Genomic DNA, 55,018 nt, shown 5'->3' with positions numbered 1-55,018 from the left:
CCTTTGGCGGTGTAGGGGGTCGCGGCGCTCGCCATTGTCGTGACTTTGGCGGTGTAGGGGGTCGCGGCGCTCGCCATTGTCGTGACTTTGGCGGTGTAGGGGGTCGCGGCGCTCGCCATAGTCACGACTTTGGCGACCGGCAGCAGCCCCGAACCCGCACCCCCGAACCCGCACCCCCGCGACGGCATCGCCCAGTCCGCGCAGCGCCCAGGCACCCGCGCGACAGGCGAGCATGCCGCACGGTGCAGCCGGTGTGGTCGTGATAGTGACCGTCGCCACACGCGAGCGTTAGCAAAATGTTGCTGAAAGTTTGCGGCAAGCTCTTTGCAAATCCCGCCGCCGTCCGTAGGTTTCGTGTCTGTAACGCGATCCCCCCCGGTCGTTCGGAGATCGACCGTCCCCCTTCTTCTTCAGCTCAACGAGGAGTGCAGATGCGACGGCGCAGCATTCTGACCGCCGGCCTGCTGGCTGGCGCGTTGATCGCGGGCACCGCGGCCTGCGGCAGCAGCGACGACAACACGACGAACACCCCCGCCGCCGAGCCCGAGGGCACGGTCACCTGGTGGGACACATCGGATGCCACCAATGAGGCGCCCGTTTTCAAGGAACTCATCGCCAAGTTCGAGGCCGCGAACCCGAAGATCAAGGTCAACTACGTCAACGTGCCGTTCGACCAGGCCCGTGACAAGTTCAAGACGGCCGCCCAGAGCGGCGCGGGTGCCCCGGACGTCATGCGCGCCGAGGTCGCCTGGACCCCCGAGTTCGCCTCGCTGGGCTACCTGAGCCCGCTCGACGGCACCCCCGCCCTCGACAAGGCCGACGACTACCTCGCCGGCCCGGTCGGCTCGACCAGGTTCAACGGCAAGACGTACGCGATCCCGCAGGTGACCGACACGCTCGCGCTGCTCTACAACAAGAAGCTGCTCGCCGACGCCGGCATCGCGAACGCGCCCACCACCATGGCCGAGCTCAAGGACGCGGGCCTGAAGCTCAAGGCCAAGAAGGTGGAGGGCCTCTACCTCAACCCGGGCGGCTACTTCCTCCTGCCGTTCATCTACGGCGAGGGTGGCGACCTGCTCAACGTCGACAGCAAGAAGGTCACCGTCAACGCCCCGGAGGCCGTGAAGGGCCTGGAGACCGTGCAGGACCTGATCTCCTCGGGCGCGGCCGCCAAGCCGGCCCTGACGGACGGTTACAACAACATGCAGACCCTGTTCAAGGAGGGCAAGGTCGGCATGGTGATCAACGGCCCGTGGTCCGTCGCCGACGACCTGTCCGGCGCCGCGTTCAAGGACAAGTCCAACCTGGGCATCGCCCCGATCCCGGCCGGCACCTCCGGCAAGGCCGGTTCGCCGGTCGGCGGGCACAACTACGCCATCTACGCGGGCTCGAAGGTCATCCCGGCCGCTGAGAAGTTCATCGCCTTCATGAACTCCGCCGAGAGCCAGGCCTTCCTCGCCGGCAAGCTGGGCCTGCTGCCCACCCGCACGAGCGCGTACGACCTGCCGGAGGCCAAGGCCAGCGAGATCGTCACCGCGTTCAAGCCGGTCCTGGAGAAGGCCACCACCCGCCCGGCGATCCCGGAGGGCGGCTCGCTGTTCACCCCGCTGGATACCCAGTACATCAACGTGCTGAGCGGCAAGGCCTCGGCCCAGCAGGGTCTCGACGCCGTCGCCGAGGAGTACAAGAAGCTCCTCAAGGGCTGGAGCTGACGCACGGTCCGCACCACGGTGGGCCGGCCGGGGAGACCTGGTCGGCCCACCGGGCGCCGTCCCCTCGCGTTAACAAGGAGGCCGTCATGGCGGGTTTCGCTCGCCGCTACTGGTACGGACTGGCCATGGTCACCCCCGTGGCCCTCGTGCTCGTCACGCTCGTCGGCATCCCGCTGTTCCGGGGTGTCTACCTCTCCCTGACCGACGCCACCGAGGCCAACGTCGGGCGCACCATCGGCGTGAACGTCATCCCGCCCAGCTACGAATTCGTGGGCCTGCGCAACTACCTCGACATCCTCAGCGGCCGCGAGGGCGACTTCTACGGCGTTCTGCTGTGGACGGTCATCTGGACCGCCGCCTGCGTCTTCCTGCACTACTCGCTCGGACTCGGACTGGCCACGCTGCTCAACCGCCCGATGCGCGGCCGCACGGTCTACCGGGTACTGCTGATCCTGCCGTGGGCGGTGCCGACGTTCGTCGCCGCGTTCGCCTGGCGCTTCCTGCTCAACAGCGAGTTCGGCCTCTTCAACACCCTGCTCAACCTGGTGGGCGTCGGGCCGGTCGGGTGGCTCGAGTCGCCCCTCATGGCGCGCGTCAGCGTCATCATGGTCAACACCTGGCTCGGCGTGCCGTTCATGATGGTCGCCCTGCTCGGCGGCCTGCAGGCGATTCCGCGCGAGCTCTACGAGGCCGCCGAGGTCGACGGCGCCTCCGCCTGGCAGAAGTTCCGCAACGTCACCCTGCCCGGGCTGGCCAACGTGTCCGGCACGGTGATCCTGCTCGGCGTCATCTGGACGTTCAACCAGTTCGCCGTCATCTACCTGGTCACCCGTGGTGGCCCGGGCCGCTCGACGGAGATCCTTACGACGTTCGCGTTCCGGGAGGCGTTCGAGGGCATCCGTGACTACGCGGGCGCCGCGACCTACGGCGTACTCATTCTTTCGATGTTGTTGGTCTTCGCCTCGGCCTACCGCCGGGCCCTGCGCCGGTCGGGAGAACTCACATGAGCGCCAAGCGTTCCCCGTGGAAGTCGGTCCTGCTGCACGCGACGCTGGTCACCGCCAGCATCATCGCGATAGCGCCGATCGCGTGGGTCTTCCTGACCTCGCTCAAGCCGCGCGACGCGTGGCAGTCATCGCGGGTCACCCTGTTCGACCGGCCGAGCCTGGACAACTACACCCAGTTGCTGGCCGACACGAACTTCCTGCGATGGATGATGAACTCCGTCGTGGTCAGCCTTTTCACCACGCTCATCGCCGTCGGACTCGCGGCCACCACCGGGTACGCGCTGTCGCGCCTGAAGTTCCCCGGCCACCGGTCGTTCGCGATGTCGCTGCTCGTGGTGCAGATGTTCCCGGCCGCGATCCTGATCGTGCCGTTCTACAACCTGATGGCGAAGCTCGGCCTGCTCAACTCGTACGCCGGACTGGTGCTCGCGTACGTGACCGTGGCCGTGCCGTTCTGCGCGTGGATGCTGCGCGGGTACTTCGCCACCATCCCGGTCGAGATCGACGAGGCGGGCCTGATGGACGGGCTCAGCCCGTTCGGCGCGTTCGTGCGTCTGATCCTGCCGCTGGCCCGCCCGGGCATCGCGGTGGCCGCGTTCTACTCGTTCCTCACCGCGTGGGGCGAGGTCGCGTACGCCACGACGTTCCTCGTCGGCGACGAGAAGCTGACACTCGCCGCCGGTCTGCAACAGTTTGTCGGCCAGTTCAAGGCGGAATGGGGTCTCATGACGGCGGCGGCCGTACTCATCACCATCCCGGCCGCGGTCGTCTTCCTCACCGTGCAGCGCAACCTGGTCGCCGGCCTGACCGCCGGCGGCACGAAGAGCTGAGGGTTACCACATGCCAACCGCTTCCGAGACCGACCTCGCGCGCGACTGGGCCCGCGACGCCGTGATCTACGAGGTCTACGTGCGCAGCTTCGCCGACCACGACGGCGACGGCGTGGGTGACCTGCCGGGCCTGACCGCCCGCCTGGACTACCTGGCCGCCCTCGGCGTCGACGCCGTGTGGCTCACGCCGTTCTACCCGTCGCCGTGGGCCGACGGCGGGTACGACGTGGCCGACTACCGGGCCGTCGACCCGCAGCTGGGCACGCTGGACGACTTCGACGCGCTCGTCGCGGCGGCGCACGAGCGGGGCCTGCGGGTCATCATCGACATCGTGCCCAACCACACGTCGGCACAGCACCCGTGGTTCCAGGCCGCGCTCGCGGGCGACCGGGAGATGCGCGACCGGTACGTCTTCCGGTCCGGCCGCGGGGAGGAGCCCCCGAACAACTGGCAGTCCATCTTCCGCGGCCCGGCGTGGACGCGGCTGCCCGACGGCGAGTGGTACCTGCACCTGTTCGCCTCCCAGCAGCCGGACCTGAACTGGGAGCACCCGGCCGTACGGGCCGAGTTCGAGTCGATCCTGCGGTTCTGGCTCGACCGCGGCGTCGACGGCATCCGCATCGACGTGGCGCACGGCATGATCAAGGCGGCGGGCCTGCCCGACGCGGTGGACGCCGGCACGGAGCTGCTGGAGGGCGACGCCCAGCCGTACTTCGACCAGGACGGCGTGCATGAGATCTACCGGGCGTGGCGCTCCATCCTGGACACCTACGCGCCGCGGCGCATCGCGGTGGCCGAGGCGTGGGTGCCCAACCAGGCGCGCACGGCCCGTTACGTGCGCCCGGACGAGCTGCACCAGGCGTTCAACTTCGAGTTCCTGTCGACCCCCTGGTCGGCGGCGGACTACCGCCGGGTCATCGACGGCTCGCTGGCCACCATGGCCGCGGTCGGCGCGCCCACCACGTGGGTGCTGTCCAACCACGACGTGGTACGCCACGCCTCGCGGCTCGCCGCGGGCATCGGCGGCGCGGCCGGCGGGGCGACGGGGGCCGGTGACCCGGCGGCGACCGCCGACCCGGCGGTGGGCCTGCGCCGCGCCCGGGCGGCGATCCTCGTGATGCTCGCCCTGCCCGGCTCGGTGTACCTGTACCAGGGGGAGGAGCTGGGCCTGCCCGAGGTGTTCGACCTGCCGGCCGGGGCGCGCCAGGACCCGATCTTCGCGCGTACCAACGGGGCGGAGCTGGGCCGGGACGGCTGCCGCGTGCCGCTGCCCTGGTCGGGCGACGCCGCGCCGTACGGCTTCGGCCCGGCCGGGTCGCGGCCCTGGCTGCCCCAACCGGCGACATGGGCGCGGCTGTCCGTCGAGGCGCAGGCGCGCGACGCCGGCTCGACCCTGTCGCTCTACCGCGCGGCCCTCGCCGAGCGGCGCCGGCTGGCCGGGCTGGGCGACGGCGTGCTGCGCTGGCTGCCGTCCCCGGCACCCGACACGCTGGTCTTCGCCCGCGACGCGGCGGAGTCGACCGTCGTGTGCGTGGCCAACCTCGGCGCGACCGCGGTACCGCTGCCCGCCGAACTGCCCGCGCCGCTGCTGACCAGCGGACCCTGCCCGAACTCCGGCGAGCTGCCGGCCGACACGACCGCGTGGTTCGTGCTGACCGGGGGCGCGGGACCGGACGGCTGGACAATCACGTGACCCGGTACGGGCCGGTAGAGTTCACCGGCGTGAAGGCTCGGTTGGCCGACATCGCCGCCCAGGCCGGTGTCAGCGAGGCAACGGTCAGCCGGGTGCTCAACGGCAAGCCCGGGGTCGCCGACGGCACGCGCGACGCCGTACTCACCGCTCTTGACCTGTTGGGCGGTGAGCGGCCCGCGCGCCTCAAGCAGCGACGCCTCGGGCTCATCGGCCTGATCATCCCGGAGCTGGACAACCCCATCTTCCCGACGTTCGCGCAGGTCATCGAGCGCGATCTGACCCAGGCCGGCTACACGACCGTGCTCTGCACGCAGTCGCCCGGCGGGACGACGGAGGACGACTACGTCGAGCTGCTGCTCGAACGCGCCGTCTCCGGCATCGTGTTCGTCTCCGGCCTGCACGCGGACACCAGCGCGGACCCGACGCGGTACGCCAAGCTGGTGGCGCAGCGGCTGCCCATCGTGATGGTGAACGGGGCGGCCCCTTCGGTGGACGCGCCGTTCATCTCCTCCGACGACGCGGTGGCCGCCGAACTGGCGGTCGCCCACCTGGAGTCGCTGGGTCACAAGCGCATCGGCCTCGCGGTCGGCCCGGAGCGGTTCGTCCCGGCACAGCGCAAGGCGGCCGGGTTCGAGAAGGCCACCTCGTCACGGGGCATGGCGGCCTCGGTGGTCCATTCGCTCTACTCGGTCGAGGGCGGCTACGCGGCGGCCGGGCAGCTGCTCGACGCGGGCGTCACCGCGATCACGTGCGGCTCGGACCTCATGGCGCTCGGCGTGATCCGCGCGGTGCGCCAGCGCGGGCTCGACGTGCCGGGCGACGTGTCCGTGATCGGCTACGACGACTCGCCGCTGATCGGATTCACCGACCCGCCGCTGACGACCGTCCGCCAGCCGGTCGCCGCGATGTGCCGGGCGGCGGTCCAGGCACTCCTCGACGAGATCGCCGGAGTGCCCGTCCCGCGTACGGAGTTCTTCTACCGGCCCGAACTGGTCGTGCGTTCCTCCACCGGCCCGGCCCCCGCCTAGCCGTTTTGTGGACATTTTGTGGAACCGATGCGACACGGTCCCGGCGGTGACTACACGTCCGGGCGGTCCCACCACAACGTCACGATTTCTATCGGCCGGCCGTCGATGGTGTTGAGGTCGCGCGGGTCGGCCGGGTCGACGCCGAGGTCGATCAGCGCCTGGGCGAGTTCGCCGACGCGTTCGGGCGGCACGCACACGCGTCGCGCGGTGGCCGCCACGAGCGCGCCGAAGTCGGGGTGCGGCGGGCCGGGCGGCCGGGGCCGGCGCTCCTCGTGCACGTCCAGCCCTGCCTCGGCGAGGACGGCCGCGGCGTCCGCGGCGGTCGGCCCGGTGGGGCGCGCCAGGTCGTGCAGCTCCATCCACAACGGCGCGAGTACGCCCATGGGGTGCGCGTTCGTCAGTTCCATGACGACCCGACGGCGCGCGTGGCGGGTCAGTTCGGCGGCGAACCCGGCGAGGTCGGGCGCGTTGTAGGCGACGTGGTGGCAGACGACGACGTCGGCGGTCGGGGTCTCGGGGGCGACGTCCGGCCACCGGCCGACGATCGTGGTGGTGGGGATGCCGGTCGGGTCGGCCCGTTCGCGGAGCGCGGCCAGCATGGCCTCGTTCGTGTCGACCGCGATCAGCTCGGTCATCTGCGGGGCGAGGGGCAGGCTGGCGGCTCCCGCACCGGCTCCCACGTCGAGCACCGTGCCGGTCGGGGTGAGCGCCTCCCGGGCGCGGGCCGTCGACGGGCTGTCCTCGGCACCGATCGCGAGCGCCTGATCGGCCCGGCGGGCGAAGGTGCCCACCTGGTGCTCCCAGGGCGACTGGGCGACGGCCGCGAGAATGTGCTCGGGCACCGCCCACCCGGAGAGCTGTTCCCGCCACCACGTCTCCGCATTCCCCACCGCCGCATCCTGCCCTACACCCCCCGCCCCCTGCCCCATACCCCCGTCCGCCCGCGCCCCGCTGGTGCAAGCCGACGTTTGGGCGGTTCCGCGTGTTACGGCGGTGTGGAATTCCACGCGGAACCGCCCAAACGTCGGGCGGAAGTCGTGCGGGCGGGGCGAGGGGCCGGGTGGGGACGGGGTTGGTGTGAGGGTCAGGGTGTTGTCAGGAATGCGGTGTCATACTCCCGGCGTGATGCTGTCGCGGCGGTGGGCCGGGTTTCTCGTGCTGGTCGGCGTCTGGACCTGGGTCATCTGGCCGCGGTTCGGCAAGGCGATCTGGGACGACCCGCGGTCGTGGCACGGGGACACGGGGTCGCCGACCAGCTTTCTGTGGATCCACGCGCTGCTCATCGGAGCGTCGCTGACGATCGGCACGGTCGTCGGCGTCCTGGGCATCAAGGGGTTCCGCGCGGCCGCGCGGGACAGGGATTGAGAGGGAGTCACGCATGGAGGCCTTGCGGCTGATCCTGTTGTACGCACACCTGATCGGGTTCGCCCTGTTGCTGGGTGCCTCGGTGATGCAGTATCTGACCGGGAAGACCCGGATCAACCAGGCGATGTTGTGGGGCGTGAGCATCCAGTTGGTGACCGGCATCGGCCTCGCGGCGCCGCTGCGGGGCGGCGGTGACAACGAGCCCGACCCGATCAAGTTGGTCGTGAAGCTGCTGATCACGGTGGCCCTGTTCGCCATGGTCTTTTTCTCGCGTAAGCGGGAAGAGGTGAGTAAGGGTCACTTTATGGCGATCATCGGTCTGACCTTGGTGAACGCGGCTGTTGCCGTGTTCTGGAGATGACGGTTCGACGCACCTTAGAACTTCCCAAAACGCCATAAGATCGGCGTAACATCCGTCCTACTGCGTGGCTTCCGTCACGCGGGACACGGAACCATCACGAGCGGGTCACCGTGTGGCACAGGCTGCCTAGATGTCCACCATTTGGGCACTCAGCGCGGTTACGCTCCCGCTTATAAAGCCGGCGCGTAAGACGCGCTTGGCCTGTGGGGAAGGAGATGCGTCTTGCGCCCAGTGCGTGGGATGAGGCTTGTCGCCCTTGTCGCTGTCGGGGGCCTGACCCTCGCAGCGTCGGCATGTGGCGAGAAGCCCACCGAGAACGGCAGCACCGCCGCCAGCCCGACCGGCAAGGCGTACACGGCCTGCATGGTGACCGACCAGGGCGGCCTGGACGACAAGTCCTTCAACGCGAGCGCGTGGAAGGGCCTGGAGAACGCCAAGGCCAAGAACCCGGCAATCCAGATCAAGAATGTCCAGTCCAAGACCGAGGCCGACTACGAGCCCAACCTCAACGGGTTCGTGCAGCAGAAGTGCGACTTCGTCCTCGCGGTCGGCGGCCTCATGTCGACCGCCCTGGAGAAGGTCGCCAAGGCCAACCCGAACCAGCAGTTCGGCATCGTCGACGCCGGCTCCACGCTGCCCAACGTCCACACGATGCAGTACCGCACGGAGCAGGCGGCGTTCCTCGCCGGCTACCTGGCCGGTGGCATGACGAAGTCGGGCAAGGTGGCCACCTACGGCGGTATGAAGATCCCGCCGGTGACCATTTTCATGGACGGGTACGCCGACGGCGTCGCCGAGTACAACAAGGTGAAGAGCAAGACCGTTCAGGTGCTCGGCTGGAACAAGGCCAAGCAGACGGGCACGTTCACGGAGGACTTCGACGCGCCGGACAAGGGCAAGGCGAAGAGCGACGCGTTCGTCGCGCAGGGCGCCGACATCATCCTCCCGGTCGCCGGCAAGACCGGTACGGGCACGGCCTCGGCGGCCAAGGCCTCGGGCGGCAAGTACTCCGTGATCTGGGTCGACCAGGACGGCTGCGTGAGCAACGCGGAGAACTGCCCGGTGTTCCTCACCACGATCGTCAAGAACGTCACCGACGCGGTGACCGACGCGGTCGTCAAGGGCGCGGGCGGCGAGGACCTCAAGGCGCCGTACGTCGGCACCCTGGCCAACAACGGCGTCTCCCTGGCGCCCTTCCACGATTTCGAGGACAAGGTCCCGGCCGAGCTGAAGGCGGAGATCGACAAGCTCAAGGCGGACATCATCGCCGGCACGATCAACGTCAACTCCCCGGCCGCGCCGAAGTAGTTACAGCCCGGCCCCCATGGTGAGATCATGCGCACCATGGGGGCCGGCGTCGGTCGACCCGGTGCCCGTGCGGTAAGGAGGCCCCGCTGAAACTCGAACTGCGCGGCATCACGAAGAGGTTCGGTGACGTGGTCGCGAACGACCACATCGACCTCACGGTCGAGCCCGGCGAGATCCATGCCCTGCTCGGCGAGAACGGCGCGGGCAAGTCCACGCTGATGAACGTCCTGTACGGGCTGCTCCAGCCCGACGAGGGCGAGATTCTCATCAACGGCGAGCCGCGCCACATCAAGGGCCCCCGCGACGCCATCCAGGCCGGCATCGGCATGGTGCACCAGCACTTCATGCTCGTACCGGTGTTCACGGTCGCGGAGAACGTCATGCTGGGCGCCGAGCGTGCCCGCGGCGGCCCGCTCGGCATACTCGATCGCGCCCGCGCGCGGCGCGACGTGCGCGAGGTCTCCAACAGGTACGGGCTGCGCGTCGACCCGGAGGCCATCGTCGAGGACCTCCCCGTGGGCGTACAGCAACGGGTCGAGATCATCAAGGCCCTCACCCGCGACGTCGACCTGCTCATCCTCGACGAGCCGACGGCCGTGCTGACCCCCAACGAGACGGCCGAGCTGCTCGAGGTCATGCGCTCGCTCAAGGCGGCCGGCAAGTCCATTGTCTTCATCACCCACAAGCTCAAAGAGGTCAAGGCGATCGCCGACCGCATCACGGTCGTACGCCGGGGCCGTACGGTCGGCACCGCGGCCCCCGACGCGAGCGAGGCGGAGCTGGCCTCGCTCATGGTCGGCCGCCAGGTCATGCTGCGCGTCGAGAAGGTCCCGGCGGAGCCGGGCGAGGTGGTGCTCTCCGTCGCGGGCCTCGCGGTCGCCGACGAGCGCGGCCACCGCGCGGTCGACGGCGTCGACCTGGAGGTACGCGCCGGCGAGGTGCTCGGCCTGGCCGGCGTGCAGGGCAACGGGCAGACCGAGCTGGTCGAGGCCGTCATGGGCCTGCGCCACGCGCTGGCCGGCACGGCCACCCTGAACGGCGAACAGCTGCTCGGCCGGCGCACCAAGGACGTGCTCGCCTCCGGCGTCGGCTACATCCCCGAGGACCGCAGCGTGGACGGCCTGATCAAGGAGTTCACGATCGCCGAGAACCTGATCCTCGACCAGTACGACCGGGAGCCGTTCGGCTCGAAGCTCGCGCTGCGGCTGGACCGCATCGACGCCGCGGCCCGGCAACGGGTTGAGGAGTTCGACGTGCGTACGCCCTCCCACCAGGCGCCGGTGAGCACCCTGTCCGGCGGCAACCAGCAGAAGGTCATCGTGGCCCGCGAGATGTCGCGGCCGCTGACCCTGCTCGTGGCCGCCCAGCCCACGCGTGGCGTGGACGTCGGTTCGATCGAGTTCATCCACAAGCGGGTCATCGCCGCGCGCGACGCCGGCGCGGCCGTCCTCCTGATCTCCAGCGAACTCGACGAGGTCATCTCGCTGGCCGACCGGGTGGCGGTCATGTACCGGGGCCGCATCCTCGCCACCGTGCCGGCGACCGAGTCGCGCGAGCGGATCGGGCTGTTGATGGCCGGCATCACGGACGAGCCGGAGACCACCGAAGGGGGCGGGGAGTGATCCTCGACCAGGAACCCGAAGGCAGCGCCAGCTCCCCCGACAAGGAGCCCGCCGGGGCCGAACACTTCCCGAAGGAGACGGCGGCCACCGCGCTGCGGACGACCGACGCCGCCGAGGTGCCCGGCCCGCCGGCCGGCAACCGGTTCATCGCGGCGCTGTGGAGCGCCAACACCGTCACCGTCACGGTGCTGTCGCTGGTGCTCGCCATGGTCATCGGCGGCGTACTCATCTGCCTGTCCGACCCGGACGTGACCGCGACGTACGGGTACTTCTTCGCCGCCCCCGGCGACGCGCTGTCGGCGAGCTGGTCGGCGATCAGCGAGGCGTACGCGAACCTGTTCAAGGGCGCGATCGTCGACCCGGCGGCCGTCAGCGGCTGGCTCAACGGCGAGAACACGATCTGGCTCGCGCTGTATCCGCTGTCGGAGACGCTGACCTACACCGCGCCGCTGGTGTTCACCGGCCTCGCCGTCGCGCTCGCCTTCCGGGGCGGCCTGTTCAACATCGGCGCGCAGGGCCAGGCCATCATGGGCGCGGCCGTCGCCGGCCTGGTCGGCTTCGGGCTGCACCTGCCGCCCGGCCTGCACGTGATCCTGGTGCTGATCGCGGGCGCCCTGGGCGGCGCCGTGTACGGCTTCGTGCCGGGCATCCTCAAGGCGCGCACCGGGGCGCACGAGGTCATCACCACGATCATGCTCAACTACATCGCCCTGTACTTCCTGTCCTGGCTGATCGTGCAGGACGGCGTACAGGACCCCAACCGCAGCGACGCGATCAGCAAGCCCGTCGACTCCACCGGCCTGCTGCCCAAGCTGGCCGGCGGCGACCTGCGTGTGCATCTGGGCATCCTGCTCAGCGTCGGGGCCGTGGTCGCGGTGGCGTGGTTGCTCAACCGCGCCACGTTCGGCCTCGAGCTGCGGGCCGTGGGCCTCAACCCCGACGCCGCCCGTACCGCCGGGATGAGCGTCGCCGCCACGTACACCGGCACGATGGTCATCGCCGGAGCGCTGGCCGGCCTGGGCGGCACGACCGTGCTGCTCGGCACCGCGGGCGCGCTGACCGGCTCGGTGGCGGGCAACATCGGCTTCGACGGCATCACGGTCGCGCTGCTCGGCCGGGGCAAGCCGTGGGGCGTCCTGCTCGCGGCGCTGCTGTTCGGTGCGCTACGCGCCGGTGGCAACCGGATGCAGTCGTTCTCCGGCATCCCCGTCGACCTCGTCGACGTGCTGACCGCCCTGATCGTGCTGTTCATCGCGGCTCCGGCGCTCGTACGCTCCGTGTTCCGCCTGCGGGCCGGCCGTACCGGCCGCCTCGAGACCACCGTCGCGAAGGGCTGGTGACATGACGACCGTCGTGGCGGATGAGGCGCCTCATGTGGTCGTGCGCCCGAGCTTCTGGACCCGGGAGCGGCGGGCCGGCGCGGCGTTCGTCGCGCTCGGTATCGTCGCGGCGGTCCTGTTCGGGCTGCTCGCCCATGCCCAGACCGACGCCAGGTTCGTGCTCAGCGAGAACGCTGAGGGGGCGACCCTCACGATCCCGGGTCGGGCCGGCGCGATCGTGTTCGGACTGGTCACTGTCGCGGCCGGGGTGGCGCTGCTCGCGCTGAACGCCAGGCGGTTCTTCGCGCTGCTGGTCGCCGTGGCCGCGCTGGCGCTGGTGCTGTCGCTGCTGTGTTCGCAGGTCTCCGCCGCGGATGAAGGGCTGCAGTTCATGCCGGTGATCAATGTGATCCGGCAGACGATCGGGGTGTCCGTGCCGCTCGTGTTCGGGGCACTGGCCGGCGTGCTGTGCGAGCGGTCCGGTGTGATCAACGTGGCGATCGAGGGCCAGTTGCTGCTCGGGGCGTTCGCGGCGGCCATGTTCGCGACGGTCGCGGCCAGCGTGTGGGTCGGCGTGGTGGCCGGCGGCGCGGCGGGCCTGCTCGTCGGGCTGCTGCTCGGCTTCTTCGCCATCCGCTACCGGGTCGACCAGGTCATCCTCGGCGTCATCCTCATCGTGCTGTGCACGGGCCTGACGGGCTTCCTGTTCGAGCGGGTGATGACCGACGACGCGGAGCACTTCAACGCCCCGGCGCAACTGCCGATCATCGAGATCCCGCTGCTGGGCGACATTCCCGTGCTCGGGCCGATCCTGTTCCGCTGGAACGCGCTGGTCTATCTGGTGTTCATCCTCGGCGTACTGATCCACTTCGGGCTGTTCGGGACGCGCTGGGGCCTGCGTACCCGGTCCGTGGGTGAGCACCCCACCGCAGCCGACACGGTGGGCGTGCGGGTGCTCGGCCTGCGGTACTGGAACGTCGCCGTGGCGGGCGTGATCGCCGGCATCGGCGGGTCGTACCTGGTGCTCGACGCGGGCTTCCAGTTCAGCAAGGGCATGAGCGCCGGCAAGGGCTTCATCGCGCTCGCCGCGATGATCTTCGGGCGGTGGAACCCGCTCGGCGCGATGCTGGCCGCCCTGCTCTTCGGTTTCGTGGAGGCTCTGCAGACGTTCCTGTCCACGATCGGCAGCCCGATCCCGTCGCAGTTCCTCAGCATGGCGCCGTACCTGATCACCATCGTCGCCGTGGCGGGCCTGGTCGGAAAGGTGCGCGCCCCGGCCGCGGACGGTAAACCGTACGTCAAGGGATGACCTTAACCTCGGCGTGATGCAATGGTCCTGTGCAGCAGGTGGAGATCGACTGGCCCGCGCTGCGGGCCGCGGCCGTCGACATGATGGGCCGCGCGTACGCGCCGTACTCGAAGTTTCCCGTGGGCGCCGCCGCGCTCGTCGACGACGGGCGGGTGGTCACCGGCTGCAACGTGGAGAACGCCGCGTACGGGGTAGCGCTCTGCGCCGAGTGCGGGGTGATCTCCGCGCTGCACGCCACGGGCGGCGGCCGGCTGGTCGCGCTGGCCTGCGTGGACGCGGCCGGCGCCGCGCTCATGCCCTGCGGGCGCTGCCGGCAGTTGCTGTGGGAGCACGGCGGCCCGACCTGCCTCGTCGACGCGCCGGACCGGCCGCGCAGCATGTCCGAGCTGCTCCCGTTCGCCTTCGACGTGGCCGACCTGGCCGAGATCACGGGTGTGGGCGACCGGCCCGGCGAGACCGTCACGGACGCCGCGGTCGACGTGCCGGCGGCGCTGCGCGAGTGGATCGGCCGGGGCACGGTCTTCGTGCACACCGACTGCGACGGCGGGCAGCCGGTGTGGAGCGCCTACTGGGAGCGGTCCGCGGGCGCGGACGAGACCGAGGCCGGCATCCTCGAGGAGGGCGCCTACTGGCCCACCTCAACCGCCGCCGTGGCGTGGGGCCGCGTCCGCACCCCCCGGGTCGTCGTCGTGGAGTCGGACGGCTCTCTCGCGTGGGCCGGCGAGGGCCCGCCGCCCCCCGAGATCGGCGAGGAGTTCCCGGCGTGACGGAGCCGTTCGCCGCCGTTGACGTGATCCGCGCCAAGCGGGACGGCGGCGTGCTCACGGACGCGCAGATCGACTGGGTCGTCGACGCCTACACCCGGGGCGTGGTCGCCGACGAGCAGATGTCGGCGCTGGCCATGGCGATCCTGCTCCGCGGCATGACCGGCCCCGAGATCGCCCGCTGGACCGCCGCGATGATCGCGTCGGGGGAGCGGCTGGACCTCAGCTCCGTACCGCGCCCGACGGTCGACAAGCACTCCACGGGCGGCGTCGGCGACAAGATCACGTTGCCGCTCACCCCGCTGGTCGCCGCGTGCGGCGCGGCCGTGCCGCAGCTGTCCGGCCGCGGCCTCGGCCACACCGGCGGCACCCTGGACAAGCTGGAGGCCATTCCCGGCTTCCGGGCCAACCTCGGCAACGACGAGTTCATCGCCCAGCTCACCGCCGTCGGCGCGGCCATCTGTGCGGCCGGCGAGGGCCTGGCCCCGGCCGACCGCAAGCTCTACGCCCTGCGCGACGTGACCGGCACGGTCGAGGCGATCCCGCTCATCGCCAGCTCCATCATGAGCAAGAAGATCGCCGAGGGAACCTCCGCGCTGGTCCTCGACGTGAAGACCGGGTCGGGCGCCTTCATGAAGGAGCGCGCCGACGCCACCGAACTGGCCCGCACGATGGTCCAGCTCGGCCACGACCACGGCGTCCGCACGGTCGCCCTGCTCACCGACATGTCCACCCCGCTGGGCCTGGCCGTCGGCAACGCGCTCGAGGTCACCGAGTCCGTCGAGGTGCTCGCCGGCGGCGGGCCGGCCGACGTCGTCGAGCTGACCCTGGCGCTCGCCCGCGAGATGCTCGCCGCCGCCGGCATCGACGGCGTGGACCCCGCGGACGCGCTGCGCGACGGCCGGGCCATGGACGCCTGGCGGGCCCTCGTGACCGCCCAGGGCGGCGACCCGGACGCGCCGCTGGCCACGGCCCGCGAGGTGGAGACCGTGCGCGCCGACCGGGACGGCTTCGTCGCCGCCGTCGACGCCATGGCGATCGGCGTGGCCGCCTGGCGGCTCGGCGCCGGCCGCGCCCGCAAGGAGGACCCGGTCAGCGCCGCCGCCGGCGTGCTGCTGCACCGCAAGCCCGGCGACCGGGTGCGCGCCGGCGACGTGCTCTACGAGCTGCGGGCCGACGACGCGGGGCGGATCCCCGCGGCGCGTGATACCGCCGCGGGGGCGGTGGAGATCGCCGCCTCCCCGCCCGTACTCCCTGGTCTTGTTCTCGATCGGATAGCCGCAGGAGGTCCGTGATGGCCGAGCTCATCGGGCAGCCCACCCGCATCCCGGTGCCGGGCGGGAAGATCATTGACGAGTATGTCGGGAGAGCGAGCACCGGCGACGCGGGCGTGTCCGTGGCGCGCATGGTGGCGCCCGGTGGCTGGACCGAGCCCGCCCAGGCGCCCGGCTTCGACGAGATCACGCTCGTGCTGCGGGGCAGCGTGCGGGTCGAGACGGCCGACGGCGTGTACGACGTCGGCGCCGGTCAGGCCATCCTCACCCGGGCCGGCGAGAGGATCCGGTACACGACCCCGGACCCGGAGGGCGCCGAGTACGTCGCCGTGTGCGTGCCCGCCTTCAGCCCCGAGACGGCCCATCGTGACCCGCAGTGACGCTCTCGCTTTCGTTTCGCGCCCCGTGGGGCTACAGTCGCGGCCTACAGACGCGGCGCACGACGTAAGGCGAACCAACGGTGGCCATTCCCGTTCCTGATCCGCAGCGGGTACGCGCGGCGAGCCTCGACGAGCTGCGCCGGCTGAACCTCCCGCTGCCGCCGGAGCAGTTCCCGCTCGTCTGGGACGCCTCCGACACGGTGGAGTTGCGCTCCGTCGCCGAGCTGGAGGCGCGCACCGCCATCCTCAATGTCGTGCTCGCCCGCTGCTTCGGCATGCCCTCGGCCGCCGCGACCGCGTGGCTGCTCGACGCGCGCCTGCTCGAACACCTCACCAAGCCCGAATGGCACTTCCTCTCCTCGGGCGAGGGCGACCACCGCTCGTTCGCCCTGCACCTGGAGGCCCTGTACGCGCTGGCCTGGCTCGTCGGCCTGGTGCCCCGGCTCGACCCCGCCCAACCGGCGCCCGACACGCTCGTGCCGCAGCTGCCCCACCTGCCGTCCAAGGAGACGTACGCGGCCTGGCGCTCCCGGACCCTGCCGGCGGCCCGCCCGGCCGACGAGGCGGCCCGGGCCCTGGACCTGTTCTACTGCCTGGACTGGGCGTACCTGGAGGCGGAACGGCAGCGCGTGCGGCTGCCCGGGCTGATCGACTCGAACGCCATCGGCCAGCGCCGGTGGGCGCTGGAGTGGGCCGTCGTCTTCCGCGGCGACTACCACGGCGACCCGCCCGGCTGGGAAGAGGTGGATCTCTCCACCTGACCCGCTGGCCGGGTTGTGGATTCTTTAGGTCGTCATACCGCTCGAAGAATCCATAACCCTCTCGGGCGGGTCGGTGGGGGCCAGGCGGGCGTGGAGGCGGCGGAGCGGACCCGGCGCCCACCAGTTGTGCCGGCCCAGGAGCGTCATCGTCGCCGGGACCAGCAGGCAGCGCACGATCGTCGCGTCGATCAGGACCGCCACCGTGAGGCCCAGGCCGATCTGCTCGATGTTGCCCAGCTTCGCGGCCGTGAAGCAGCCGAAGACGATCACCATGAGCAACGCGGCCGACGTGATGACCCGGCCGGTGTGCTGCAGGCCGCGGCGGACGGCGGTGTCGGTGTCCGCCCCGCCCGCGACGTACTCCCGGACGCGGCCCAGCAGGAACACCTCGTAGTCCATGCTGAGCCCGAACGCGAACGCGATGACGACCACGACGACGAACGGGTTGAGCCCGCCGACCGTCAGCGTGTCGAGCGGGCCGCTGCCCCAGCCGTACACGAACACCGCGGTCATCACGCCGAGCGTGGCGCCCAGCGAGATGACGTTCGCCAGGATCGCCTTGATCGGGATGACCAGGGACCCGGTGAACGCGAACAGCAGGACGAGCATGGCGAGCAGGGTGACCGCGGCGGCGGCGGGCAGGCCCCGGCGGATCAGGTCGATCACGTCCGTGAGGACGGCCGCGTCACCGGTGACCCAGGCGTCCGTGCCGCCCGTGAGGCCCGCAGGGCGGTCGGCGCGCAGCCGCCGTACGAGTTCCCGGTCGGCCGGCGTCTGGCCGTCTCCGGCGACCTGGAAGGCCACGGACGACAGGTTGGCGCCGGCCGCCTTGGCGGGCAGGACGGTCACCACGGCGGGGTCGTCCGCGAACCGGGCCGCGTAGGCGTCCAACGCCTCGGGCGTCGTCCTGGCCACCACGGTCACGGTCGGGCCGTTGCTCTGGCCGAAGCGGGCGTTCAGCGCGGTGCTGACGTGCTTGGCGGCGACCGAGTCGGGCACTCCCGCCGCACTGGGCAGTTGGGCGTTCGTGAACAGCAGCGGCGCGCCGACGGCCAGCAGGACCAGTCCGGTGCCGAGCGCGACGAACCAGGGCCGCCGCTGTACCCCGCGCGCCAGCCCCGCGAAGAAGCCCCGGTCCACGGCGCCGGCCGCGGCCGCCCGCTGGCGGCGGGACGGGCGGATGCGGCGGCGGCCGATGCCGATGAGGGCGGCCGTGAGGGTGATGGCGACCAGCATCGCCACGAGGGCGATCGAGACGCCGGCCGCGCCCAGGGCGGCCAGGCGCGGCAGGCCGAACAGGAGCAGGCCCGAGATGGCGGCCGCGACCGTGAGGGCGCTGAACAGGATCGTCCGGCCGGCGGTCGCCCAGGTCCGGGCGACGGCCTCCACGGGCGGGTGACCGGCCGCCAGCTCCTCGCGGTAGCGGGCCACGAGCAGCAGACCGTAGTCCACGGACAGGCCGAGGCCCAGCAGCGTCACGACCGTCATGCCGTCCTGGTCGACCGTCGTGACCATCGAGAACCCCAGCAGCACGGTCATCGACGCGGCCACGGAGACGACCGCGGCGAGCACCGGCAGGCCGGCCGCCACCACGCCGCCGAACACGATCACGAGGACCACGAGGCTGAGCGGCAGCGAGACCAGCTCGGCGGTGTTGAGGTCGGTCCTGAGCACGTCGTTCTGCTGCTTGCTCAAGGCGGGTGCCCCGCCGACCCGCACGCTCGACCCGGCCGGGAGCGCGGCTGCGAGCGTCCGTCCCTCCGCCTCGATGGCGTGCACGGTCTGGTTGCGGCCGTTGCGGTCGAGCCTGCCCAGGGTGACGACGATGAGCAGTCCGTGCCGGTCGGCGGCGAACAGCCGCAGGGCCGCCCCGCGGGGCAGGCCGGGTGCGAACGGCTGGGTGACCGTGTCCACGCCCGGCAGCCCGGCCAGGCGGGTGGCGCCGCGGGTCACGGAGGTCGCCACCGCGGCCGTGGCCGGATCGACGGGGCCGGTGGGCGCCCCCGCGCCCGCGCCGCCGCCGGCCAGCAGGCTGGCCGGCGGGATCAGCTCGGTCGGCCCGAGGTCCACGAGTACGTGCACCGTGCCGGCCGACCGGTTGCCATCCGCGAGCACCGCGTAAGCCCGGACGGATTCGGCGGAGTCGGGCACGGTGTTGCCGTCGAGGCGGTTGAACAGCGGGCCCAGTGAGGCCATGCCCGCGAGGACGGCGAGCACCCAGGCAGCGAGCACCCACCAGCGCCGCCGGAAGCACCAGGCTCCCAGCCGGCCCAACCAACCCCCGCCCACGCCCGGGCACTCTACGGGTCTTCGCGCCTGCGGTAGAGCCCGACACGGACGGCCGCCGTGACCGTTTTGGGCGCCGCCCAGGTCCCGGCGATGGCGGCGAGGTCGGCCGGGGAGCGGTGCCGGGCGCTCGGGCCCATCGCCACGACGGTCAGGGCGTCGGCGGGCGACAGGGTGAGCTCATGCGCGTACTCCCATGATCCCTCGGAGCGGAACCACCGGTCGAGGGTGCGCGACAGGCGGACGTCCTTGTCGGGGTCGACGGTCAGCAGGCCGAACGCGGACACCAGCTCCGCGAGGTGGTCGGCGCGGGGCGTGACGACGAGCAGCGCGCCGCCGGGGCACAGCACCCGGTGGAACTCGGCGCCGTTTCGCGGGGCGAAGACGTCCAGCACGAGCGCGGCGCGCCCGTCGCCGAGCGGCAGGCCGCGCCACGCGTCGCAGACCACCGAGGCCGCGCGCGGGTGCGCCCGGGCGGCCCGGCGCGCGGCGGCCTTCGACACGTCCAGGGCGAGGCCGCGCGCGGCCGGCAGCGCGTCGAGCACGGCGGCCAGGTGGTGGCCCGTGCCGCCGCCGAGGTCGACGACGAGGCCGTCGCCCGCGTCCGCGCAGTGCGCCGCCAGCGCGCGGCTGACGAAGTCGAACGCGCCCGAGTCGAGCAGCTGCGCCCGCGCGGCGACCTGGGCCGCGTCGTCGCCGCCGGGGGCGCGGCCGGCGAGCAGGTTCAGGTAGCCCTGCCGGGCCACGTCGAAGGAGTGCCCACGGGGGCACCGCACGGCCCGGCCGGCCGCCGCGAGCGGCCCGGCGCAGACCGGACAGCGCAGGTCGGGCAGGAGCTGGGCGAGCATGGGTCCTTCCGGCATAGGGTCTGTTCATGGTCGCACTCAGCGAAGACGAGATCCGCACCGCGCCCAAGGCGCTGCTCCACGACCACCTCGACGGCGGCCTGCGGCCCGCCACTGTCCTCGAGCTGGCCGACGAGATCGGGCACCCGCTGCCGGCGGCCGACGCGGGCTCGCTGGCGCGGTGGTTCGCCTCGGCGGCGGACTCGGGTTCGCTGGAGCGTTACCTGGAGACGTTCGCGCACACCGTGGGCGTCATGCAGACGCCCGCCGCGCTGCACCGGGTGGCCCGGGAGTGCGCGCTCGACCTGGCGGCCGACGGCGTCGTCTACGCGGAGGTGCGCTTCGCCCCCGAGCAGCACCTGGAGGCGGGGCTGACCCTCGACGAGGTCGTGGAGGCCGTGGTCGCGGGCTTCGTCGACGGCGCCGCGGAGGCCGCGGCCCAGGGGTACCAGATCCGGGTGGGCACGCTGCTCACGGCGATGCGCCACGCCGCCCGGTCGATGGAGATCGCCGAGCTGGCCGTGCGGCACCGCGACGCGGGCGTGGTGGGCTTCGACATCGCGGGCGCGGAGGCTGGCTACCCGCCCACCCGGCACCTCGACGCCTTTGAATACCTGCAGCGGGAGAACTTCCACTTCACCATCCACGCGGGCGAGGCCTTCGGGCTGCCGTCGATCTGGCAGGCGCTGCAGTGGTGCGGCGCCGACCGGCTGGGGCACGGGGTGCGCATCGTGGACGACCTGGATCTGTCCGATCCGGACAACCCGAAGCTGGGCCGGCTGTCGGCGTACGTGCGGGACAAGCGGATCCCGCTCGAGCTGTGCCCGTCGTCCAATGTGCAGACCGGGGCGGTCGCCTCGATCGCCGAGCATCCGATCGGAGTGCTGCGCGACCTGCGCTTCCGGGTCACGGTGAACACGGACAACCGGCTGATGAGCCGGACGAGCATGTCGCGGGAGATGGCGCTGCTGTCGGAGGCGTTCGGCTGGGGCTGGGCCGACCTGCAGTGGTTCACGATCAACGCGATGAAGAGCTCGTTCATCCCGTTCGACGAGCGGCTCGTGCTCATCAACGAGGTGATCAAGCCGGCGTACGCGAAGGTGCTCGGGTCATAGCGGCGACCTCCCGCAGGATGCGTCGCCCGGACGCGGGCCGGGCACCGAGGTCGCGCTGGCGGTCGCTGATGCCCGGCTCGGCGCGCATCAGGGCGTACCCGCGGCGCACGAGCAGCGCGGGCGGCTTGCGCTTCTCGGACAGGTCGCGGGCCAGGCGCCGCAGGTAGGTCACGGTCCGCGGGCGGCGCAGGGAGTACGCCCCGGCGAGCAGTCCCAGGCGGGCGCAGTCGGCGACCAGCTCGGCCGCGAAGATGCCCTCGGCCACGAACAGCGGGGCGCCGCCCAGTTCGAAGCGTCGGTGGCCGACGCACCGGTCGGCCCCGATGGCGTAGATGGGCACGTCGCAGGCTCTGCCCGCGCAGATTGTCGCGATCGCGGCCAGGGCGGCGTCGTGGTGCCACGAGGCGGGATCGTCCCAATCGACCGCGCACCCGACCGTGGGCAACGTGGGGTCGTCGCCGTCCTTGTAGAAGTCGTCGAGCGCGAGCACCGGCAGGCCGGTTTTGCGTGCGATATACGACTTACCGGAACCAGACGGACCGGCAAGAAGGACAACCCGGGCGATACGTGGCTCCATCGTGGATGCTCCCACCGCGCTGATGATTGACAGAGCGTGACCATCCCATCACGTCACGGGTCGGTCTTGTCCTGGACTTTCTCTTTGACACGCGGCGTGGTGGAATCTCGAAGTCCGGCCGCATCCTGCCGGACGGTGCGTGGTGCCTTGCGAACGGCCCGCGCGACAACGGTTGGGGAAGGGTGGCGAGATGAGCACACGACCGGAGGCCCCTGTGGCGGCCCCGTCTCGCTTCCGTGGCCCCATCGGCTGGCTACGGGACCGGCCGATCTGGACCAAGCTCGGTCTCATCATGATCGTGCCGATTATCGCCACGATCGTCGTGGGCGTGCAGGGCCTACTCGACCACGTCGCGAACGCCAACGCGGCCGACCAGGCCCGCAGCCTCGCCGTGCTCTCCGGCGACGCCGGCCGCCTGGTCGACGAGCTGCAGGACGAGCGGGCGGCCGCCATCATCCTGATCACGGCGCCGGACAGCCAGGTCAACGCCCTGAAGAACGCCTACACCGAGATCCAGGGGAAGACGGACGCCGTCAAGGAGGAGTACCGCTACCAGCGCAGCACGCTCGCGGACACGCCGAACAACGTCGACGTGCTGCTGGCGGACATCGAGGCCAAGCTGGCCGACCTCGCCACGACCCGCCAGGACGTGCTCGAGCGCAGCGGTGCGCGGGCCGACTCCGTGGGCAGCGACTACGACGGTCTCATCGCCAACCTGCTGCGGGTGCGCAACGTGTCGGCTCAGCTGTCGGGCACGCCCGCGCTGACCGACCGGATGCGGGCCGCCTCGGCCGTCGCGGCCGCGAAGGAGTACCTGTCCCAGGAGCGGGTCCTCATCCTGGAGGCGGTCCAGTCCGGCGAGTTCACCGAGCAGATGAAGAAGGAGTACATCGTCCTGCGGGACGCCTTCGCCCGCGCGATGGAGGACTTCCGCTTCAGCTCCAACTCGGCGCAGCAGCAGCTCTACAACGTGACGGTCGCCGGTCCGCAGTTGCGGGAGGGGCGCCGCTACGAGGAGATCATCGACAAGATCACCGGCAACACGATCCCCATGACCGCCGTGCCGGCGGCCAAGTGGGACGAGGCCATGGTCGCCCGCAGCGCCCTCATGAACGACGTCGAGGTGGAGCTCAACGAGCAGGCCACCACGTACGCGACCGACCTGGGCGACGCCGCCCAGCGGGCCGTGCTCATCGAGACCGGCGTCCTGCTCGCCACCCTGCTGCTCGGCGTCCTCTTCGCCTGGCTCGTGGCCCGCTCGATGGCCCGCTCGCTGCGTGACCTGCGCCAGGGCGCCCTCGCGGTCGCGCAGTACGGCCTGCCGCAGGCCGTCGCCCGGCTGCGCGACCCCGCCCTGTCGGGCCAGATGGCGCCGCAACAGATCGCCGCCCAGATCGCTGATCCACTACCCGTCCGCAGCCGGGACGAGTTCGGGCAGGTGACCGAGGCGTTCAACGCCGTCCACCTGGAGGCCGTCCGCACGGCCGCCGAGCAGGCCGCCCTGCGCGCCTCCGTCGCGACGATGTTCGTCAACCTCGCCCGCCGCTCGCAGATCCTGGTCGACCGGCTCATCGGTCACCTCGACCGGCTGGAGCGCGGCGAGCAGGACCCTGACCGGCTGTCCGAGCTGTTCCAGCTCGACCACCTGGCCACCCGGATGCGCCGTAACGACGAGAACCTGCTGGTGCTCGCCGGCGCCGACTCCACCCGCATCCAGCGCGAGCCGGCCGCCCTCGTCGACGTGCTGCGCGCCGCCCAGTCCGAGGTCGAGCACTACACCCGCATCGAGTTCGGCGTCGTCGACCAGGACGTCGAGATCGCCGCGCACTCGGTCAACGACCTGGTGCACCTCGTCGCGGAGCTGTTCGACAACGCGACGGCCTACTCGCCGCCGGACACCGCCGTCATCGTCGAGGCCCGCCGCATGGGCGAGCGCGCGGTGCTGACGGTCGAGGACCGCGGCATCGGCATGAGCTCCGAGCAGTACTCGGAGCTCAACGAGCGGCTCGCCTCGCCGCCCACGGTGGACGTCACCGTCTCCCGGATGATGGGCCTCGTCGTGGTCGCCCGCCTGGCCAACCGCCACGGCGTCCGGGTGGAGCTGCGCCGGGCCCCGGAGCGCGGCACGATCGCCGAGGTGCAGCTGCCGCCGGCGGTGCTCGTGCCCCGCGCGCTCGCCGGCCGTACGGCCACCCCCGCCGGCTTCCCGGCCTCCCGCCCGGCCCCGGCCGAGGTGCCGGCCCGGCCGGTCTTCCCCGCGCCGCTGGCGCTGGAGAGCGGCCCCGCGGGCGTCGGCGCTCCGGTCGGCGCCGGCTGGCCGGGACTCGACGCCGGCCATGGCGGCCCGCCGGACCTGTTCGGCCCCCCCAACGAGCCGTACCCGCCGACGAACTTCCCGATGGGCCAGCCCGGCTACCCGGGCGCGGACCCGCGCTACCCGGCCCCGGCCAGCGAAGCCCCACCGGCGCCCGCCACCCCGTTCGCGCTGTCGCCCGACACGCTCATGCCGCCGATGAACCTGCCGCCGTTGGGCGCCCCGCCCGTCGACGGCCCCGGCTTCGGCGGCAACGGGTTCGGGTCCAGCAACGGCTACGGCGCCGAGCCGCCCGTCCCGGGCAACGGTCGCACCACCGGCGGTCGTCCGCCGGCGTGGCACGACCTCACCGGCGCGACCGGCGGCCCGGCCGCCCCGCCCGCCGCTGCTCCGCCGCCGCCGCCCCCGGCCGAACCGGGCCGGTGGGGTGCCGAGCCGCTGCCGCAGCGGCGCCCCGGCGCCGAGGGCGAGGACACCCCGCTCATCCCGCGCCAGACGCCGGCCTCCCCGGAGGCCTTCGCGGGCCCCGGCAACCCGCCGTACGGCTCGCCGGAAGGCTCCGTGCCCGCCACCCCGTACGGCCTGCAGGCGCCGCCGTTGGGCCGGCCGGCCGAGGCCGACCACGCAGCGGTGCCCCGGCCCGCCGCGCCGCCCGCCTGGCCCCCGGCGTCGGCCCCGCCCGCGCCGCCCGTCGAGCGGGAGACCGCGTCCGACTACACGACCGAGCTGCCGCAGGTGGCCCGCGTGGACGCGCCCCCGCCGTCCGGGCACGCCGACTACTCGCAGTTGCTCGACGCGGCGCCGACGCCCCCGTCGCGGTACGCCGACGACCTGACGATGGAACTGCCGATTTTCCGGGAGCTGGAGTCGGCCTGGTTCCGCGTGACGAGCACGGCGCCGGACGACCTCGACCTGGCGGACGTCGCCTCGGCCACACCGGCGCCGGCCAGCGTCAGCCCGCCGGCGGCGCCCCCGCCGGCCGGCCCGGACGCGCCCTCCAACATCGATGTCGGCGGCGCGGAGCGTTACGTCATCGCCGGCGGTCTGCCGGGCTCATCGGCGACGGCGGCCGGGCGGCCAACAGGTCCTGGCGGAACCGGCGGTGCGAACGGGCCGGTTGGCGAGGTATCGTGGCGCACCATCGCCGACGATGGTTGGGCGGCGGCAGCAGAGGCGTCCAAGCCAAAGGATGGCGGCACGACTGACATGGGTCTCCCGAAGCGGGTGCCTATGGCTCAACTGGTTCCGGGCGGCGTGGACACCGCTTCGGCCGGGGCGCAGCGGCGTACGCCGGAGTCCGTTCGCGGTCTCCTCTCGGCGTACCACCGCGGCGTCCAGCGCGGCCGGTCCGCCCAGGGCAACGGCGACGCCGGCGCTCCGGGCGCCGGGGCTTCTACCGCACCACACCGTGGCAAGGAGCAGGAGGCATGACAACTACCCAGGATCTCGGTTGGCTCTTGGCCAACTTCGCCGACCGCGTGCCGGGCGTCGCCCACGCCATCGCGGTCTCCGCTGACGGACTGTTGCTCGCAGCCTCCCGTGACCTGCCACGCGACCGCGCGGACCAGCTCGCCGCCATCGCGTCGGGTCTGGTAAGCCTGACCCAGGGCGCCTCGCGGTGCTTTGAGGGAGGGGCGGTGCTGCAGACGGTGGTCGAGATGGACAATGGGTTCCTGTTCCTGATGTCCATCTCGGACGGTTCGTCGTTCTCCGTCCTCGCGGCCCGCACATGCGACGTCGGCCAGGTCGGCTACGAGATGGCGCTCCTCGTCGACCGCGTTGGCGAGGCGCTCACCCCGCAGCCGCGGTCCGCCGCATCGGTGATGGGCTAAGCCATCGGCCGGCGAGGAGCAGACGTCGACCGGCGCACGCCGGTACCGGGCACGGGCCAGCGTATGCCGGCCCGGCGAGTAGGAGGAGGTGACGGCATATGGTGATTCCGGGCGACGAACCGACGGGCAGTCTTGTCCGGCCGTACGCGGTCACCGGCGGCCGAACCCGTCCTCGGGTCGACATTGCGATCGAGGCGCTCGTCGAGACGACGGCCCGCGGTCGCGGAGGCTCAGGCGAGAGCATCGGCCACGGGCGCGAGCAGCAGTACATTGTGACGCTCTGCGACGGCCGCCTGCAGTCCCTCGCGGAGATCTCGGCTCGCATGCAACTGCCGCTCGGGGTGGCCCGGGTGCTCGTGGCCGATATGGCGGCCGACGGACTTGTCGCGATCTATGAGCCCGCCTCGCTCGAAGGTAACGACACCGTGGGCACAGAACTGCTGGAAAGGGTGCTGAGTGGACTTCGCAGGCTCTGACATGCACCGGCCCACTGCCGGCCGGGTGACGTCAGCGAAGATAGTCATTGCCGGTGGTTTCGGCGTCGGCAAGACGACGCTGGTCGGCTCGGTCTCGGAGATTACGCCGCTGACGACCGAGGCGATCATGACGTCGGCCGGTGTGGATGTCGACGACACCCGCAATGTGCCAGGTAAGACGACGACTACGGTCGCGATGGACTTCGGTCGTATCTCCATCGACCATGACCTGATCCTGTACCTGTTCGGCACGCCCGGGCAGACGCGGTTCTGGTTCATGTGGGACGAACTGGTGCGGGGCGCCATCGGCGCGGTCGTGCTGGTCGACACCCGCCGGCTGGCCGACTGCTTCGCCGCGATCGATTTCTTCGAGCACCGTCGCCTGCCGTACCTGGTGGCGATCAACTGCTTCGACGGGATGCAGTATCACGACGTCAACGACGTGCGTGAGGCGCTGGCGATCTCGCCGGACGTCCCGGTGTTCAGTTGCGACGCCCGCAGCCGGGAGTCGACGAAGAACACCCTCATCGCGCTGGTGGAGCACGTCCTGACGATGCGCCGTCACCGCGCGGTCGCGCCCGCCTGAGACAGAGCGGCGAAGCCGGCCCCACCTAGGTGCGGGCCGGCTTCCTTGCGTCTGGGGGCGGTTACTGGATGTGTGCGACCAGTGGCACGATGTGGGCGGCGAACTGAGCCAGTTCGAAACCGAGCCGCTCGCGCTCCGCCTCGGGCGTCGCCAGGAGGGTCAGGCACACGCGCGGCCCCACGGGGGCGGCCAGCAGCAGCCCGCGGTACATCTCCACCACGACATGCCGGGGCGCCCCCGTGCTCATCATGGTGCCCGCCCCGTCCGCGATGCTGAGCAGGCCCGCGCCGATCGTGGCGAGCTGTTCGGCCCGCTCGTCGGGCAGGCCTGCCGACACGGCCACGGTGACGCCGTCCACTGTCGACAGCACGGCGTGCACGGCACCCGGGGTGCGCGCCAGCATGCCGGCGAGCAGTGAGTTGAGGCTGCTGGTGTACGAGGCGGTGTTGGTCGTCACGGGCGCCGGGTCCGCTGGTCGGCGTGGTCGCGGCCCTCGCGGGAGCGCTGCTCCCGGTTGAAGTCCCACGCCCCGCGGTCACGTTGCCCGACCGCGAAGCCGCCGATCTCCTGACCTCGGCGCCAGCCCCGGAAGTAGCCCGTGGTGTGCTCGGCGATGCTCGCCGCGTCCCGCACGATCCGCAGTGGCCGCGCCTGGTTGGCCGGTGAGCCCGGCACCAGGTTGGCCTGCGGCACGCGCCGTGGCAGGCCGGCGAGCGTCTCGGCCCCGACGGCCGGCCGCGCGGCCTGCTCGGCCGCCCGCCAGCCCTCGTCGGCCAAGCTCACCCAGCTCAGCTGCTCCGGATCGCGGGGCTCGTCCTCGTCGAGGTGGGTGAACCACGCCGACCGGGCCTGCGAGAAGATCAGCAGGTCCCCGTCGGACTCGACGCCGACCGGCGCGCTGTTGATCGGCGCGAGGCGCTCCTGGCTGCCGCGTCGCGCCCGGCCATTGGCCGTCCGGCTGCCGTTGTTGTCGATGACCCGCAACTGCGGGGGGCCGAACCGCATCTCGCCCGTCGAGTCGGTCTGCAGCGGGTCGGTGAGCGGGTCCGGGGCCGGCAGCTCGCCGTAGTCCGGCGAGTCGACCAGGCGCAGCACGGGGGGCTCGTTCGGCAGGTCGTCGGACAGCCAGGGCGGCGTCACCCGGTCGCCGCCCGTGCCGCGATCCAGCGGGTCCACATCGAACGTCAGCGGCCGCGTGCCGTGGTCGTCCGCCATCGGGGCGTACGCCGCGCCGGAGCGCTCGTACGGGGCGGAGCGGCGCACAGCCATGTCGTCGTCGCCGCGCGGGGCCAGGGGCCAGTCGGCCCGGGAGCCGGGGGCCGGCACCCCGGGCATCGGGCCCGGCTCGGGCGGGCTCGCCATCGGGCCCGGCTCGGGCGCGTCGGCGAAGGCCGCCTCGCGCCACGGGGCGGGCTCGACCGGCGGCGTGAACGCGTGCCGGCGCGACTCGTCGACCGGCGGCTGGTAGCCGCCTCCGGCGAGGGCGTCGTAACGCCCGCCAGGCGCGTCGTGGCGGGCCGCGGGAGCCTCGTAGGACGAGGGGTCGTCGGAGCGGGGCCCGGCACCGTTACGGGCCGCCTCACGGCCCGGGTCGCGGGTCGGCAACGGCTCGGGGACGCCGCCGAACCGGGCCGGCTCGCCGTACGGTACGGCGCCGACGTGTGCGGGCGGGGCCTGGGCGGGCAGGCGCGGGTCGGGGTACCCGCTGGGCGCCTGCGGGCCGGGTGGGAAGGCGGGAGCGCCGGGATAGGCCGCGGGGCCGGCCGGATAGCCGGCGCCGCCGGGGTAGCCGTTGGTGCCGGGGTAGCCCGGCTCGGGGTAGCCGGGCGAGGCGGTGAAGCCGGGCGAGGCGGTGAAGCCGGGCGCGGCGGGCTGGCCGGGCGCGGGAGGGTAGCCGGGCATGGCGGGCTGGCCGGGCACGGCGGGGTGGCCGGATATCGGCGGCGCGACGGCCGGGAAGGCGGCGGCTGCCGGGGCGGCCGGGAAGGCGGCGGCCGCGGGGGCGGCCGGGAAGGCGGCCGGCGGGGGAGCGGCGGGAACCGGCCCGGCGGGCCCGGTGACCGGTGCCTGCGGGCCCGGGACGGGCGCGCCTGACCAGGGTGCGCCCGACTGCGGCGCGCCAGACTGGGGTGCGCCGGACATCGGGGCGCCCGAGAAGGGGGCGACGGGTGCCGCCGTTATCGGCATCGCGGACACCGGCTTGGCGACGGCCGGACGGCGGCGCGGGGCCGGGACGCGGGAAGCGCCCGAGTCCTCCGTCGCGGGCACGGCCGACAGCGCCCCGGGCCGGGCCACCGGCACGGGGGTGCCGGTCGCGCCGAGCCGCTCGACGAGCGTGCCCACGAGCGCGGTGGCCGACCGGTCGAACGCGCGGACCGCCGTGACGCACTGCCGGACGCTCTCCGCGACGACCGGGGCCCACTGCCGGCTGGCACCGCCCCGGCGCGGGGTCGACTCGGCGACGGCGACGCGCAGGGCCGTCACGGCCGCCGCGACAGTGCTCGGGTCGGTGGCTTCCGCCTCGGCGATGTCGCCGATGACGGTGGCATCCCGGTTGCGGCTCTGCGACGAGTTGCTCAGCAGCCCGGGCTCGGGCAGCCGGCCCAGCACCGCGAGGGGGATCTGCTCGGCCGGGTCCGGGAACGCGCGCAACGCCGCCGGGTACAGCTCGCGGAGCACCTCGCGCAGCGCGATCGCCGCGTTGTGGCGACCACCGATGACGGCGGTGTGCGCGGCCAGGATGGGCTTGAGCACGTCGAGGTCATGGTTGGCGCGGTGCGCGCCGATGGAAACCGCGCCGGCCTGCAGGGCGCGGGCCAGCCCGACCGCGCGCCGCTCGGCGGCCGGGGACTCCATCTCCTCCGGGGAGGAGTCGTCGGCGAACCGCTCCGCGAAGTCGTCGACGGCCGACTCGTCGTCGGCCACGCAGAGCCAACGGTTCGCGGCGGAGAGCAGTTGGGAGACGAGGTGGGTGGCGCGATCGGCGGCCACCGCTACCGGGGCGCCGCCGTGGGACCGTTCCGCGAGCAGAGCGGCGAGCTGTGCGTAGCCGACGGGGTCGTCGCTGATGTCACGGACCTCAAGCAGCCGGCCCGCGTCATCGACGACGGCGGCGGTCAGCCACGACGCCACCTCCGCCGCGGCAAGTCCGCAGTACACCCGCACCAGCGCCACGGCATCGTCCTCCTCCCCCAGCGAATGTGCTAAAGACCGATGTTGCCTGGTGGCGGTCAGTCGCGCCAGTCCACAGCGCCAGAGATCTTGCCGATGATCGTCCGCCAGCCGAGGGCGGCCTGTTGCTCACCGTGTTTGCGCAGTCGACGGCGTGCGAAGAAGGCTTTGGCGCCGCCCTCGTTCGCCGCGCGCATCGACTCATCGAGGTCGTCGAGCGGCGAACCGCTCGCGAGCGCGTTGACGATCGGCTCGATGCGCAGCGCGTACCCGAGGTCCCGAGCGATCTCGCCGGCCTTGATGATGAGGGTGTGGTCCCACACGTCGTGGCCGCCACGGAGGTTCTCCACGACCAGGTCCAGCTCGTACCGGTCCTCCTCGGACGGCTCGACGTCGTCGACCGTGATGCGCTCGACGAGGTCGGACCAGCTGTCGAGCTGGGAGAGGTCGTGCTCGGCGCCCGACTTGACGAAGTCGACCAGGCCCTCGGGGCTCTTGAAGAGGTAGACCTTGCCGCGGCGCCCCAGGAAGACGGGCACCTCCTCGGCGCCGGCCTCCTCCTCGTCCTCTTCCTCTTCCTCCTCGGCCTCGTCCGAGTCCTCGTCGGACTCGTCGTCGGCCGCGGCGGGCTCGTCCTCGTCGTCGTCATCCTTGCGGCCGCCCGCGGCGAGCGCCTGCTTGGTCAGCTCGTCCTCGTCGAACGGCTCCAGTTCGGCCTCGTCGTCGGCACCCGGCCGCCGCCGGGACGCGAAGACCTCCGCGGACGCGGCGTCGAAGTCGTCCCCGGAGCCGGACGCCGGGTCCGCTTCGGAGAGGGTCACCTCCGAACTCAACCGGTATGCCCGCAGGGTGTAACCCACACCGCTCGGCAGGGCGATCTCGACCGGGTCGATCTCGACATCGCGCCACAGCGTCGCGGTCGAGGTCGGCTCGTCGGTCTCGTCGGCGTGGTCAGACCGGGCCACGGCGACCTCCGTCAGTCAGTGGATGCTCATTCGGCAGTCGGACACGAACGCGTGTCGTGTCGACGACTCTGCGCACACCCTAGTCGCCCACCGCCAGACCGCGCAGGCCGCCCCGCCCGGGATCGCCCGCCGGCTAGACCCCCTTGGGGTGCCAGACCGTCTTCGGCTCCAGGAAGCCCAGCATGCGGTCCAGGGCGGGTTCCGCGGCCCAGTCCTCGGCGGCCGGCCGGCGGACCCGCTTCAGGTTCGCGGCGGCGGCAACTTCCAGGTCGCGGGCGAGCGCGTGGTCGTCGACGCCGGTGAGATCAATGGCGTTGACGTCCATGTGCCCGGCCAGCCAGGGGCCCATTTCGGCCGTCTGCCCGGTGAGCAGGTTGACCACGCCACCCGGCAGGTCCGAGGTGGCCAGCACCTCGGTCAGCGTGACCGCCGGCAGGGGCCGCGTGGGGCTGGCGAGCACGACGCAGGTGTTGCCGCCGACGATGACCGGCGCGACGACGCTGACGAGCCCGAGCAGGGACGAGTCGGCCGGCGCGACGACCCCGACCACGCCGGTCGGCTCGGGCACGGTCAGGTTGAAGAACGGCCCGGCCACCGGGTTGGCGTTGCCGTACACCTGGGCGAGCTTGTCGGACCAGCCCGCGTACCAGACCCAGCGGTCGACGGCCGCGTCGACGATCGCCTCGGCCGCGCCCTTGCCGACGCCCTCGCTCTCGCGCACCTCGGCCGCGAATTGGGCCCGCCGCCCCTCGAGCATCTCCGCGATCCGGTAAAGAATCTGACCCCGGTTGTACGCGGTGGCGCCCGACCACGCCGCGACCGCGCCCCGGGCGGAGCGCACCGCGTCGCGGACGTCCTTGCGGGAGGCGAGCGCGGCGTTGGCGAGGAACTCCCCGCCCGCGGAGACGATCTCGTACGAGCGCCCCGACTCGCTGCGCGGGAACGCCCCGCCGATGAAGAGTTTGTAGGTCTTGCGGACGGCCAGCCGGTCAGTGGGCAAGATAGGCCTCCAGTCCCTGCCGGCCGCCCTCGCGGCCGTACCCGGATTCCTTGTACCCGCCGAACGGCGCGGTCGGGTCGAACTTGTTGAACGTGTTGGCCCACACGACCCCGGCGCGCAGCTGGTCGGCGATGCGCAGGATGCGCGAGCCCTTCTCGGACCACACGCCGGCCGACAGCCCGTACGGCGTGTTGTTGGCCTTCTCCACGGCCTCGGCGGGCGTGCGGAAGGTGAGCACCGACAGCACCGGCCCGAAGATCTCCTCGCGGGCGATGCGGTGCGCCTGGGTGACCCCGGTGAAGATGGTCGGCGCGAACCAGAAGCCGCGCTCGGGCAGCTCGCACGGCGGCGACCAGCGCTGCGCGCCCTCCTCGTCGCCGGCGGCCGACAGCTCGCGGATGCGGTCCAGCTGGGCGGCGGAGTTGATGGCGCCGATGTCGGTGTTCTTGTCCAGGGGGTCGCCGACGCGCAGCCGCGCCATCCGGCGCTTGAGGGAGTCGAGCAGCTCCTCGGCCACGGACTCCTGCACGAGCAGCCGCGATCCGGCGCAGCAGACGTGCCCCTGGTTGAAGAAGATGCCGTTGACGATGCCCTCGACGGCCTGGTCGATGGGGGCGTCGTCGAAGACGATGTTGGCGGCCTTGCCGCCGAGTTCCAGCGTGACCCGCTTGCGGGTGCCGGCCACGGACTTCGCGATCTGCCGGCCCACCTCGGTGGATCCGGTGAACGCCACCTTGTCCACGTCGGGGTGCTCGACGAGCAGCCGGCCCGTGTCGCCGCCGCCGGTCACGATGTTGACCACGCCCGGCGGCAGGTCGGCCTGCTGGCAGATCTCGGCGAACGCGAGCGCGGTCAGCGGCGTGGTCTCGGCCGGCTTGAGCACGACCGTGTTGCCGCAGGCCAGGGCGGGGGCGATCTTCCACGCGAGCATGAGCAGCGGGAAGTTCCACGGGATCACCTGGCCGGCGACCCCGATCGGGCGCGGCTGCGGCCCGAAGCCGGCGTGCCGGAGCTTGTCGGCCCAGCCCGCGTAGTAGAAGAAGTGCGCGGCCACGAGCGGCACGTCGACATCGCGCGACTCGCGGATCGGCTTGCCGTTGTCGAGCGTCTCCAGGACCGCCAGCTCGCGCGCGCGCTCCTGCACGATGCGCGCGATGCGGTAGAGGTACTTGGCGCGCTCGGCGCCGCGCATCGGTTCCCACACCTCGTCGTACGCGCGCCGCGCGGCGGCCACGGCGGCGTCCACGTCCGTCTCGCCCGCCTCGGTGACCTCGGCGAGGACCTCCTCGGTGGCGGGGTTGACGGTCTTGCGGCCGCCCGTACCCTCGGTGAACTGCCCGTCGATGAACAGTCCGTAGGACGACCTGATGTCGACGATCGCGCGGGACTCGGGTGCGGGGGCGTACTCGAACATTTAGTCCACCGTGAAGTAGTCGGGGCCCTCGTAACGGCCGGTGGCCAGCTTGGTGCGCTGCATCAGCAGGTCGTTGAGCAATGTGGACGCCCCGAAGCGGAACCAGTCCGGGTGCAGCCAGTCGTCGCCGGCGGTCTCGTTGACGAGTACCAGGTATTTGATCGCGTCCTTGGTGGTGCGGATGCCACCCGCCGGCTTCACGCCGACCTGCCGGCCGGTCTGCGCCCGGAAGTCCCGCACGGCCTCCAGCATCACGAGCGTCACGGCCGGGGTGGCCGCGGGCGCGACCTTGCCCGTCGAGGTCTTGATGAAGTCGCCGCCCGCCAGCATGGCCAGCCACGAGGCGCGGCGCACGTTGTCGTACGTGGCCAGCTCGCCCGTCTCCAGGATGACCTTGAGATGGGCGTCCCCGCACGCCTCCTTGACCGCCACGATCTCCTCGAAGACCTCCAGGTACCGCCCGGACAGGAACGCGCCCCGGTTGATCACCATGTCGATCTCGTCGGCGCCCGCCTCGACCGCGGCCCTGGTGTCCGCCAGCCGGACGTCCAGCGGGGCCTGGCCGGACGGGAAGGAGGTCGCGACGCTGGCCAGGTGCACGCCCGAGCCCCGCAGCGCCTCGGCGGCGGTGGGCACGAGGGCCGGGTAGACGCAGACGGCGGCGACGGCCGGGCAGCTCGGGTCGGCCGGGTCCGGCCGGCGCGCCTTGGCGCACAGCGCCCGGATCTTGCCAGGGGTGTCGGCGCCCTCCAGCGTCGTCAGGTCGACCATCCGGATGGCCAGGTCGATCGCCCATGCCTTCGCGGTGGTCTTGATCGACCGCGTACCGAGCATCGCGGCGCGCGCCTCCACGCCGACCTGGTCGACGCCGGGCAGCCCGTGCAGGAAGGTCCGCAGGGCCGCATCGGTTCGGGCCACGTCGGCCAGCGCGGGGACGGTCGCGGTCATACGGCGAGTCTACGCCCGGTGACCGATGCTCGATCTTGGTCTGGCGACCCGGTGCGCGACCTGCGCCGCGCGGGACCGGTAGGTTGCTTCACGTGGACGTACTCGTCGTGGATCATCCGCTGGCCCGCACGCGACTCACCGCGATGCGTGACGCGCGCACCGACTCGGCCGCCTTCCGGGCGGCGCTGCACGAGCTGACCACCATGCTCGTGTACGAGGCGACCCGCGGCGCCGACGTGGAGCAGTACCCGATCGAGACCCCGGTCGAGCCGACCACGGGGTTCCGGGTGGCCAACCCGCCGCTGCTCGTGCCGGTGCTCCGGGCCGGCCTGGGCATGTCGGACGCGGCGCTGGCGCTGTTGCCGGAGTCGTCGATGGGCTTCGTCGGGCTGGCCCGCGACGAGGAGACGTTCGAGCCCCGGGCGTACCTGGAGTCGCTGCCGGCGGACCTGACCGGATTGCCGGTGATCGTGCTGGACCCGATGCTGGCCACGGGCGGGTCACTGGAGCACTGTGTGCGCCTGCTCGTCGACCGCGGTTGTACGGACGTGACGGTGATCTGTGTGCTGGCCGCGCCGGAGGGCCTGGCGCGGCTGCGCGGGTCGGGCCTGCCGATGCGGGTGGTCACGGCGTCGATCGATGCCCGGCTCAACGACAAGGCGTTCATCGTGCCGGGTCTCGGTGACGCCGGCGACCGCCAGTTCGGTGGCATGCCCCGCTTCTGACCTGCCTCTTCGTGATGGGCAGACGACTAGCTACGGGTGGGTATACACAGCATGTATACCGGCACTGTATAGTGCCGTGCATGTCACTCGGACACACCTTCCTCGGCCTGCTGGAGACCAGCCCACGCCACGGCTACGACCTCAAGCGCGCGTACGACGACCTCTTCGGGCGCAGCCGGCCGCTGCCGTTCGGCCAGGTCTACGCCACGCTGTCGCGCCTGCTGAAGAACGGCCTCGTCGAGGTCGACGCCGTCGAGCCCGGCGCCGGCCCGGAACGCAAGCGGTACGCGATCACGGACGCCGGCGTCACCGACGTGCAGGCCTGGCTCACCCAGCCCGAGGCGCCCGAGCCGTACCTGCAGAGCACCCTCTACACGAAGGTGGTCCTCGCCCTGCTGTCCGGCCGGCCCGCCGCCGACGTCCTGGACATCCAGCGCACCGAGCACCTGCGACTCATGCGCGAGCTGACCCGGCGCAAGGCCAGCGGCGACCTCGCCGACCAGCTCATCTGCGACCACGGCCTGTTCCACCTGGAGGCCGACCTGCGCTGGCTGGAACTGACCGCCGCGCGCCTCGACCAGCTGGCGAAGGAGATCAAGCGATGACCGCCGTGATCGAGGGCGTCGACCTGCACAAGTCCTTCGGGCCCACCGCCGCGCTCGCCGGCGCCAGCCTCGCGGTCGCCCCCGCCGAGGTCGTCGCCATCATGGGCCCGTCCGGGTCCGGCAAGTCGACCCTGCTGCACTGCCTGGCCGGCATCGTGCCACCGGACTCCGGCCGGGTGGTCTACGACGGCCGGGAGCTCACCGGGATGTCCGAGCGGGAGCGCAGCGCCCTGCGCCGCGCCGAGTTCGGTTTCGTGTTCCAGTTCGGACAGCTGGTTCCCGAGCTGACCTGCCTGGAGAACGTGACCCTGCCACTGCGGCTCGACCGCGTGGGGGCCCGCGAGGCCCGCCGCCGGGCGGCGGAGTGGCTCGACCGGCTGGAGGTCGCCGACGTGGCCACCAAGCGTCCCGGCGAGGTGTCCGGCGGGCAGGGCCAGCGCGTCGCCGTGGCCCGCGCCCTCGTCACGGGAGCGCGGGTCGTCTTCGCCGACGAGCCCACCGGCGCCCTCGACTCGCTCAACGGCGAGCGGGTCATGCGGCTGCTCACGAGCGCCGCCCGGGAGACCGGTGCGGCCGTCATCCTGGTCACCCACGAGGCCCGCGTCGCCGCGTACGCCGACCGCGAGGTCATCGTCCGCGACGGGCACACCCGCGACCTGAGCACGGTGGCGGCATGACCGAACTGCTCATCGGGGCGCGGATGGCGGTCACGGGCGGCCGGGAGGGGTGGATCCGCACCGTCCTCACCGCGCTCGGCGTCGGGATCGGGGTGGCGATGCTGCTGCTCGCGGCGTCCGTACCGGCCGCCCTACAGGCCCGCGAAGCCCGAGGCGACGCCCGCAACGACCAATTCGGGTCGACCATCGAGCAGCCGGCCGCGAACACGCTGCTCCTCGCCGTCGTGGACACGGAGTTCCGGGGTACCTCCGTGCGTGGCCGGCTCGTCGAGGCGGAGGGTCCGGACGCGCCGGTCCTGCCCGGGCTGACGAAGCTGCCCGCGATCGGCGAGGTCGCCGTGTCCCCGGCCCTGCGGGACCTGCTCGCCACGCCCGACGGGCAGCGGCTGTTCGCACCCCGGCTCGGCGGCGCCACGGTCACCGCCACGATCGGCGACGAGGGCCTGCTGGGCCCCGGCGAGCTGGTGTTCATCCGGGGGGTTGACCTTGATCCCGCCGAGGCGAGCCGGCTCGACCAGATCGGCGACTTCAGCCCGGACGAGCCGCAGAGCCCGATCCTGACCTTCCTCGTGGTCGTCGTCTTCGTCGTCCTCCTGCTGCCCATCGGCGTTTTCCTGGGCGCCGCGGTGCGCTTCGGGGGCGAGGGCCGCGACCGGCGCCTGGCCGCAGTGCGGCTGCTCGGCGCGGACCCGCGGATGACGCGGCTGATCGCTGGGGGCGAGGCGACGGTCGGCGCGCTGCTCGGCCTCGCCGTCGGCGCGGGGCTGTTCGCGCTGGGTCGCCAGCTCGTGCCGCGGTTGACGTTGTGGGACATCAGCGTCTTCGCCGCCGATGTGCGGCCCGCCCCGGCGCTCGTCGTGGCCATCGTGGTGACCGTCCCGGCCGTCGCGGTCATGGTCAGCCTGCTGGCGCTGCGCGGCGTGCTCATCGAGCCGCTGGGCGTCACGCGCAAGGTCGGCGCCCCGCGCCGGCGGCTGTGGTGGCGGCTGCTGCTGCCCGGCGCCGGGCTGGCCCTGCTGTGGCCGCTCGTCGGCGACATCCGCGACGGCATGACGGACCTCATGATGTACCAGATCGCGGTGGGCGCGACCCTCATGCTGCTCGGCGCGGTCACGTTGCTGCCCTGGCTGGTCGACCTCATCGTGCGCCGGCTCGGCGGTGGCGTGGTGGCCTGGCAGTTGGCGGTGCGCCGGCTGCAGCTGGACAGCGCCACGTCCGCGCGCCTGGTCAACGGCATCGCGGTGGCGGTGGCCGGCGCGATCGGCCTGCAGATGCTCTTCGCAGCCGTGGAGCGGGAGTCCACCGTGGTCACCGGGGAGGACACGTCGCGCGCGCACGCCGTGGTGCTCCTCAGGGCGCCGGCCGGGGGCGCCGGCACGATCGAGCGTCAGCTGCGCGCGGTGCCCGGCATAGCCACGACCTCGACCACCACCATGCTGGTCAACGAAGTCGGCTTCCGCATCGGTGACTGCGCGGCCCTGGCGGAGCTGGCCGTCCTGGACCGCTGCGCGGATGGCGACACGTTCCTCGTCCAGGGCGGCGAGGGCGACGAAACGGAGCTGGTGACGCCGGGAACCCGGCTTCGGGTCGAGGAGAACCTCGCCTGGACGGTGCCGAAGTCCGCCCGTACGGTGCCCACCCGCGTCAACCCGACCGGTGGCCGGTTCAGCGGCATCCTCGCCACCCCCGGCGCCTTCCCCGACCTGGCGCGTCTGACCACTGGTTACGTGACGGCGTACCTCACGTTCGACCCGACCGAACGGGACGCCCCCGACCTGCTGCGCACCGCGGTGGAAGGGACCTACCCGGCCGTCCAGGTGTCGCTGCTCAGCGACACGCGGTACGGCGAGCGCTTCGCGAGCATCCGACAGGCGCTCCTCGCGGGCGTGGTGGTGACCCTGTTGCTCATCGCGGGCAGCATGCTGGTCGGCATCGTGGAACACCTGCGGGAGCGGCGCCGGCTGCTGGCGATGCTCGTCGCGGTCGGCACGCCGCGGGCGACGCTGGGCTGGTCGGTGCTCTGGCAGGCCGTGGTGCCGGTCGCCATCGGGCTGGTGCTGGCGACCGTGTTCGGGCTGAGCCTCGGCGCCGTGCTGCTGCGCATGACCGGCGTCGACTTCTCCGTCGACTGGTCGGTGGTGGGGCTGGTCACCGCGTTGGCGGCGGGCGTCGTCCTGCTCGTCACGACGGCCAGCCTGCCCGTCCTGTGGCGGCTGACGCGGCCGGGGGGCCTGCGGACCGAGTGAGGCCTACAGGCCCAGCGCCGTCTCGACCTCGGTGCGCAGGGCCGCGAGCTGGGCGGCGGTGCGTTCGCGTGCCGCGGCGACATCGCCGTCCACCACCGGCTCCACCACCTCCAGGTACGCCTTGAGCTTCGGCTCCGTGCCCGACGGACGCACGACGACGCGGGCGGATTCGGCGCGCACGATGACGACGTCGGCTTCGGGCAGCAGGTCCTCCAGCGCGGTCACCGGCTCGTCGAGCAGCGTGTCCGGTGGCCGCGCGCGGAAGTGGGCCATCGCCTCGCCAATCTCGCGCAGGTCGTCGACCCGGACGGAGAGCTGGTCGGTGGCGTAGACGCCGTACTCCGTGGCGAGTTCGTCGAGGCGGTCGGTGAGCGTACGCAGTTCGGTCTTGAGGCCAGCGGCCAGCTCGCACACCAGCAGGGCGGCCGTGACGCCGTCCTTGTCGCGCACGTGGTCGGGCGCCACGCAGTACCCGAGCGCCTCCTCGTAGCCGTAGACGAGGTCCTCGCCGGCCCGGGTGACCCACTTGAAGCCGGTAAGGGTCTCCGCGTACGGCAGCCCCCGGCGGGCGCACAGCTCGCGCAGCAGGGACGAGGAGACGATCGTCGTGGCGTACCGGCCGTGGCGGCCACGCCGCATCAGGTGGTCGGCGAGCAGCACGCCGACCTCGTCGCCGCGCAGCATGCGCCAGCTGTCGCCGTCGGGTACGGCCACCGCGCAGCGGTCGGCGTCGGGATCGTTGGCGATCGCGAGGTCGGCGCCGGCCCGCCGGGCCAGGTTGAGGACCAGGTCCATCGCCCCGGGCTCCTCCGGGTTCGGGAAGGTCACCGTGGGGAAGTCGGGGTCGGGGGTGGCCTGCTGCGGCACGACCAGTGGCGTGGCGAAGCTGGCCCGGGCGAACGCGGCCCCGACCAGGGCGGCGCCGACCCCGTGCAGGGCCGTGTACGCGACCGTGAGCCGCTCCCGCTCGGCCCGCTCCACGGTCAGCTCGTCGAGCACGTCCACCGCCCCGGCCAGGTAGGCGTCGACGATGTCCTCACCGAGCACGGTGCCGCCCGGGCCGAGCGGCACGGCCGACAGCGGGCCGACGGCCCGGATGGCGGCCTCGATCTCCAGGTCGGCGGGCGGCACGATCTGCGCGCCGTCGCCGCCCGGCCCGCCGAGCCCGCGTCCCAGATAGACCTTGTACCCGTTGTCCTGCGGCGGGTTGTGGCTGGCCGTCACCATGACGCCCGCGCAGGCGTCGAGGTGGCGCACGGCGAACGCGAGCACCGGCGTGGGCAGGGCGTGCGGCAGCAGCAGGGCCTGCCGCCCGGCGCCGCTGGCCACGCGCGCCGTCTCGGTCGCGAACTCGCGGGAACCGTGCCGTGCGTCGTACCCGATGATGATCGGACCTTGCGCGTCGCGGGCCGCGAGCCAGGCGATGAGGCCGGCGGCGGCGGCCCGCACGACGGCGAGGTTCATGCCGTTGGGGCCGGCGCGCAACGGCCCGCGCAGGCCGGCCGTGCCGAAGGTGAGCGTGCCGGCGAACCGGTCGGCGAGGTCGTCGGCCGTGGCCGGCAGGCGGTCGAGCAGCGCGCTCAGCTCGGCCCGGGTGGCGGGATCCGGGTCCTCGCCCAGCCACTGTTCGGCCTGCGTACGCAGCGTGTCAACCTCGGTCACGCCGTTGATACTACGGGCGGTGCTCAGGAGCTGAGCGTGAACGACCGCACCATCTCGTCATATATGATCTTGCTCTCCTCAAACGACCCGTCCGGCACGGTCAGGTAGAACGAGATGGCGCGGCTGTCCTGGACGATCGCGCGCCAGATGCCGTGTCGCATCTGCTCGCCCTCGCCGCACGTGTACTCCAGCTCGGCGCTGGCCACGCCGTCGAGGGCCCCCGCGGTGGTGAGCGCGACGCGGCGGTAGGGCTCGGGGCACGAGCCGTTCTTCAGCTTGCCCTCGGCCGCCCGCAGGAAGGCGGCCGCGGAGTCCGAGGCGGGTTCGTTGTTGATGCGGATCTTCCGGGCGCCGTTGGTCGAGTCCGGCGAGACGAAGTCCACATAGGTGTCGGTGTTGGCCTTCTTCCAGTTGTCCGGGACGTTGACCTGCAGGCCCCGGTCGGAATCGCGATAAAGCTTCACATCGGGGTAGAGCGACTGGCTCGCGGCCGGGGTCGCGCCCGTGCCGGTCGGCGTGCCGGCGCCCTCGTCGTCCCCGCCGAAGAGGCCGGTGAGCGCGCCGACGCCGGCGAGGACCAGCAGCAGCGCGAGCCCGGCCACGACGGCCGTACGGGCGAAGCCGGGGCTGCCGGGCTTGGCCAGGACCTTGGCGCGGTCCGCCAGGCCGAGCAGCGTCCCGCCGCCCACACCGGTCGACCGGGCGTGGCGGTGGCTGGGCGCGCGCCCGCCGGGGGTGCCGTAGGTGGCCGGCGCGGGCGTGGTCTCCAGCACCTCGGTTCCCTGCTGGAGGGTCGCCAGATGGTCGGTGAGCGACTGGCCCGGCGCGAGCATGGCCCGGCCGCCGACCTGGCCGGTGGGCGCCGGCTGGGCCGCCACCGCCGGCTGGGCCGCCACCGACACGGGCGGCGGCGACACGGGCGGGCGCACCACCGCGTACGGGTCCGTGTCGGGGTGGGTCGCGACCGACCGGCCGAGCGGGCCGTTGAGCAGGTCGCGCAGCATGTCGCGGGCCTGGTCGACCGTCCACCGCCGGGCGGGGTCCTTCTCCAGCAGCCCGGTGAGGACGGGCGCCAGCGGTCCGGACAGCCGCATCGGCCGGGGCGCCTCCTCGACGACCGCGCGCATGGTCTCGAACGGATCGGTCTTGTCGAACGGCGGGCTGCCCTCGACGGCGGTGTAGAGCGTCACGCCGAGGGAGAACAGGTCACTGGGCGGACCGAAGTGGCCGCCGACGGCCCGCTCGGGGGAGATGAAGTGCGGGGAACCGAGCACCATGCCCGGCGTGGTGAGGTTGCTCTCCTGGGGGAGCCGGGCCACGCCGAAGTCCGTGAGCACGCACCGGCCGTCCGTGCAGATGAGCACGTTGGCGGGCTTGACGTCGCGGTGCAGGACGCCGACCGCGTGCGCGACCTCCAGGGCGCCCAGCATGGCAATGCCGATCTTCGCGACGGCGCGCCCGGCCAGCGGGCCGTCCTCGATGATCATGTCGGCGAGGCTGCGTGACTCCAGCAGCTCCATGACGATCCACGGCCGGCCGCCGTCCGTGACCACGTCGTAGACCTGCACGATCGACGGGTGTGACAGGGCCGCGCACGCCCGGGCCTCCCGCATCGTCCGCTCGCAGAGCGCGGCCCGCTCGTCCGGCGGCATCTGCGGCGGGAGCAGGACCTCCTTGACGGCCACCTCGCGGCGCAGCAGCCCGTCCGTGGCGCGCCAGACCGTGCCCATGCCGCCGTGACCCAGCGGGATGCGCAGGGTGTAGCGGCCGCCGACGACCACGCCAGGAACCGCCCGGTCAGTGGGGCGACCGGGCGTCGGCTGTTCGTGGAATGTGGGGATATGGGTCGTCAACGCGGTGGGGCCGTCCTGCGAGGGGCCATGGGGTCAGGTCACTCTCGGGTCGGGTGCCGGGTCATGGAATTGCCAACGGAACTATCTTGCGTGACGTCGCGCTCCGAGGAAAGTCGGACCTCCGACGGGTGCCATCCGCAACCGTCCGGCGCGGGCAATATGATCTTCAGTTATGAACGACCATTCTGCGGATTCCCGTCACCGGACCAGCGAGTCCGGGCTGCCCCTGCACCCGGTGTACCGCGAAAGTGATCTGCCGCACGACCTCACCGCGCGGCTGGGCGAACCCGGATCGTTCCCGTACACCCGGGGTGTCTATCCCACGATGTACACCACCCGTCCGTGGACGATGCGCCAGTACGCGGGGTTCGGCACCGCCGCGGAGTCCAACGCCCGCTACCACCAGCTGCTCGGTGCGGGTACGCACGGGCTGTCGGTGGCGTTCGACCTGCCCACCCAGATGGGGTACGACTCGGACGCGCCCATCGCGCACGGCGAGGTCGGCAAGGTGGGCGTGGCCATCGACTCGATCGAGGACATGCGTCAGCTCTTCCACGGCATCCCGCTCGACAAGGTCAGCACGAGCATGACCATCAACGCCCCGGCGGCCGTCCTGCTGCTGCTCTACCAGTTGGTGGCCGAGGAGCAGGGGGTCGCGGCGGATCAGCTCAACGGCACGATCCAGAACGACATCCTCAAGGAGTACATCGCCCGGGGCACGTACATCTTCCCGCCGAAGCCGTCGCTGCGGCTGGTCGCGGACACCTTCGCCTACTGCCGGGCCGAGATCCCCCGGTGGAACACCATCTCCATCTCGGGCTACCACATGGCGGAGGCCGGCGCGACGCCCGCGCAGGAGGTGGCGTTCACGCTGGCCAACGGCGCGGCGTACGTACGGGCCGCCATCGACGCGGGCCTGGCCGTGGACGACTTCGCCCCGCGCCTGTCGTTCTTCTTCGTCGCGCGCACCACGCTGTTGGAGGAGGTCGCGAAGTTCCGCGCCGCCCGGCGCCTGTGGGCGCGCCTCATGCGTGACGAGTTCGGTGCCAAGGACCCGAAGTCGATGATGTTGCGCTTCCACACCCAGACCGCCGGCGTGCAGCTCACGGCGCAGCAGCCCGAGGTCAACATGATCCGGGTGGCGGTGCAGGCACTGGGCGCGGTGCTCGGCGGGACCCAGTCGCTGCACACGAACTCGTACGACGAGGCGATCGCGCTGCCCACGGAGAAGTCGGCCCGGCTGGCCCTGCGTACCCAGCAGGTCATCGCGCACGAGACCGACCTGACCGGCACGGTCGACCCCTTCGCCGGGTCGTACGCCGTGGAGGCCCTGACCGACGGCGTCGAGGAGGCCGCGACCGCGCTGATGGCCCGTGTCGACGAGTTCGGCGGGGCCGTGGCGGCCATCGAGGCCGGCTTCCAGAAGCGCGAGATCGAGACCTCGGCGTACCGGATCTCGCAGGAGATCGATTCCGGCTCGCGGATCGTCGTCGGCGTGAACCGGTACGCGCTCGACGAGGAGGAGCCCTACGAGCCGCTGCGGGTCGACCCGGCGATCGAGGCCGCCCAGGCGGCGCGCCTGGCGGAGCTGCGGCGTTCGCGGGACTCGGCGGCCGTCGAGCGCTCGCTCGCCGCGTTGCGTTCCGCCGCGGCGGGTACGGACAACGTGCTCCCGCCGATGCGCGAGGCGCTGCGGCAGCGGGCGACGGTCGGCGAGGTCTGCGACGCCCTGCGCGCCGAGTGGGGCGTCTACCGGCCCGCCGACGCCTTCTGATCCCCGAACGCGGTCGGCGGGGCCCGCGCTCACCTGATCGAGCGTTAACGGACACGCTGTGTGACTAATGTCGTGGACCGCGCGCCGTTTCCGGTTTCACCGTGCGTGCTCTTGCCAAGGAATGAGACGCTGTCCGTCGGTGTGGCGAACGTGAAAACGGGTAAGCGTGTCCGGAACATCCCCTGCTACGCGGTGGCAGGATAGGAGGGAATGGCCCAAACGTGACGCTGAGCAATGCACCTGGAACCGAAATGACATTGCGCAGCGTTACCGGCGCCGGACTACCCTGTGTGAGTCCCACCGGTTTGAAGGCAAGACACCATATTGACCGACTGAAATCGAGATGTCGTTGTGACGAGTGTGCTGACGCTGCCCGCGACAGCCGGCGGCGAACCTGAGCCAGCGGATCTTCCGGACGACCACGGCACATTCGGTTGTCCCGCCGCCTACGACCCGCGGCCGGCGCTTGACCGCTTCCTCGCCGTCCGGGGCGGGCACCTCATCGCCGTACGCCGTCACATCCACGCCAACCCGGAGCTGTCCGGGCAGGAGTTCGAGACCGCCGCCCTCATCCAGCGCGAGCTGACCGAGGCCGGCCTCAAGCCCCGCCTGCTGCCCCAGGGCAACGGCGTCATCTGCGACATCGGTACGGGCGACGGCCCGGTCGTGGCGCTGCGCGCCGACATCGACGCGCTGCCGCTGCCCGACACCAAGGACGTGCCGTACCGCTCGACGAAACCCAACGTCTGCCACGCCTGCGGCCACGACGCCCACGCCACGATCCTGCTCGGCGCGGGCCTCATGTTCGCCCAGCTGGCACGCGCCGGCCGGCTGCCCGGCCGGGTCCGGCTGCTGTTCCAGCCCGCCGAGGAACAGATCATGGTCCGTGAGGACGGTCTGCTCACCGGCGCGCCCGAGATCATCGCCGCGGGCGGCCTCAAGGACGTGACCCGGATCTTCGCCCTGCACTGCAACCCGCAGCTGCCCGTCGGCACGGTCGGGGTGCGCTCCGGCGCGTTCACCGCCGCGGCCGACACGGTCGAGGTGCGCATCACCGGGCCGGGTGGCCACACGGCCCGCCCGCACCTCACGGTCGACCTCGTGCACAGCCTCGGCCGGGTCCTCGTGGACGTGCCCGCGCTGCTGGACCGCCGCGTGGACGCGCGCGGCGGGGTCAGCCTCGTGTTCGGTGCGGTCCGGGCGGGCGAGGCGGCCAACACCATCCCGAGCGAGGGCTGGGCGCGCGGCACCGTGCGGACGCTGAGCCGTGAGACGTGGCGCGAGCTGCCGGCGCTGGTCACCGAGCTGGTGCAGAGCGTCGTGGCGGGCACGGGCGGCACCGCGCACGTCACCTACACCCGGGGCGTGCCGCCGGTCGTCAACGACAGCGCGGCCACGAAGCTCATCGCCGATGCCGCGACGGCCGTGCTCGGCCCGCAGGCGGTGCGCGAGGCCGAGGTCAGCATGGGCGGCGAGGACTTCGCGTACTACCTGGAGACCGTCCCCGGCGCGATGATCCGGCTCGGCGTGGGCCGCCCCGGCGCAGCGGAGACGTTCGACATCCACCAGTCCAGCTTCGACATCGATGAGACCGCGATCGGCCACGGCGTACGGGTGATGGTCTACACCGCGCTCGCGGCCCTGAGCCAACCGCTCTAGCCGACGACGCCCGTCCGGTGGCCGCGAAGGTCGCCGGACGGGCCGGTCGCCTCCTCGGATCACCCGCCGAACAGATTCCGGGATCTCGTATTCGTCTCATTTAGTCTGACTTCATGGCAACCGAGCTGCGGGTGCACGGCGTCTCCGGCGCCCCCGCGGAGGAGGTGCTCGACCGGCCCTGGGTGGGTCGTGTCGCGGGCGACAACGACGCCGGCTTCTACCGGCCCCGACCGGAGACCCACGCCACCACCGGTCCCGGCGGCGCGGAGCTGGAGGCCTACCGCTGGGGCAACCTCACCTCGGGCGCGGCCGCCCGCGCGCTCTGGCTGATCCTGCTGCCGTTCACCCTCGCGAACATGACCGTCTGGCTGCGGCCGCCGGCCGGCCGCGACGGGCGGGCCGTCGTGCGCGGGCTGTGCCGGCTCTTCGCGGTCTCGCTCACCGCCACGTTCGTCCTCACGGTCGTGGGCGTCGCGCTGGACCTGATCGCCTGGCAGTGCGCCACCCCGGGCTCCGACTGCCTGCGCAGGCGCTCCTGGCTGCGTCCCTTCTTCACCGGGTTCTTCGAGCCGACCAACCGGCGCCTCGCGCTGGCCGCGCTCGTGCCGCTCGGCGTGATCGCGTTGCTGTGGGAGCTGGCCCGGCGGTCGTGGGCGCGGTACGAATCGTTCCGCCCCACCGGCGAGCGCGCCGACGGCGACGGGCTCGCCTCGCCCACGTTCTGGCAGGGCCGGATCCAGGTCGGGCGCCTGCGCGCGTTGCACATCGCCGCGGCCCTCGCCACGGTCGACGCGGTCCTGCTGTACGTGCTCGTCCGCCGTGACCGGGCCGGCGGGTTCGCGGGGGTGGACCTCGGGCCGCTGTCCGCGTCGGCGGCGCGCGCGATCGGCGTGCTCCTGTGCGTACTCACGGGGGTTGTCCTCGGGGTGTGTGCCGCGGCGCTGCTGGCGCGCGGCATGGTCTCGCGCGACGAGCCCGCCCGGTGGGCCGGCCCGGCGGTGCGGGCGGTGCGGTGGACGGCCGTAGGGGTGACCGTAGCGACCCTCGGGTACGCGCTGCTGCCCCGCGCGCGGTGGCCCACGATGGGCGCGCTGCCCGGCTACGGGCCGCTGGTGACCGGGCTGTTCGCGGTCCAGGTCGGCCTGCTGAGCGCGCTGCTGCTCGTGGTGGCCGTACAGGTGGGCGCCGCGCGGCGGTACGGGCTGCTGCGCGAGCCGCTGCTCGGCGGGTTCGGCGCCCCCGTCGTCGGCTCCATCGGTCTCGGGCTGGGGATCGCGTTCTCGGCCGGGGTCACCTACCGGGTGGCCGACTACCTGGACGGCGCGGCCGTGCCCAGCCCCGCGGACTGGGCCGACCAGCCGGCGCGGCTGCGCCTGGAGCCGCCGCTGTCGTTCCAGTGGGCCGCGATCGGGTTCCTCGTCGCGACGATCGTGGTGCTGCTCGTCTACGCGTGGGTGCGGCTGGTCACGGTGCGCCGGCTGCGGGCCGGCGCCCGGGCCGCCACGGACGAGGACTTCCCCGGCGGCCGGGCGCGGAACCCCGCCCGGGCGGCCGCCGTGGACGACGCCGTGGCCGGCGCGCGGGCCACCGACCACATCGGACGGGCGATCGGCGTGGCGTGGGGCATCCTCGCGGTCGGCGTGCTGGTGGCCACGTGCCTGGCGTTGGCCGGCGTCGGCCCGGTTCAGCTCGCGCCGTCCGGGTCGCCCGGGGCGCGGATGCTGCACACCCTGACCAACGCCGGCACCTACCTCATCAGCCTCACGGTGATCGCGTTGGTGATCCTGGGGGTGCAGGCGTACCGCAAACAGCGGGTACGCCGGATCGTCGGCGTGGTGTGGGACCTGGCCACCTTCTGGCCGCGCGCCGCGCACCCGCTCGGCGTGCCCTGCTACGCGGAGCGGGCCGTGCCCGAGCTGGCGAACCGCGCGGCGTGGCTGGCGACCGAGCGGGGCGGGGTGGTGCTGTCGGGGCACAGCCAGGGCTCCGTGCTCGCGGCCACGGCGGTGCTGCAGGTGCCCCGGTCGGCCCGGTCCGGGGCGGCGCTGCTCACCTACGGCTCACCGCTGCGCCGCCTGTACGGGCGGGCCTTTCCGGCGTACTTCCACGACGGCGTGTTCGAGGAGATCAGCGGGGCGCTGGACCACGGGCAGCCGCGCTGGGTCAACCTGTGGCGGCGCACGGACGCGATCGGCGGGCCGGTCGCGCCGGGCGGGCGGGACGTGCGCGTCGTGGATCCGATCGCGTTCGATCCGCCGCCCGGCGACCGCGTGCCCCCGGTCATCGCGGGGCACTTCGACTACCAGTTGTCACCGGCCTTCGCCGTCGAGCTCACCGCCCTGCTGGACCGGCTTCGCCGCTGACGCGGGGACGGCGCGACGGCGCCGCAGCCAGAGGTAGAGCCCGACCGGGATGGCGACCGCGATGAGGAACGGCAGCAGCGCGCCGAGGATCGTCAACGCGACCTGCACGGCGGTCACGAAGGCGTGCCAGCCGGCCTTGAGGCCCGCGAGGAAGCCGGTCTCGTCCTTCTCCGGCCCGGGGGCCGGCTCGACCTTCCTGGCCGTCTGCAGCATCAGCGTGATCGTCGAGTACGACACCTTGTTGGCCATGTCGCGCTTGCGGGCCTGCAGGGTGGCCAGCTCGGTCTCACGCTTGGTCAGCTCGGACTCGACCGAGACGATCTCGCCGATCGTGTTGGCCTTCGCCATGAGCGCGCGGGTGCGGTTGAGGCTGGCCTGCTGCGAAGCGATGCGGGTGTCCAGGTCGATGACGGCCTCGGTCACGTCGGACGCCTGGCTGGACCGGTCGAGCTCCTTGCCGAGCTTGGCCAGCGTGTCGAGCGTGGTGGCGAACGACGCGGCGGGCACCCGCAGGACCAGTTGCGCGTGCGCGTCCGGGGAGCTGTAGACGCTGCGCTTGTCCGCGCCGACGTAGCCCTGGGCGCCGGTGACCAGGGCGACCGCCTTGTCGGCGGCGCCGGCCACGTCGGGGACCTCGACCGTGAGGGTGCCCGTGTAGATGATGGCCCGGTCCGTCTCGCCGGCCTGCGGCGCGTTGGCCGTACCGCCCGGCGCCGAGCCGGCCGTGCCGCCCTCCCGTGGCGCGGCCGCCTCGTCGCGGGCGGCGGAGTCCAGGTCGTTGCCGGCCTTGCTGTCGGCGCCGCCACCCTGCCAGGCGCCGGCGGCCGGGGCCTCGCTGGCGGAGTCCTTGGCGGAGCAGGCAGCGGCGCCGAGAGCGAGGGCGAGGCAGAGCGTTATCAGACCGAGGGCGCGGTGTTTGGTCATCGGATGTCCTCCCGTGCGAGTGGTGGGTCGGAGCGGCGATTGGATGCGCGACGGCTCCGCCCGGTTCCGTCAGCGTGGGATCGCGACATCACGGTTCGGCGACGGCCTAGATTAGGGACTGGTCACAGTTGCGAGGAGGCAGCGTGCGCTTCGTCAAATATTCACACTCGTGTGTCCGGATCGAGACCGGCGACGCCGTGCTCGTCATCGACCCCGGCGCGTTCAGCGAGGCGTCGGCGCTGGACGGGGTCGACGCCGTGCTCCTCACCCACGAGCACTTCGACCACCTCGACATCGACAAGCTCACGGACGCCCTGGCCCGGCGCCCGGAGGTGCGCATCTTCACGCACGCCGACGTGGTCGGCAAGCTCGGCGACCTGTCCTCGGTGACCACCACGGTGGCCTCCGGTGAGCGGTTCACGGCGGCGGGCCTGCCGGTGCGGGCGTTCGGCGGGCTGCACGCCGAGATCCACCCCGACATCCCGCGCGTGACCAACCTCGGCTTCCTGGTCGCGGACGCCCTCTATCACCCGGGCGACTCGTTCGACCTGCCCGGCGAGGTGACCGGCGTCGACACCGTGTTCGTCCCGGTGTCCGGACCGTGGCTGAAGCTCTCGGAATCGGTCGACTTCGTGCGCGCGATCCGGCCGCGCCGGGCGGTCGCGCTGCACGACTGCCTGCTCAGCGACGCGGGGTTCCTCGTCACGGACGCCAACATGAGCAAGCTGTCCGGGTGCGAGTACACGCGCCTCGCGACCGGCGCGGGCCTGGCCGTGTCCGCTGTGGACTAGCGCGTGTCCTGCCGACCGGTCGTGGACGCCGCTGTCAGACGGCCGCCAGTGCGGTCGCGAGAGCGTCGTCGGACGCCACCTCGACGTCGGGGATGATGCCGACGCCCTCCCAGTTGGTGCCGGTGAGGGGGTGGATCGCTCGGGCAACCGGCACGGTGAGTTCCAGGTGCGGGCCCAGGCGCACGCCGACGCGCGGGTGGGCGCCGCCGCGCGTGCGTTCACCCACCACGGTCGCCCGTCCCACGGCCTGCAGGTCGTAGGCGACGGCCTCGCCGCCGGAGAAGGTGTGCGGGCCGACCAGCGCGTAGACCGGCTTGTCCCGGCCGAACCGGCGGCCGGGCACCCACGGCAGCGTCCACGACTGCACGGTCCGGTCGAGTTCGCGCTCGTAAACCGACCCCAGCTGCGTGGGTTCGTGGTCGAACAGGTAGCTGAGCAGCAGCGTGACCCCCGTGGGGTCGCCCCCGACGCAGCCGCGCAGGTCGAGGATCAGCGCTCGCGCCTCGGCCACCAGGGTCATGGCCGCCGCGATGTAGTCGCCGGACACGGCGGCGGGCAGCAGCATCGGACGCAACTCCAGGTAGCCGACGTCGCCGTCGAGCCGCTCGACGCGCCCGATGCCGCCGGCGTGGCGGGAGGCGAGCTGTGCCACCTCGGCGTACCCGAACGTCTCCTCGGCCTCGGGCAACGGCTGCTCGTGGTGGATCAGGCGCAGGTGCTTGTCGCCGTTGACCGCCTGCAGGTCGGCGGTGACCCGCGCGGCGAGCACGCGTTCGTCGGCCGCGTCGGCGTAGTGGCCCTGCGCCAGGCGGGTGGCCAGGAGATCGCCGATCTGCTCAGCGACGTCGGGAAACACGTATCGCTCGCGGAGGTGTGTCCGCGTCGCGTCGATCATCGCGGCGGTGTCCATGCCGGTGAGTAGACCAGCGGCTCGATTAAAGCGTCAAGGGTTCTAGACTCTTTCGTATGGAACCGTTCGAGGTGGGCTCGGCCGCGCAGTACAGCGCCCTCGGCCATCCGCTGCGCCTGAGGCTGCTGCTGGCGCTGGGCGCCAAGCCCGCGACGATCAGCCAGCTCGCGGCCGAGCTGGGCACCCGCAAAGGCAACGTCGCGCATCATCTGGGGGTGCTGCGCGAGGCCGGCCTCGTCGTCCTCGGCGGCACCCGCCAGGTGCGCGGCGGCACGGAGCAGTACTACGAGCGCGTCGCGGAGAAACTACGGCTCGGCGGCGAGGACGACGCGCGCCGGGAACTGACCGTGCGGCTGCTCAGCGAGGAGATCCGCCAGGCGGAGCCCGACCCGTTTCTGGTCCTGCGGCGGGTACGCCTGACCCGCGAGCAGGCGCGGCGGCTGACCGCGACGCTCGGTGAGCTGGTCGAAGGGCTGGAACCGGCGGCCGACGAGGAGCCCCGCTTCAGCGTGCTCGTCGGCGTCCTCGGTCCCCGGGAGTAGCCCGAGCGTCCACCATGGACCGAGGCCCGGCGGGCGCGCGCGCCGCGCGCGAGGCAGAATCGGCGGCGTGACCCCCGAGCTGTGCGCCGCGGCGACGAAACGCGCCGTCCTCGCTCTCGGTTCCACGTTCGCTCTGCAGGCGACAACCCGCGAGCGGGCCCGCACCCTCGGCCTGTCGCCGTGGTCGCTCTACGTGGCCGGCCGAGCGGGCGTGCTCGGGCACGACGTACGCCCGGACGCGGTCGCGGCGGCACTGGGCTTCATCGCCCCGGAGGCCGTGCGCCGCGGCTGGGAGCCCACGCTGGTCATCGGCCCCCTGGCGGTCGCCGAGCTGTGCCTGGAGGAGTGGTGCCGGTGGGGCGCGGTGGCGCTGCACGGCGTCGCCGGCCTGGACCGGCTGGCGGCACTGGCCGAGCGGGTCGTGCTCGCCGCCGACCCGGGTGCCATGCCGTTGTTCGCCGCCTGGCGCGCCATGCCGCTGCCGGACGACAGCCCGGGCGCCCAGCTGGCCGTGCTGCTGCACCTGCTGCGCGAACACCGGGTCGGGGCGCAGTTGCTCGCGGTCCGCTCGGCGGGACTGCGCCCGATGGAGGCACTCATCGCCGGGCCGGAGGGCGAGGACGGCGCGTCCGCGTACGGCTGGGAGCCCCCGTACCCGCCCCGGATGCCGCTGCTGCGCCGGTTCGTGCACGCCGACGGGGTCGCCGACCGGATCGTCGCCCAGGCGCTGCGCGACCTGACGCCGGCCGAGCGCGCCGAGCTGGTGACCTTTCTCAAGATCGCCTCAGCGGTGGCGCGCTAGCGGTCAGTCCCGGGTTGGGCGGCCGCGCAGGTCGGCGACGTAGTCGTCCGGGGCGCCGGCCTTCTCGGCCGCGTTGGCGATCTCCGAGACGTACCAGGAGGTGGGCAGGCCGCCCTCGTAGCCGTCCAGCACATACACCCAGGCGGTCACCTCGCCGTCCAGGGTCGCCACCCGCACGTGCAGCTTGCGGTACGTGTCGGCGGTGAAGCCCTCCAGCTCGTCGAGCTGTTCCTCGTCGGTGGACTGGATGTCGTAGAGGGCCACGAACACCCGCCCGCCGGGATCCTCGACGACCGTGGAGACCGCTCCTTCGTGCCCGAGCAGGTCGTCACCGCCGAAGGTGAGTCGCCAGCCCTGGAGCCAGCCGGTGCCGACCAGCGGCGAATGGGGGCAATATGCCCGCATTCGTCCGGGGTCGAGGTTCGAGCCGTATGCGGCGTACAAGCGCACGGCGATGACGATAGTCCTTTTGGGCGTAAGGGAGAATGCGACGGACCGTAGTCATCTCTACGGAGGGCGTGTCGGACCCTGGCAGCGGGCACCTAGGGTAGGTCGCAGACCTTTCGGAGAAGTCGGAGACGCGATCATGAGCCGCATTGTGATCATCGGTGGGGGCCCGGCGGGCTACGAGGCGGCCCTGGTCGCCGCCCAGCTGGACGCCGAGGTGACCGTCGTCGAGGCGGACGGGGCGGGCGGCGCCTGCGTGCTCTCCGACTGCGTACCGTCCAAGACCTTCATCGCCTCCTCCGACGTGGTCACCGCCTTCCGCGAGGGAGGCGACCTGGGCGTGATCAACGACAACCCGGAGGAGGTCTGGGTGGACGCCCAGGCCGTCCACGCGCGCGTCAAGAAGCTCGCGTTGGCCCAGTCGCACGACATCGCCACCAAGCTGACCAAGGCCGGCGTGGAGCTGGTCGCCGGCACCGCCCGGCTCGGCGACGACGCCCTCGGCCACCGGCACCCGGTGATCATTACGCCGGCCGGCGGCGACGAGTACAGCGTCGACGCCGACGTGGTCCTGATCGCGACCGGCGCCACCCCCCGCGTCCTGCCCGACGCCCGCCCGGACGGCGAGCGGATCCTCACCTGGCGCCAGGTCTACGACCTGCCCGAGCTGCCGTCGAAGCTGGTCATCGTCGGCTCCGGCGTGACCGGCGCCGAGTTCGCGAGCGCGTACCTCGCCGCCGGCGTCGACGTCACCCTCGTCTCCAGCCGCGACCGGGTCATGCCGCACGAGGACGCCGACGCGGCCATGGCGATCGAGAACGTCTTCCGCGCCCGCGGCATGACCATCCTCGGCAACGCCCGCGCCGAGTCGGTCACCCGAACGGCCGACGGCGTCCTGGTCACCCTCGCCGACGGGCGTACGGTCGAGGCGTCGCACGCCCTCATGGCGGTCGGTTCCGTCCCCAACACCGGTTCGCTCAACCTCCAGGGGTACGGGGTGACGGTCGCGCCCGGGGGTTACGTACAGGTCGACCGCGTCTCCCGGACGAACGTGCCCGGCGTCTACGCGGCCGGCGACTGCACCGGCGTGCTGCCCCTGGCCAGCGTCGCCGCCATGCAGGGCCGGGTGGCCATGTGGCACTCCCTCGGCGAGGCCGTCATCCCGCTCAAGCTCAAGACCGTCGCCGCGAACGTCTTCACCGACCCCGAGCTGGCCAACGTCGGCGTCTCGCAGAAGGAGGTCGACTCCGGCAAGGTACCCGCCCGCACGGTCATGCTCTCGCTGGACGGCAACGCCCGCGCCAAGATGGCCAACGTCACCGACGGCTTCATCAAGCTGTTCTGCCGCCCGGCGTCCGGCCTGATCATCGGCGGCGTGGTCGTGGCCCCGAAGGCCAGCGAGCTGATCCTGCCGATCTCCATGGCGATCGAGAACCACCTGACGGTCGACCAGCTGGCCCACACGATCACGATCTACCCGTCCCTGTCGGGCTCCATCGCGGAGGCCGCGCGCCAGCTCATGCAGCACGAGTTCGAGTAAGGGGAACGTAGATCTCGCGGTTGTGGTCCGCGACGGCGGCGCTGGTGAGCGTCGCCCGCAGGGGGATCACGTCGAAGGCCACCCGCGCGCCGGTGGAGATCGCGTCGCCCCGGGCCGTCATCGACAGCGTGCAGTGCGGCACCCATACGCCCGGGCGGTACAGCGGCCAGAACTCCACCCCCGCGGCGTCCAGCCGGCGGACGACCTCGGCGTGCAGCTCAAGCAGCGGGTTCGTGGGCGCGGGGCCGAGCCAGAGGACGCCGCCGGGGAACTGCCCCACGTGCCCGAACGTCAGCTCGATCGGTGGCGGCACCGCCAGACCACTGAGGGCGTCGTTGATGGCGACCGGGTCCAGCTCGTGGGCCGCGACGAGCGACACGTGCGGGCGGTGCCTGCCGTGCGAGTGCTCGCCCTGGTTGTTGACGCCCGCGGCGGTCAGCGCCCGCCACAGCGTCTTGATCCGCTGCTCGGCGACGGTGTCGAAATACAGCTCCAGGGCGGCGACCATGCCCCGCAGGGTAACCCCGTCCCGATAGGACACGGCCGCATCCCCATTGTTGGCGCCGTTTCCGGCGTACGCTGTGTCGCGTGCTCGTGGTGACCTCCAACGACATTCCCGGTTACGAGGTGCTCGCCGTCTACGGCGAGGTCTTCGGCGTCACGGTCCGGGCCCGCAATGTCGGCGCCGGCTTCACCGCGAGCTTCCGCTCCATCGGCGGCGGCGAGATCCCGGAGATGACCACGCTGCTCCTGCAGAGCCGCAACGAGGCCATGGGCCGCATGATCTATCAGGCGCAGCAACGGGGCGCCAACGCCATCACGGCCATGCGCTTCGACAACGGTGAGATCGCCGGGCGCTGGACGGAGATCTGCGCGTACGGCACGGCCGTGTGGGTCGCCCCGGTCACGGACGCCGCCAAGCGCCAGTACGAGGCCCTGGTCGCGGCCGGCCGCATGCCCCACCAGCAGCAGTACGCCACCAACATCAGCGAGTACGGCCCGCCCCCCAGCCACTAGCCACCCAGGGCCGCCGATACCGGGGCCTGACGTGGCCGCCGACCGGCCGCGTGCGGTGAGGCGCGCCAAAGTCGTAGTTCTGGCGGGGTGTGGGCGGCTGCTGTTCGCCATAGTCGTGCTTTTGGCGGGGTGGGCCCGGCTGCTGTTCGCCAAAGTCGTGACTTTGGTGGGGTGGGCCCGGCTGCTGCTCGCCAAAGGTGTGACTTTGGTGGGGTGTGG

The 55,018-nt window shown here is 72.4% G+C and carries 49 protein-coding genes; 33 read left to right on the top strand and 16 right to left on the bottom strand.

The window, feature by feature from the left end:
• The first annotated feature begins 431 nt into the window (after positions 1 to 431).
• From ABD191_RS00750 to ABD191_RS00730, 5 genes are all read left to right on the top strand, one after another.
• Positions 432 to 1,712 (top strand): extracellular solute-binding protein, encoded by a 1,281-nt coding sequence (locus tag ABD191_RS00750; RefSeq protein ID WP_344075583.1) that lies wholly within the window; start codon positions 432 to 434, stop codon positions 1,710 to 1,712.
• A gap of 86 nt (positions 1,713 to 1,798) precedes the next feature.
• Positions 1,799 to 2,719, top strand: coding sequence for a carbohydrate ABC transporter permease (locus ABD191_RS00745; protein WP_344075581.1), 921 nt, complete (start codon positions 1,799 to 1,801; stop codon positions 2,717 to 2,719).
• Positions 2,716 to 3,549 carry a sugar ABC transporter permease gene (locus ABD191_RS00740; protein WP_344075579.1) on the top strand — a complete coding sequence of 278 codons (834 nt, stop codon included), beginning with the start codon at positions 2,716 to 2,718 and terminating at the stop codon, positions 3,547 to 3,549. Before ABD191_RS00745 ends, ABD191_RS00740 begins: the two co-directional genes overlap by 4 nt.
• Before the next feature lie 10 nt (positions 3,550 to 3,559).
• A complete protein-coding gene (locus tag ABD191_RS00735) occupies positions 3,560 to 5,242 on the top strand; it encodes a glycoside hydrolase family 13 protein (protein ID WP_344075577.1) in 1,683 nt (560 codons plus the stop codon).
• A gap of 29 nt (positions 5,243 to 5,271) precedes the next feature.
• Positions 5,272 to 6,270, top strand: coding sequence for a LacI family DNA-binding transcriptional regulator (locus ABD191_RS00730; protein ID WP_344075575.1), 999 nt, complete (start codon positions 5,272 to 5,274; stop codon positions 6,268 to 6,270).
• Positions 6,271 to 6,320: 50 nt separating this feature from the next.
• Here ABD191_RS00730 and ABD191_RS00725 read toward each other — a convergent pair whose 3' ends face one another.
• Positions 6,321 to 7,160 carry a class I SAM-dependent methyltransferase gene (locus ABD191_RS00725; RefSeq protein WP_344075572.1) on the bottom strand — a complete coding sequence of 280 codons (840 nt, stop codon included), beginning with the start codon at positions 7,158 to 7,160 and terminating at the stop codon, positions 6,321 to 6,323.
• Positions 7,161 to 7,395: 235 nt separating this feature from the next.
• Between ABD191_RS00725 and ABD191_RS00720 the strand changes: the two genes are divergently transcribed.
• From ABD191_RS00720 to ABD191_RS00675, 10 genes are all read left to right on the top strand, one after another.
• A complete protein-coding gene (locus tag ABD191_RS00720) occupies positions 7,396 to 7,635 on the top strand; it encodes an SCO4848 family membrane protein (protein ID WP_344076122.1) in 240 nt (79 codons plus the stop codon).
• A gap of 13 nt (positions 7,636 to 7,648) precedes the next feature.
• Positions 7,649 to 7,996 carry a hypothetical protein gene (locus ABD191_RS00715; RefSeq protein ID WP_344075570.1) on the top strand — a complete coding sequence of 116 codons (348 nt, stop codon included), beginning with the start codon at positions 7,649 to 7,651 and terminating at the stop codon, positions 7,994 to 7,996.
• A gap of 240 nt (positions 7,997 to 8,236) precedes the next feature.
• Positions 8,237 to 9,304, top strand: a complete 1,068-nt coding sequence (locus tag ABD191_RS00710; protein WP_344075568.1) for a BMP family lipoprotein — start codon at positions 8,237 to 8,239, stop codon at positions 9,302 to 9,304.
• 128 nt (positions 9,305 to 9,432) lie between these two features.
• A complete protein-coding gene (locus ABD191_RS00705) occupies positions 9,433 to 10,926 on the top strand; it encodes an ABC transporter ATP-binding protein (protein WP_344075565.1) in 1,494 nt (497 codons plus the stop codon).
• Positions 10,926 to 12,266: an ABC transporter permease gene (locus ABD191_RS00700; RefSeq protein WP_425560634.1), complete on the top strand. Its 1,341-nt coding sequence runs from the start codon at positions 10,926 to 10,928 to the stop codon at positions 12,264 to 12,266. The genes ABD191_RS00705 and ABD191_RS00700 overlap by 1 nt, the downstream gene beginning before the upstream one ends.
• A 1-nt stretch (position 12,267) precedes the next feature.
• Positions 12,268 to 13,554, top strand: a complete 1,287-nt coding sequence (locus ABD191_RS00695; protein ID WP_344075563.1) for an ABC transporter permease — start codon at positions 12,268 to 12,270, stop codon at positions 13,552 to 13,554.
• A gap of 38 nt (positions 13,555 to 13,592) precedes the next feature.
• Positions 13,593 to 14,321, top strand: coding sequence for a cytidine deaminase (locus ABD191_RS00690; RefSeq protein WP_344076119.1), 729 nt, complete (start codon positions 13,593 to 13,595; stop codon positions 14,319 to 14,321).
• Positions 14,318 to 15,613 (top strand): thymidine phosphorylase, encoded by a 1,296-nt coding sequence (locus tag ABD191_RS00685; protein WP_344075561.1) that lies wholly within the window; start codon positions 14,318 to 14,320, stop codon positions 15,611 to 15,613. Before ABD191_RS00690 ends, ABD191_RS00685 begins: the two co-directional genes overlap by 4 nt.
• On the top strand, positions 15,613 to 15,972 hold the full coding sequence (locus tag ABD191_RS00680; RefSeq protein WP_344075559.1) for a cupin domain-containing protein: 360 nt from the start codon (positions 15,613 to 15,615) through the stop codon (positions 15,970 to 15,972). The genes ABD191_RS00685 and ABD191_RS00680 overlap by 1 nt, the downstream gene beginning before the upstream one ends.
• Positions 15,973 to 16,052: 80 nt before the next feature.
• The gene (locus tag ABD191_RS00675) at positions 16,053 to 16,733 is read left to right on the top strand and encodes a DUF4272 domain-containing protein (RefSeq protein ID WP_344075558.1); all 681 of its coding nucleotides are present in this window, start codon (positions 16,053 to 16,055) and stop codon (positions 16,731 to 16,733) included.
• A 24-nt stretch (positions 16,734 to 16,757) separates the two neighbouring features.
• On the opposite strand, the gene ABD191_RS00670 is transcribed toward ABD191_RS00675, so the two are convergent.
• On the bottom strand, positions 16,758 to 19,022 hold the full coding sequence (locus ABD191_RS00670; protein ID WP_344075556.1) for an MMPL family transporter: 2,265 nt from the start codon (positions 19,020 to 19,022) through the stop codon (positions 16,758 to 16,760).
• Between the two features lie 11 nt (positions 19,023 to 19,033).
• A complete protein-coding gene (locus ABD191_RS00665; protein ID WP_344076117.1) occupies positions 19,034 to 19,867 on the bottom strand; it encodes a putative RNA methyltransferase in 834 nt (277 codons plus the stop codon).
• Between the two features lie 26 nt (positions 19,868 to 19,893).
• Here ABD191_RS00665 and ABD191_RS00660 point away from each other — a divergent pair, with 26 nt between their 5' ends.
• Positions 19,894 to 20,979, top strand: coding sequence for an adenosine deaminase (locus tag ABD191_RS00660; protein WP_344075555.1), 1,086 nt, complete (start codon positions 19,894 to 19,896; stop codon positions 20,977 to 20,979).
• Here the strand turns inward: ABD191_RS00660 and ABD191_RS00655 are convergent.
• A complete protein-coding gene (locus tag ABD191_RS00655; protein ID WP_344075553.1) occupies positions 20,945 to 21,469 on the bottom strand; it encodes an ATP-binding protein in 525 nt (174 codons plus the stop codon). The genes ABD191_RS00660 and ABD191_RS00655 overlap by 35 nt on opposite strands.
• Before the next feature lie 301 nt (positions 21,470 to 21,770).
• Between ABD191_RS00655 and ABD191_RS00650 the strand changes: the two genes are divergently transcribed.
• The 4 genes from ABD191_RS00650 (at position 21,771) to ABD191_RS00635 (ending at position 26,764) form a co-directional block, all read left to right on the top strand.
• Positions 21,771 to 25,301 (top strand): sensor histidine kinase, encoded by a 3,531-nt coding sequence (locus ABD191_RS00650; protein ID WP_344075552.1) that lies wholly within the window; start codon positions 21,771 to 21,773, stop codon positions 25,299 to 25,301.
• Entirely contained in the window at positions 25,298 to 25,702 is a 405-nt protein-coding gene (locus ABD191_RS00645) for a roadblock/LC7 domain-containing protein (protein WP_344075550.1), read from the top strand. Before ABD191_RS00650 ends, ABD191_RS00645 begins: the two co-directional genes overlap by 4 nt.
• Positions 25,703 to 25,800: 98 nt before the next feature.
• Positions 25,801 to 26,178, top strand: a complete 378-nt coding sequence (locus ABD191_RS00640; protein WP_344075548.1) for a DUF742 domain-containing protein — start codon at positions 25,801 to 25,803, stop codon at positions 26,176 to 26,178.
• Between the two features lies 1 nt (position 26,179).
• Positions 26,180 to 26,764, top strand: a complete 585-nt coding sequence (locus ABD191_RS00635) for a GTP-binding protein (RefSeq protein ID WP_344075546.1) — start codon at positions 26,180 to 26,182, stop codon at positions 26,762 to 26,764.
• A gap of 61 nt (positions 26,765 to 26,825) precedes the next feature.
• Here the strand turns inward: ABD191_RS00635 and ABD191_RS00630 are convergent, their stop codons facing one another.
• From ABD191_RS00630 to deoC, 6 genes are all read right to left on the bottom strand, one after another.
• A complete protein-coding gene (locus ABD191_RS00630; protein ID WP_344075544.1) occupies positions 26,826 to 27,221 on the bottom strand; it encodes a roadblock/LC7 domain-containing protein in 396 nt (131 codons plus the stop codon).
• A complete protein-coding gene (locus ABD191_RS00625; RefSeq protein WP_344075542.1) occupies positions 27,218 to 29,938 on the bottom strand; it encodes a transposase in 2,721 nt (906 codons plus the stop codon). Before ABD191_RS00625 ends, ABD191_RS00630 begins: the two co-directional genes overlap by 4 nt.
• Before the next feature lie 56 nt (positions 29,939 to 29,994).
• Complete coding sequence (locus ABD191_RS00620; RefSeq protein ID WP_344075539.1) at positions 29,995 to 30,900, bottom strand: DNA primase; 906 nt, start codon at positions 30,898 to 30,900, stop codon at positions 29,995 to 29,997.
• Between the two features lie 133 nt (positions 30,901 to 31,033).
• Positions 31,034 to 31,900, bottom strand: coding sequence for an aldehyde dehydrogenase family protein (locus tag ABD191_RS00615; RefSeq protein ID WP_344075537.1), 867 nt, complete (start codon positions 31,898 to 31,900; stop codon positions 31,034 to 31,036).
• A complete protein-coding gene (locus tag ABD191_RS00610) occupies positions 31,890 to 33,314 on the bottom strand; it encodes an aldehyde dehydrogenase family protein (RefSeq protein ID WP_344075535.1) in 1,425 nt (474 codons plus the stop codon). The genes ABD191_RS00615 and ABD191_RS00610 overlap by 11 nt, the downstream gene beginning before the upstream one ends.
• A complete protein-coding gene (gene deoC, locus ABD191_RS00605; protein WP_344075533.1) occupies positions 33,315 to 34,262 on the bottom strand; it encodes a deoxyribose-phosphate aldolase in 948 nt (315 codons plus the stop codon).
• A gap of 92 nt (positions 34,263 to 34,354) precedes the next feature.
• Here deoC and upp point away from each other — a divergent pair, with 92 nt between their 5' ends.
• The 4 genes from upp to ABD191_RS00585 all read left to right on the top strand — a co-directional run bounded on the left by upp (position 34,355) and on the right by ABD191_RS00585 (position 38,515).
• On the top strand, positions 34,355 to 34,987 hold the full coding sequence (gene upp / locus ABD191_RS00600; RefSeq protein WP_344075532.1) for a uracil phosphoribosyltransferase: 633 nt from the start codon (positions 34,355 to 34,357) through the stop codon (positions 34,985 to 34,987).
• An 80-nt stretch (positions 34,988 to 35,067) separates the two neighbouring features.
• Complete coding sequence (locus ABD191_RS00595; protein WP_344075531.1) at positions 35,068 to 35,592, top strand: PadR family transcriptional regulator; 525 nt, start codon at positions 35,068 to 35,070, stop codon at positions 35,590 to 35,592.
• Positions 35,589 to 36,269, top strand: coding sequence for an ABC transporter ATP-binding protein (locus ABD191_RS00590; RefSeq protein WP_344075529.1), 681 nt, complete (start codon positions 35,589 to 35,591; stop codon positions 36,267 to 36,269). The genes ABD191_RS00595 and ABD191_RS00590 overlap by 4 nt, the downstream gene beginning before the upstream one ends.
• A complete protein-coding gene (locus ABD191_RS00585) occupies positions 36,266 to 38,515 on the top strand; it encodes an ABC transporter permease (RefSeq protein WP_344075527.1) in 2,250 nt (749 codons plus the stop codon). Before ABD191_RS00590 ends, ABD191_RS00585 begins: the two co-directional genes overlap by 4 nt.
• 3 nt (positions 38,516 to 38,518) lie before the next feature.
• Here the strand turns inward: ABD191_RS00585 and ABD191_RS00580 are convergent, their stop codons facing one another.
• A complete protein-coding gene (locus ABD191_RS00580; protein ID WP_344075525.1) occupies positions 38,519 to 40,177 on the bottom strand; it encodes a phospho-sugar mutase in 1,659 nt (552 codons plus the stop codon).
• A 23-nt stretch (positions 40,178 to 40,200) separates the two neighbouring features.
• Positions 40,201 to 42,030 carry a serine/threonine-protein kinase gene (locus ABD191_RS00575; RefSeq protein ID WP_425560615.1) on the bottom strand — a complete coding sequence of 610 codons (1,830 nt, stop codon included), beginning with the start codon at positions 42,028 to 42,030 and terminating at the stop codon, positions 40,201 to 40,203.
• Between the two features lie 172 nt (positions 42,031 to 42,202).
• Here ABD191_RS00575 and ABD191_RS00570 point away from each other — a divergent pair, with 172 nt between their 5' ends.
• The 3 genes from ABD191_RS00570 to ABD191_RS00560 all read left to right on the top strand — a co-directional run bounded on the left by ABD191_RS00570 (position 42,203) and on the right by ABD191_RS00560 (position 47,826).
• Complete coding sequence (locus ABD191_RS00570) at positions 42,203 to 43,804, top strand: acyl-CoA mutase large subunit family protein (RefSeq protein ID WP_344075523.1); 1,602 nt, start codon at positions 42,203 to 42,205, stop codon at positions 43,802 to 43,804.
• 351 nt (positions 43,805 to 44,155) lie between these two features.
• Positions 44,156 to 45,463: an amidohydrolase gene (locus tag ABD191_RS00565; protein WP_344075521.1), complete on the top strand. Its 1,308-nt coding sequence runs from the start codon at positions 44,156 to 44,158 to the stop codon at positions 45,461 to 45,463.
• A 113-nt stretch (positions 45,464 to 45,576) separates the two neighbouring features.
• Positions 45,577 to 47,826: a hypothetical protein gene (locus tag ABD191_RS00560; RefSeq protein WP_344075519.1), complete on the top strand. Its 2,250-nt coding sequence runs from the start codon at positions 45,577 to 45,579 to the stop codon at positions 47,824 to 47,826.
• Here the strand turns inward: ABD191_RS00560 and ABD191_RS00555 are convergent.
• The gene (locus tag ABD191_RS00555) at positions 47,773 to 48,750 is read right to left on the bottom strand and encodes a DUF4349 domain-containing protein (protein ID WP_344075517.1); all 978 of its coding nucleotides are present in this window, start codon (positions 48,748 to 48,750) and stop codon (positions 47,773 to 47,775) included. The two genes, ABD191_RS00560 and ABD191_RS00555, sit on opposite strands and share 54 nt — an antisense overlap.
• A gap of 143 nt (positions 48,751 to 48,893) precedes the next feature.
• Here ABD191_RS00555 and ABD191_RS00550 point away from each other — a divergent pair, with 143 nt between their 5' ends.
• Positions 48,894 to 49,541: an MBL fold metallo-hydrolase gene (locus ABD191_RS00550; protein ID WP_344075515.1), complete on the top strand. Its 648-nt coding sequence runs from the start codon at positions 48,894 to 48,896 to the stop codon at positions 49,539 to 49,541.
• A gap of 34 nt (positions 49,542 to 49,575) precedes the next feature.
• Here ABD191_RS00550 and ABD191_RS00545 read toward each other — a convergent pair whose 3' ends face one another.
• Positions 49,576 to 50,451 (bottom strand): S41 family peptidase, encoded by an 876-nt coding sequence (locus tag ABD191_RS00545; protein WP_344075513.1) that lies wholly within the window; start codon positions 50,449 to 50,451, stop codon positions 49,576 to 49,578.
• 56 nt (positions 50,452 to 50,507) lie between these two features.
• On the opposite strand from ABD191_RS00545, the gene ABD191_RS00540 reads away from it, so the two are divergent.
• The gene (locus ABD191_RS00540) at positions 50,508 to 50,993 is read left to right on the top strand and encodes an ArsR/SmtB family transcription factor (protein WP_344075510.1); all 486 of its coding nucleotides are present in this window, start codon (positions 50,508 to 50,510) and stop codon (positions 50,991 to 50,993) included.
• Positions 50,994 to 51,060: 67 nt separating this feature from the next.
• Complete coding sequence (locus ABD191_RS00535; RefSeq protein WP_344075508.1) at positions 51,061 to 51,795, top strand: SCO6745 family protein; 735 nt, start codon at positions 51,061 to 51,063, stop codon at positions 51,793 to 51,795.
• Positions 51,796 to 51,798: 3 nt separating this feature from the next.
• On the opposite strand, the gene ABD191_RS00530 is transcribed toward ABD191_RS00535, so the two are convergent.
• A complete protein-coding gene (locus tag ABD191_RS00530) occupies positions 51,799 to 52,245 on the bottom strand; it encodes a gamma-glutamylcyclotransferase family protein (protein WP_344075506.1) in 447 nt (148 codons plus the stop codon).
• Positions 52,246 to 52,381: 136 nt separating this feature from the next.
• On the opposite strand from ABD191_RS00530, the gene ABD191_RS00525 reads away from it, so the two are divergent.
• Complete coding sequence (locus ABD191_RS00525) at positions 52,382 to 53,782, top strand: NAD(P)H-quinone dehydrogenase (protein WP_344075504.1); 1,401 nt, start codon at positions 52,382 to 52,384, stop codon at positions 53,780 to 53,782.
• On the opposite strand, the gene ABD191_RS00520 is transcribed toward ABD191_RS00525, so the two are convergent.
• Positions 53,760 to 54,290: a 2'-5' RNA ligase family protein gene (locus tag ABD191_RS00520; protein WP_344075501.1), complete on the bottom strand. Its 531-nt coding sequence runs from the start codon at positions 54,288 to 54,290 to the stop codon at positions 53,760 to 53,762. The two genes, ABD191_RS00525 and ABD191_RS00520, sit on opposite strands and share 23 nt — an antisense overlap.
• Positions 54,291 to 54,370: 80 nt before the next feature.
• Here ABD191_RS00520 and ABD191_RS00515 point away from each other — a divergent pair, with 80 nt between their 5' ends.
• Both ABD191_RS00515 and ABD191_RS00510 read left to right on the top strand, forming a co-directional pair.
• Positions 54,371 to 54,799, top strand: coding sequence for a YbjQ family protein (locus tag ABD191_RS00515; RefSeq protein WP_344075498.1), 429 nt, complete (start codon positions 54,371 to 54,373; stop codon positions 54,797 to 54,799).
• A 31-nt stretch (positions 54,800 to 54,830) separates the two neighbouring features.
• Positions 54,831 to 55,018, top strand: a 188-nt coding sequence (locus ABD191_RS00510; protein ID WP_344075497.1) for a hypothetical protein, incomplete at its 3' end; no start/stop codon positions are given.

This window comes from Luedemannella helvata (genome assembly GCF_039528415.1).
Lineage (GTDB): Bacteria > Actinomycetota > Actinomycetes > Mycobacteriales > Micromonosporaceae > Luedemannella > Luedemannella helvata.
Note: the sequence above shows the minus strand (reverse complement) of the source record. Positions and strands in the feature narration are given on the sequence as shown.

Bases quoted from the DNA above. Each gene is read 5' to 3' on its own strand.
- ABD191_RS00720 (WP_344076122.1), top strand. From the start codon at position 7,396: ATGCTGTCGCGGCGGTGGGCCGGGTTTCTCGTGCTGGTCGGCGTCTGG.
- ABD191_RS00735 (WP_344075577.1), top strand. From the start codon at position 3,560: ATGCCAACCGCTTCCGAGACCGACCTCGCGCGCGACTGGGCCCGCGAC.
- ABD191_RS00585 (WP_344075527.1), top strand. From the start codon at position 36,266: ATGACCGAACTGCTCATCGGGGCGCGGATGGCGGTCACGGGCGGCCGG.
- ABD191_RS00635 (WP_344075546.1), top strand. From the start codon at position 26,180: ATGCACCGGCCCACTGCCGGCCGGGTGACGTCAGCGAAGATAGTCATT.
- ABD191_RS00710 (WP_344075568.1), top strand. From the start codon at position 8,237: ATGAGGCTTGTCGCCCTTGTCGCTGTCGGGGGCCTGACCCTCGCAGCG.
- ABD191_RS00750 (WP_344075583.1), top strand. From the start codon at position 432: ATGCGACGGCGCAGCATTCTGACCGCCGGCCTGCTGGCTGGCGCGTTG.
- ABD191_RS00570 (WP_344075523.1), top strand. From the start codon at position 42,203: ATGAACGACCATTCTGCGGATTCCCGTCACCGGACCAGCGAGTCCGGG.
- ABD191_RS00640 (WP_344075548.1), top strand. From the start codon at position 25,801: ATGGTGATTCCGGGCGACGAACCGACGGGCAGTCTTGTCCGGCCGTAC.
- ABD191_RS00745 (WP_344075581.1), top strand. From the start codon at position 1,799: ATGGCGGGTTTCGCTCGCCGCTACTGGTACGGACTGGCCATGGTCACC.
- ABD191_RS00645 (WP_344075550.1), top strand. From the start codon at position 25,298: ATGACAACTACCCAGGATCTCGGTTGGCTCTTGGCCAACTTCGCCGAC.
- ABD191_RS00660 (WP_344075555.1), top strand. From the start codon at position 19,894: ATGGTCGCACTCAGCGAAGACGAGATCCGCACCGCGCCCAAGGCGCTG.
- ABD191_RS00665 (WP_344076117.1), bottom strand. From the start codon at position 19,867: ATGCTCGCCCAGCTCCTGCCCGACCTGCGCTGTCCGGTCTGCGCCGGG.
- ABD191_RS00695 (WP_344075563.1), top strand. From the start codon at position 12,268: ATGACGACCGTCGTGGCGGATGAGGCGCCTCATGTGGTCGTGCGCCCG.
- ABD191_RS00740 (WP_344075579.1), top strand. From the start codon at position 2,716: ATGAGCGCCAAGCGTTCCCCGTGGAAGTCGGTCCTGCTGCACGCGACG.
- ABD191_RS00525 (WP_344075504.1), top strand. From the start codon at position 52,382: ATGAGCCGCATTGTGATCATCGGTGGGGGCCCGGCGGGCTACGAGGCG.
- ABD191_RS00590 (WP_344075529.1), top strand. From the start codon at position 35,589: ATGACCGCCGTGATCGAGGGCGTCGACCTGCACAAGTCCTTCGGGCCC.
- ABD191_RS00555 (WP_344075517.1), bottom strand. From the start codon at position 48,750: ATGACCAAACACCGCGCCCTCGGTCTGATAACGCTCTGCCTCGCCCTC.
- deoC (WP_344075533.1), bottom strand. From the start codon at position 34,262: ATGACCGCGACCGTCCCCGCGCTGGCCGACGTGGCCCGAACCGATGCG.
- ABD191_RS00520 (WP_344075501.1), bottom strand. From the start codon at position 54,290: ATGGTCGCCGCCCTGGAGCTGTATTTCGACACCGTCGCCGAGCAGCGG.
- ABD191_RS00540 (WP_344075510.1), top strand. From the start codon at position 50,508: ATGGAACCGTTCGAGGTGGGCTCGGCCGCGCAGTACAGCGCCCTCGGC.
- ABD191_RS00545 (WP_344075513.1), bottom strand. From the start codon at position 50,451: ATGGACACCGCCGCGATGATCGACGCGACGCGGACACACCTCCGCGAG.
- ABD191_RS00560 (WP_344075519.1), top strand. From the start codon at position 45,577: ATGGCAACCGAGCTGCGGGTGCACGGCGTCTCCGGCGCCCCCGCGGAG.
- ABD191_RS00595 (WP_344075531.1), top strand. From the start codon at position 35,068: ATGTCACTCGGACACACCTTCCTCGGCCTGCTGGAGACCAGCCCACGC.
- ABD191_RS00715 (WP_344075570.1), top strand. From the start codon at position 7,649: ATGGAGGCCTTGCGGCTGATCCTGTTGTACGCACACCTGATCGGGTTC.
- ABD191_RS00680 (WP_344075559.1), top strand. From the start codon at position 15,613: ATGGCCGAGCTCATCGGGCAGCCCACCCGCATCCCGGTGCCGGGCGGG.
- ABD191_RS00610 (WP_344075535.1), bottom strand. From the start codon at position 33,314: ATGTTCGAGTACGCCCCCGCACCCGAGTCCCGCGCGATCGTCGACATC.